This window comes from Phenylobacterium sp. (assembly GCF_044358365.1).
Taxonomy (GTDB): Bacteria; Pseudomonadota; Alphaproteobacteria; order Caulobacterales; family Caulobacteraceae; genus Phenylobacterium.
This window is the reverse complement of record NZ_JBIKNZ010000007.1, coordinates 1-53,654: the sequence shown is the minus strand read 5'-3', so window position 1 is coordinate 53,654 and position 53,654 is coordinate 1. Positions and strand designations below refer to the sequence as shown.

Annotated in this window: 59 protein-coding genes (1 of these 59 running past the window's edge); 28 read left to right on the top strand and 31 right to left on the bottom strand. The window is 65.7% G+C overall.

Features of this window, described 5'->3' with window-relative positions; translation table 11 throughout:
* The 3 genes from ACIQ3B_RS03750 to ACIQ3B_RS03740 form a co-directional block, all read right to left on the bottom strand.
* Positions 1-16, bottom strand: partial view of a DUF4908 domain-containing protein gene (locus tag ACIQ3B_RS03750; protein ID WP_397399984.1) — the beginning only. Its footprint begins 734 nt before the window's first position; the window shows 16 of its 750 coding nt (coding positions 1-16); the start codon lies at positions 14-16; its stop codon lies off the left edge, out of view.
* Between the two features lie 70 nt (positions 17-86).
* A complete protein-coding gene (gene phbB / locus ACIQ3B_RS03745; protein ID WP_397399983.1) occupies positions 87-812 on the bottom strand; it encodes an acetoacetyl-CoA reductase in 726 nt (241 codons plus the stop codon).
* A gap of 48 nt (positions 813-860) precedes the next feature.
* Positions 861-2,036, bottom strand: a complete 1,176-nt coding sequence (locus ACIQ3B_RS03740) for an acetyl-CoA C-acetyltransferase (protein ID WP_397399982.1) — start codon at positions 2,034-2,036, stop codon at positions 861-863.
* Between the two features lie 181 nt (positions 2,037-2,217).
* On the opposite strand from ACIQ3B_RS03740, the gene phaR reads away from it, so the two are divergent.
* Both phaR and ACIQ3B_RS03730 read left to right on the top strand, forming a co-directional pair.
* Positions 2,218-2,826: a polyhydroxyalkanoate synthesis repressor PhaR gene (gene phaR, locus ACIQ3B_RS03735; protein WP_397399981.1), complete on the top strand. Its 609-nt coding sequence runs from the start codon at positions 2,218-2,220 to the stop codon at positions 2,824-2,826.
* Positions 2,827-2,858: 32 nt separating this feature from the next.
* Complete coding sequence (locus ACIQ3B_RS03730) at positions 2,859-3,191, top strand: hypothetical protein (RefSeq protein ID WP_397399980.1); 333 nt, start codon at positions 2,859-2,861, stop codon at positions 3,189-3,191.
* Here the strand turns inward: ACIQ3B_RS03730 and ACIQ3B_RS03725 are convergent.
* Both ACIQ3B_RS03725 and ACIQ3B_RS03720 read right to left on the bottom strand, forming a co-directional pair.
* Positions 3,188-3,502 carry a DNA-binding protein gene (locus tag ACIQ3B_RS03725; protein WP_397399979.1) on the bottom strand — a complete coding sequence of 105 codons (315 nt, stop codon included), beginning with the start codon at positions 3,500-3,502 and terminating at the stop codon, positions 3,188-3,190. The two genes, ACIQ3B_RS03730 and ACIQ3B_RS03725, sit on opposite strands and share 4 nt — an antisense overlap.
* Positions 3,503-3,647: 145 nt before the next feature.
* Positions 3,648-4,385, bottom strand: a complete 738-nt coding sequence (locus tag ACIQ3B_RS03720; RefSeq protein WP_397399978.1) for a glycosyltransferase family 2 protein — start codon at positions 4,383-4,385, stop codon at positions 3,648-3,650.
* Between the two features lie 44 nt (positions 4,386-4,429).
* On the opposite strand from ACIQ3B_RS03720, the gene ACIQ3B_RS03715 reads away from it, so the two are divergent.
* The gene (locus ACIQ3B_RS03715) at positions 4,430-6,109 is read left to right on the top strand and encodes an ArnT family glycosyltransferase (protein WP_397400015.1); all 1,680 of its coding nucleotides are present in this window, start codon (positions 4,430-4,432) and stop codon (positions 6,107-6,109) included.
* Positions 6,109-7,011 carry a hydroxymethylglutaryl-CoA lyase gene (locus tag ACIQ3B_RS03710; protein ID WP_397399977.1) on the top strand — a complete coding sequence of 301 codons (903 nt, stop codon included), beginning with the start codon at positions 6,109-6,111 and terminating at the stop codon, positions 7,009-7,011. The genes ACIQ3B_RS03715 and ACIQ3B_RS03710 overlap by 1 nt, the downstream gene beginning before the upstream one ends.
* A gap of 72 nt (positions 7,012-7,083) precedes the next feature.
* Here ACIQ3B_RS03710 and ACIQ3B_RS03705 read toward each other — a convergent pair whose 3' ends face one another.
* The 3 genes from ACIQ3B_RS03705 to ACIQ3B_RS03695 are packed head-to-tail and all read right to left on the bottom strand — an operon-like array spanning position 7,084 to position 10,525.
* Positions 7,084-8,340: a DUF3526 domain-containing protein gene (locus ACIQ3B_RS03705; RefSeq protein WP_397399976.1), complete on the bottom strand. Its 1,257-nt coding sequence runs from the start codon at positions 8,338-8,340 to the stop codon at positions 7,084-7,086.
* 5 nt (positions 8,341-8,345) lie between these two features.
* On the bottom strand, positions 8,346-9,782 hold the full coding sequence (locus tag ACIQ3B_RS03700) for an ABC transporter permease (protein ID WP_397399975.1): 1,437 nt from the start codon (positions 9,780-9,782) through the stop codon (positions 8,346-8,348).
* Between the two features lie 8 nt (positions 9,783-9,790).
* Positions 9,791-10,525 (bottom strand): ABC transporter ATP-binding protein, encoded by a 735-nt coding sequence (locus ACIQ3B_RS03695; RefSeq protein WP_397399974.1) that lies wholly within the window; start codon positions 10,523-10,525, stop codon positions 9,791-9,793.
* Positions 10,526-10,690: 165 nt separating this feature from the next.
* Here ACIQ3B_RS03695 and ACIQ3B_RS03690 point away from each other — a divergent pair, with 165 nt between their 5' ends.
* Entirely contained in the window at positions 10,691-12,763 is a 2,073-nt protein-coding gene (locus ACIQ3B_RS03690) for a TonB-dependent siderophore receptor (RefSeq protein ID WP_397399973.1), read from the top strand.
* Positions 12,764-12,871: 108 nt separating this feature from the next.
* Here the strand turns inward: ACIQ3B_RS03690 and ACIQ3B_RS03685 are convergent, their stop codons facing one another.
* The 10 genes from ACIQ3B_RS03685 to cysS all read right to left on the bottom strand — a co-directional run bounded on the left by ACIQ3B_RS03685 (position 12,872) and on the right by cysS (position 22,823).
* Positions 12,872-13,804, bottom strand: a complete 933-nt coding sequence (locus tag ACIQ3B_RS03685) for a glycosyltransferase (RefSeq protein WP_397399972.1) — start codon at positions 13,802-13,804, stop codon at positions 12,872-12,874.
* Entirely contained in the window at positions 13,801-15,762 is a 1,962-nt protein-coding gene (gene thrS, locus ACIQ3B_RS03680) for a threonine--tRNA ligase (protein WP_397399971.1), read from the bottom strand. The genes ACIQ3B_RS03685 and thrS overlap by 4 nt, the downstream gene beginning before the upstream one ends.
* Before the next feature lie 29 nt (positions 15,763-15,791).
* Entirely contained in the window at positions 15,792-16,028 is a 237-nt protein-coding gene (gene yidD / locus ACIQ3B_RS03675; protein ID WP_397399970.1) for a membrane protein insertion efficiency factor YidD, read from the bottom strand.
* Positions 16,029-16,243: 215 nt separating this feature from the next.
* Entirely contained in the window at positions 16,244-16,534 is a 291-nt protein-coding gene (locus ACIQ3B_RS03670; protein WP_397399969.1) for a hypothetical protein, read from the bottom strand.
* Complete coding sequence (locus tag ACIQ3B_RS03665; RefSeq protein ID WP_397399968.1) at positions 16,534-16,968, bottom strand: iron-sulfur cluster assembly scaffold protein; 435 nt, start codon at positions 16,966-16,968, stop codon at positions 16,534-16,536. Before ACIQ3B_RS03665 ends, ACIQ3B_RS03670 begins: the two co-directional genes overlap by 1 nt.
* 31 nt (positions 16,969-16,999) lie before the next feature.
* Positions 17,000-17,323, bottom strand: coding sequence for an NIPSNAP family protein (locus tag ACIQ3B_RS03660; protein WP_397399967.1), 324 nt, complete (start codon positions 17,321-17,323; stop codon positions 17,000-17,002).
* Positions 17,320-18,567, bottom strand: a complete 1,248-nt coding sequence (locus tag ACIQ3B_RS03655; protein WP_397399966.1) for an aminotransferase class V-fold PLP-dependent enzyme — start codon at positions 18,565-18,567, stop codon at positions 17,320-17,322. The genes ACIQ3B_RS03660 and ACIQ3B_RS03655 overlap by 4 nt, the downstream gene beginning before the upstream one ends.
* Positions 18,568-18,583: 16 nt before the next feature.
* Positions 18,584-20,794, bottom strand: a complete 2,211-nt coding sequence (locus ACIQ3B_RS03650) for an arylsulfatase (RefSeq protein WP_397399965.1) — start codon at positions 20,792-20,794, stop codon at positions 18,584-18,586.
* A gap of 26 nt (positions 20,795-20,820) precedes the next feature.
* On the bottom strand, positions 20,821-21,387 hold the full coding sequence (locus ACIQ3B_RS03645; RefSeq protein WP_397399964.1) for an SRPBCC family protein: 567 nt from the start codon (positions 21,385-21,387) through the stop codon (positions 20,821-20,823).
* Complete coding sequence (gene cysS / locus ACIQ3B_RS03640; protein WP_397399963.1) at positions 21,387-22,823, bottom strand: cysteine--tRNA ligase; 1,437 nt, start codon at positions 22,821-22,823, stop codon at positions 21,387-21,389. Before cysS ends, ACIQ3B_RS03645 begins: the two co-directional genes overlap by 1 nt.
* 170 nt (positions 22,824-22,993) lie before the next feature.
* On the opposite strand from cysS, the gene folE reads away from it, so the two are divergent.
* The 3 genes from folE to ACIQ3B_RS03625 all read left to right on the top strand — a co-directional run bounded on the left by folE (position 22,994) and on the right by ACIQ3B_RS03625 (position 24,712).
* Positions 22,994-23,626, top strand: a complete 633-nt coding sequence (folE, locus tag ACIQ3B_RS03635) for a GTP cyclohydrolase I FolE (RefSeq protein ID WP_397399962.1) — start codon at positions 22,994-22,996, stop codon at positions 23,624-23,626.
* A gap of 73 nt (positions 23,627-23,699) precedes the next feature.
* Positions 23,700-24,086, top strand: coding sequence for a phosphoribosyl-AMP cyclohydrolase (gene hisI / locus ACIQ3B_RS03630; RefSeq protein ID WP_397399961.1), 387 nt, complete (start codon positions 23,700-23,702; stop codon positions 24,084-24,086).
* Complete coding sequence (locus ACIQ3B_RS03625) at positions 24,083-24,712, top strand: LysE family translocator (RefSeq protein WP_397399960.1); 630 nt, start codon at positions 24,083-24,085, stop codon at positions 24,710-24,712. Before hisI ends, ACIQ3B_RS03625 begins: the two co-directional genes overlap by 4 nt.
* A 3-nt stretch (positions 24,713-24,715) precedes the next feature.
* Here ACIQ3B_RS03625 and ACIQ3B_RS03620 read toward each other — a convergent pair whose 3' ends face one another.
* Entirely contained in the window at positions 24,716-25,744 is a 1,029-nt protein-coding gene (locus tag ACIQ3B_RS03620; RefSeq protein ID WP_397399959.1) for a serine hydrolase domain-containing protein, read from the bottom strand.
* Positions 25,745-25,856: 112 nt separating this feature from the next.
* Between ACIQ3B_RS03620 and ACIQ3B_RS03615 the strand changes: the two genes are divergently transcribed.
* From ACIQ3B_RS03615 to ACIQ3B_RS03600, 4 genes are all read left to right on the top strand, one after another.
* Positions 25,857-27,125 carry an NRAMP family divalent metal transporter gene (locus ACIQ3B_RS03615; RefSeq protein WP_397399958.1) on the top strand — a complete coding sequence of 423 codons (1,269 nt, stop codon included), beginning with the start codon at positions 25,857-25,859 and terminating at the stop codon, positions 27,123-27,125.
* A gap of 50 nt (positions 27,126-27,175) precedes the next feature.
* Positions 27,176-27,712, top strand: coding sequence for a GNAT family N-acetyltransferase (locus ACIQ3B_RS03610; protein WP_397399957.1), 537 nt, complete (start codon positions 27,176-27,178; stop codon positions 27,710-27,712).
* A 77-nt stretch (positions 27,713-27,789) separates the two neighbouring features.
* Positions 27,790-29,097, top strand: a complete 1,308-nt coding sequence (locus tag ACIQ3B_RS03605; RefSeq protein WP_397399956.1) for a lanthionine synthetase LanC family protein — start codon at positions 27,790-27,792, stop codon at positions 29,095-29,097.
* Positions 29,098-29,181: 84 nt separating this feature from the next.
* Positions 29,182-29,343 carry a DUF3309 domain-containing protein gene (locus ACIQ3B_RS03600; protein ID WP_397399955.1) on the top strand — a complete coding sequence of 54 codons (162 nt, stop codon included), beginning with the start codon at positions 29,182-29,184 and terminating at the stop codon, positions 29,341-29,343.
* A gap of 8 nt (positions 29,344-29,351) precedes the next feature.
* Here the strand turns inward: ACIQ3B_RS03600 and ACIQ3B_RS03595 are convergent, their stop codons facing one another.
* Positions 29,352-30,176, bottom strand: a complete 825-nt coding sequence (locus ACIQ3B_RS03595) for a thioesterase family protein (RefSeq protein WP_397399954.1) — start codon at positions 30,174-30,176, stop codon at positions 29,352-29,354.
* Positions 30,177-30,190: 14 nt separating this feature from the next.
* Entirely contained in the window at positions 30,191-31,714 is a 1,524-nt protein-coding gene (locus ACIQ3B_RS03590) for a DHA2 family efflux MFS transporter permease subunit (protein ID WP_397399953.1), read from the bottom strand.
* A 100-nt stretch (positions 31,715-31,814) separates the two neighbouring features.
* Here ACIQ3B_RS03590 and ACIQ3B_RS03585 point away from each other — a divergent pair, with 100 nt between their 5' ends.
* Genes ACIQ3B_RS03585 through ACIQ3B_RS03575 form a run of 3 tightly spaced genes read left to right on the top strand, consistent with a single transcriptional unit; the run spans position 31,815 to position 34,820 of the window.
* Positions 31,815-32,306, top strand: a complete 492-nt coding sequence (locus tag ACIQ3B_RS03585; RefSeq protein WP_397399952.1) for a MarR family winged helix-turn-helix transcriptional regulator — start codon at positions 31,815-31,817, stop codon at positions 32,304-32,306.
* Positions 32,303-33,358, top strand: coding sequence for a biotin/lipoyl-binding protein (locus ACIQ3B_RS03580; RefSeq protein WP_397399951.1), 1,056 nt, complete (start codon positions 32,303-32,305; stop codon positions 33,356-33,358). Before ACIQ3B_RS03585 ends, ACIQ3B_RS03580 begins: the two co-directional genes overlap by 4 nt.
* Positions 33,342-34,820: an efflux transporter outer membrane subunit gene (locus tag ACIQ3B_RS03575; RefSeq protein ID WP_397399950.1), complete on the top strand. Its 1,479-nt coding sequence runs from the start codon at positions 33,342-33,344 to the stop codon at positions 34,818-34,820. Before ACIQ3B_RS03580 ends, ACIQ3B_RS03575 begins: the two co-directional genes overlap by 17 nt.
* Here the strand turns inward: ACIQ3B_RS03575 and ACIQ3B_RS03570 are convergent.
* Both ACIQ3B_RS03570 and ACIQ3B_RS03565 read right to left on the bottom strand, forming a co-directional pair.
* A complete protein-coding gene (locus ACIQ3B_RS03570) occupies positions 34,810-36,507 on the bottom strand; it encodes an alkyl sulfatase dimerization domain-containing protein (RefSeq protein WP_397399949.1) in 1,698 nt (565 codons plus the stop codon). The two genes, ACIQ3B_RS03575 and ACIQ3B_RS03570, sit on opposite strands and share 11 nt — an antisense overlap.
* 109 nt (positions 36,508-36,616) lie before the next feature.
* The gene (locus ACIQ3B_RS03565; protein ID WP_397399948.1) at positions 36,617-38,044 is read right to left on the bottom strand and encodes an amidase; all 1,428 of its coding nucleotides are present in this window, start codon (positions 38,042-38,044) and stop codon (positions 36,617-36,619) included.
* A gap of 126 nt (positions 38,045-38,170) precedes the next feature.
* On the opposite strand from ACIQ3B_RS03565, the gene ACIQ3B_RS03560 reads away from it, so the two are divergent.
* Positions 38,171-38,368: a hypothetical protein gene (locus ACIQ3B_RS03560; protein WP_397399947.1), complete on the top strand. Its 198-nt coding sequence runs from the start codon at positions 38,171-38,173 to the stop codon at positions 38,366-38,368.
* 6 nt (positions 38,369-38,374) lie between these two features.
* Here the strand turns inward: ACIQ3B_RS03560 and ACIQ3B_RS03555 are convergent, their stop codons facing one another.
* The 3 genes from ACIQ3B_RS03555 to ACIQ3B_RS03545 are packed head-to-tail and all read right to left on the bottom strand — an operon-like array spanning position 38,375 to position 40,605.
* Entirely contained in the window at positions 38,375-38,911 is a 537-nt protein-coding gene (locus ACIQ3B_RS03555; protein WP_397399946.1) for a DOMON-like domain-containing protein, read from the bottom strand.
* A gap of 2 nt (positions 38,912-38,913) precedes the next feature.
* Positions 38,914-39,303, bottom strand: a complete 390-nt coding sequence (locus tag ACIQ3B_RS03550; RefSeq protein ID WP_397399945.1) for a nuclear transport factor 2 family protein — start codon at positions 39,301-39,303, stop codon at positions 38,914-38,916.
* 27 nt (positions 39,304-39,330) lie between these two features.
* Positions 39,331-40,605: a serine hydrolase domain-containing protein gene (locus tag ACIQ3B_RS03545; protein ID WP_397399944.1), complete on the bottom strand. Its 1,275-nt coding sequence runs from the start codon at positions 40,603-40,605 to the stop codon at positions 39,331-39,333.
* A 178-nt stretch (positions 40,606-40,783) separates the two neighbouring features.
* Here ACIQ3B_RS03545 and ACIQ3B_RS03540 point away from each other — a divergent pair, with 178 nt between their 5' ends.
* On the top strand, positions 40,784-42,496 hold the full coding sequence (locus ACIQ3B_RS03540) for a hypothetical protein (RefSeq protein ID WP_397399943.1): 1,713 nt from the start codon (positions 40,784-40,786) through the stop codon (positions 42,494-42,496).
* 41 nt (positions 42,497-42,537) lie between these two features.
* On the opposite strand, the gene ACIQ3B_RS03535 is transcribed toward ACIQ3B_RS03540, so the two are convergent.
* Both ACIQ3B_RS03535 and ACIQ3B_RS03530 read right to left on the bottom strand, forming a co-directional pair.
* On the bottom strand, positions 42,538-43,278 hold the full coding sequence (locus ACIQ3B_RS03535; protein WP_397399942.1) for an enoyl-CoA hydratase/isomerase family protein: 741 nt from the start codon (positions 43,276-43,278) through the stop codon (positions 42,538-42,540).
* Between the two features lie 149 nt (positions 43,279-43,427).
* Complete coding sequence (locus ACIQ3B_RS03530; RefSeq protein WP_397399941.1) at positions 43,428-44,042, bottom strand: NTP transferase domain-containing protein; 615 nt, start codon at positions 44,040-44,042, stop codon at positions 43,428-43,430.
* A gap of 29 nt (positions 44,043-44,071) precedes the next feature.
* Between ACIQ3B_RS03530 and moaA the strand changes: the two genes are divergently transcribed.
* From moaA to ACIQ3B_RS03495, 7 genes are all read left to right on the top strand, one after another.
* Entirely contained in the window at positions 44,072-45,097 is a 1,026-nt protein-coding gene (moaA, locus tag ACIQ3B_RS03525; RefSeq protein ID WP_397399940.1) for a GTP 3',8-cyclase MoaA, read from the top strand.
* 1 nt (position 45,098) lies between these two features.
* Positions 45,099-45,338, top strand: a complete 240-nt coding sequence (locus tag ACIQ3B_RS03520) for a MoaD/ThiS family protein (protein WP_397399939.1) — start codon at positions 45,099-45,101, stop codon at positions 45,336-45,338.
* Between the two features lie 232 nt (positions 45,339-45,570).
* Positions 45,571-46,011: a molybdenum cofactor biosynthesis protein MoaE gene (locus tag ACIQ3B_RS03515; RefSeq protein WP_397399938.1), complete on the top strand. Its 441-nt coding sequence runs from the start codon at positions 45,571-45,573 to the stop codon at positions 46,009-46,011.
* Positions 46,012-46,049: 38 nt separating this feature from the next.
* Positions 46,050-46,607, top strand: coding sequence for a transglutaminase domain-containing protein (locus ACIQ3B_RS03510; protein WP_397399937.1), 558 nt, complete (start codon positions 46,050-46,052; stop codon positions 46,605-46,607).
* 110 nt (positions 46,608-46,717) lie between these two features.
* Entirely contained in the window at positions 46,718-46,990 is a 273-nt protein-coding gene (locus ACIQ3B_RS03505; RefSeq protein ID WP_397399936.1) for a BrnT family toxin, read from the top strand.
* Complete coding sequence (locus tag ACIQ3B_RS03500; protein ID WP_397399935.1) at positions 46,971-47,243, top strand: BrnA antitoxin family protein; 273 nt, start codon at positions 46,971-46,973, stop codon at positions 47,241-47,243. The genes ACIQ3B_RS03505 and ACIQ3B_RS03500 overlap by 20 nt, the downstream gene beginning before the upstream one ends.
* Before the next feature lie 52 nt (positions 47,244-47,295).
* Complete coding sequence (locus ACIQ3B_RS03495) at positions 47,296-47,994, top strand: SDR family NAD(P)-dependent oxidoreductase (RefSeq protein ID WP_397399934.1); 699 nt, start codon at positions 47,296-47,298, stop codon at positions 47,992-47,994.
* A 264-nt stretch (positions 47,995-48,258) separates the two neighbouring features.
* On the opposite strand, the gene ACIQ3B_RS03490 is transcribed toward ACIQ3B_RS03495, so the two are convergent.
* The 3 genes from ACIQ3B_RS03490 to ACIQ3B_RS03480 form a co-directional block, all read right to left on the bottom strand.
* A complete protein-coding gene (locus ACIQ3B_RS03490; RefSeq protein WP_397399933.1) occupies positions 48,259-48,723 on the bottom strand; it encodes a DUF1348 family protein in 465 nt (154 codons plus the stop codon).
* Positions 48,724-48,772: 49 nt separating this feature from the next.
* Positions 48,773-50,842, bottom strand: a complete 2,070-nt coding sequence (locus ACIQ3B_RS03485; RefSeq protein ID WP_397399932.1) for a pyridoxamine 5'-phosphate oxidase family protein — start codon at positions 50,840-50,842, stop codon at positions 48,773-48,775.
* A 71-nt stretch (positions 50,843-50,913) separates the two neighbouring features.
* Positions 50,914-51,525 carry a glutathione S-transferase family protein gene (locus ACIQ3B_RS03480; protein ID WP_397399931.1) on the bottom strand — a complete coding sequence of 204 codons (612 nt, stop codon included), beginning with the start codon at positions 51,523-51,525 and terminating at the stop codon, positions 50,914-50,916.
* A 126-nt stretch (positions 51,526-51,651) separates the two neighbouring features.
* Between ACIQ3B_RS03480 and ACIQ3B_RS03475 the strand changes: the two genes are divergently transcribed.
* From ACIQ3B_RS03475 to ACIQ3B_RS03460, 4 genes are all read left to right on the top strand, one after another.
* On the top strand, positions 51,652-52,548 hold the full coding sequence (locus ACIQ3B_RS03475; protein WP_397399930.1) for a LysR family transcriptional regulator: 897 nt from the start codon (positions 51,652-51,654) through the stop codon (positions 52,546-52,548).
* 111 nt (positions 52,549-52,659) lie between these two features.
* Positions 52,660-53,016, top strand: coding sequence for a hypothetical protein (locus ACIQ3B_RS03470; RefSeq protein WP_397399929.1), 357 nt, complete (start codon positions 52,660-52,662; stop codon positions 53,014-53,016).
* Positions 53,013-53,189: a hypothetical protein gene (locus ACIQ3B_RS03465; protein WP_397399928.1), complete on the top strand. Its 177-nt coding sequence runs from the start codon at positions 53,013-53,015 to the stop codon at positions 53,187-53,189. The genes ACIQ3B_RS03470 and ACIQ3B_RS03465 overlap by 4 nt, the downstream gene beginning before the upstream one ends.
* Before the next feature lie 22 nt (positions 53,190-53,211).
* Positions 53,212-53,654, top strand: a 443-nt coding sequence (locus ACIQ3B_RS03460; RefSeq protein WP_397399927.1) for a glutathione S-transferase N-terminal domain-containing protein, incomplete at its 3' end; no start/stop codon positions are given.

Here is a 53,654-nt window from a genome sequence, read left to right as displayed (position 1 = left end):
TTCGCCCGTGCGCCATCCAATAACTCATCATGTCGGACGAACAGATGCGCTTTGATCGGGGCGCTTTTTGGACCGGGCGACGGTCTTCACCCGACCAGGTATTGGCCGCCATTGAGCGAAAGTGTGGTGCCGGTCACGTACGCCGCCCGTTCACCGGCCAGGAACGACACCGTATCGGCGATCTCCTCCCCGCTACCGAGGCGACCGGCGGGGATCTGGCCAATGATCGATTCCAGCACCTTGGGCGGCACCGCCTGTACCATCTCGGTGTCGATGTAGCCGGGCGCGACGCAATTGACCGTGACGCCCTTCCTCGCGTTTTCCAGCGCCAGCGCCTTGGTGAAGCCAATCACGCCCGCCTTGGCCGCTGAATAGTTGGTCTGGCCGATCTGGCCCTTCTGACCGTTGATCGAGGAAATATTGATGATCCGGCCCCACTCGCGCTCACGCATCCCTTCAATGACCTGGCGGGTCATGTTGAAAAGGGAGTCCATGTTGACGCGGATCACCTCGCTCCACTGCTCGGAGGTCATGCGGTGGAACACACCGTCGCGGGTGATGCCGGCGTTGTTCACCAGAATATCGATAGGGCCGAGTTCGGCGGTCACCGCGTCCACGGCGGCCTTGCAGTCTGCGAAGTTGCCGACATTGCCCTTCACGACCATTACGCCCAGCTCGCGGGCGCAGGCTTCGGCCGCTGCATCATTGCCGGAGTAGCCCGCCGCCACCAGGATACCATCCGCCTTCAAACGTTCGCAGATCGCCCGTCCAATGCCCCGGGTTCCCCCGGTGACAAACGCAACCCTGGCCATGCCTCAAACTCCCTTGTCGCCGACGCCGGTTGATCCGGGTCTATGTGTTCAGATCTTCTCGACGCACATGGCCACGCCCATACCGCCACCAACGCACAGTGTGGCCAGGCCTTTTGATACGCCGGTGCGCTTCATCTCATGCAGCAGTGTGGTCAGGATACGGGCCCCCGAGGCGCCGATGGGATGACCGATGGCGATGGCGCCGCCGTTCACGTTCACCTTGGCCGGGTCAAGGCCGAGATCGCGGACAACGCAGATCGACTGCGCCGCGAACGCCTCGTTGGATTCCACAAGATCCAGATCGGCGACTGTCCAGCCGGCGCGCTCCAGCGCCTTGCGGCTGGCAGGGATCGGCCCGGTGCCCATGATCTCCGGATCAACACCGGCATTGGCCCATGAGGCGATCCTGGCCAATGGCGTCAGGCCGCGTTTCTTCGCTTCTGCGGCCGTCATCAGCACCATGGCCGCGGCGCCGTCGTTAAGGCCCGAGGCATTGGCCGCCGTGACAGTGCCTTCCTTGTTGAAGGCAGGCTTCAGGCCCGAGACGCTCTCCAGCGTGGCGCCGTGGCGAATGTACTCATCCTGATCGACAATCGTGTCGCCCTTGCGACCCTTGATCGTGACCGGCGCAATCTCTCCGACAAACTTGCCGGCCTTCTGCGCGGCCTCGGCCTTGTTCTGGGAGGCGACGGCGAAGGCGTCCTGATCACCGCGGGTGATCTGCCAGCGGCTGGCGATGTTCTCCGCCGTCTGGCCCATGTGATAGCCGTGGAAAGCATCCCAGAGGCCATCCTTGATCATGGTGTCGACGAAACCCAGATCGCCCATCTTCTGGCCGTTGCGGATGTGGGCGGCGTGGGGCGATTGGCTCATGCTCTCCTGACCCCCGGCGACCACGATGTCGGCTGAACCATCGCTGATCTGCTGGGCGGCCAGTGCGATGGCGCGAAGACCGGAACCGCAGAGCTGGTTCAGGCTCCAGGCGGGGCTGGCGTTGGGGATGCCGGCGTTCACCGCCGCTTGCCGAGCCGGGCCCTGTCCCGCGCCGGCCTGCAGGACCTGGCCCATTATCACCTCGTCGACGTCAGCAGCGGTGATCCCGGCGCGTTCAACCGCGGCCTGAATTGCAATGCGCCCCAATTCATGGGCGGGAAGACCGGAGAGCGCGCCGTTGAAGGATCCCACCGGCGTGCGGGCTGCGGAAACGATGACGATGTCGCTCATGGCGGATCCCTGACGTTCTTTTGTGGCCTTGTTGGATCATTTATCGACCGCGCGTCCCCGGAGGGCAAGGCCGCCACGCAATTGATTTGAGGGCATTTGCTAAAGCGCTCGCATCCGCGATACTGCGCCGCAGAAACGGGTCGGCGGGGCGCGCCATCAGGCCCGGGAACAAGGATCAACGATGGCCGACACTCAAGAGACCGGCGGCGGCGTCAATCCGGGGGAACGCGTGGTCATCAAGAAGTACGCCAACCGGCGGCTCTACAACACCGCGTCCTCCAGCTACGTGACCCTCGAACACCTGTCGGAAATGGTAAAGCAGGGCGTCGATTTCGTCGTCTATGACGCCAAGACCAACGATGACATCACCCGCACCGTCCTGACCCAGATCATTTTCGAGGAAGAGAGCCAGGGGCAAAGCCTGTTGCCGATCGAGTTCCTGCGCCAGTTGATCGGGTTCTACGGCAACTCGATGCAAGCCTTTCTGCCCAGCTATCTGGAGCTGTCGCTATCCAGCTTCACCCAACAGCAGGAGCGGATGCGAACCCAGTTCTCAAGCCTCGGCCAGTCGACAGGCGCCTACGAGGAACAGATTCGCCAGAATCTGCAGTTGTTCGACAAGGCGATGAAAATGTTCTCGCCATTCGCCTATGCGCCTCTTGCGCGAAACGAACAGCCGGCGCCTGCGCCGCCGCCAAAGCCCGCGCCTGCAGCCGATGAGGCACTGAACCTATTGCGCAAGCAGATGTCCGACATGCAGGCGCAACTGGACAAGCTGGCAAAAAGCTGAGGTTGTGGCCCATCCATTGCAAGTTGTGAGGCATGATGTCCCGCATTGACCGCATCCGACGGGCGGTCTCGGCGCGAAGAGCGGCGAGCTACGAGGACGCGCCCGTCGATGAGACCTTCGAAGTCTCCCCTACCGGTCTGCCGGCCACAACCCAAAGGGTGAGCGCATCAGCCGGGTTCCGTCAGGAGCGCCGCGATGTGGACAGCGGCTACGTCGCCCAGCTTCTCGGTCAACATGGCGAGCGGCGCGGCCTGCGGGCGGGCGCCTCCCTCCTGGAGCGGGCGCGCAGCGCCTACAGCCGCATTGAATGGTCCGGGTCCTGGGACCGTCGCGCCAGGCAAGGCCGCCGCAGCCGCGACATCTAGCTGCCTTTCAGGCGCGCGACCTCGGCCTCCAGCGCAGCCAGTCGTTGTTCCAGCGCCTCGATCTGCACATCCCGTGACGAAGCTCTGGGTGTGGGCGTCGAAACGCCTGCGCGGTTGGCCACCTCTGAAGGCGAAACGCCCAGCAACTGGGCAAAGGCCGCCACCTGCCCGGCGGAAAGTTCCATCTGATCCTTGAAGACCAGGATGAGCTGATCCTCGCTCAAACCCGAAACCGCGGCCATCACGCCGCGGGACAGGCCGCGCTCGGCGAGTTTTCCGTCAAACCAGGGGGCGTCGAAGAAGAGGGCCATACCGGGACATCCTGTGGCGCAACTCTTGCTTAACCGTGTTTGCAACCCGCGACCACGGACCTGCCCATGCTGCTCCTTCTGTCCCGTTTCATCGATGTCGCCGTCGTGACCCTTATCCTCTCCGCCCTGACCTGACGGCGTGGACTCAGAGTTCGTCGACGCCGCCTGGGTTCCGCGAGCGCGACTGTAGCCATATGACGCCGAGCAGGTCCGAGAGCGAGGCCATCAGCCGGCCGAGGTTGGTGTATTTCGACCGCCCGGTCTGTCGGTGGCGGTGATGGACCGGCTGGAATGTCACGTCATAGCCCTCCCTCAACATCAACGCCGGCAGATAGCGGTGGATATGGTCGAAGTAGGGAAGCTGCAGGAACGCCTCCCGTCGGAAGGCCTTCAGGCCACAGCCGGTATCACGGGCCGTGTCACGCAGAAGCCGCCGCCGGATACCGTTGCCGAAGCGTGACGCAAGCTTCTTGGCCTGGCTGTCCTGCCGCTTGATCCGCTCGCCACCGACCATGGCCAAATCTGCCCCGCCCGCCGCAAGCGCGTCCACCAGGGCGGGGCCATCAGCAGGGTCGTTCTGTCCGTCGCCGTCCAGAGTGACAATCACCGGCCCGCGGGCGGCAAGGATGCCGCTGCGGATGGCGCGGCTTTGTCCCGAGTTACGCCGGTGCGCCAACACGCGTAGCTGTGGAATTTCGGCGCGCAGGGCATTGAGGGCTTCTCGGGTGCCATCCCGGCTGGCGTCATCAACGAACAGGATTTCAAAGGATCGGCCTGCGAACGCCGTCGCGATCTCTCGCGCCAGGTCAGGCGCTGCGCCGGCTTCATCGAACACCGGAACGACCACAGAAATTTCAGGCGCCAAAACCATGGCTGTCTGCATAGCGGAAAAGTCGGCGCGCGTAAGGATCGTGCTATTTGAGTCGCATGACGCTGGACGACATCATGGCGAAATGGAGCGGCGGCTGGCGGGGTCCGGCGGTTGCGGCCCTGATCGCCTTTCTGGCCGGCTTGCCCGGGCTGATGGCCATGCCGCCACTCGACCGGGACGAATCCCGCTTCGCCCAGGCCACGGTCCAGATGCTGGAGAGCCATGACTTCGTGGTCATCCAATTCCAGGATGCGCCACGTTTCAAGAAGCCCGTGGGTATTCACTGGTTACAGGCAGCCAGCGTCTCAACCTTCTCCAGTCCCGAAGCCCGACAGATCTGGGCCTACCGCATCCCCTCCCTGCTGGGCGCAATGCTGGCTGCGGCCGCCTGCGTCTGGGGGGCGGCGGCGTTCTTCAACGCCCGGACGGCGCTGGTAGCCGGCGCCCTGCTGGGGGCCAGCTTCCTGCTTTCGACCGAGGCCTTCATCGCCAAGACTGACGCCATGCTGGCCGGCGTGACGACTCTGGCGATGGCCGCCCTGGCCCGGCTCTATTCGGCCCGCAATGGCGGACCGGCAGCAGGTTCCGCAGCAGTCTGGCTATTCTGGACCGGCATCGCCCTGGCGACCCTGATAAAGGGGCCGGTCGGGCCGATGGTGGCTCTGCTTGCGATCTTGGCCCTGATCCTTGCCGACCGTCGCGCGGGTTGGCTCGGCCAGTTGCAATGGTGGTGGGGTCTGATGATCGTACTTGCGGTGGTCGGGCCCTGGGCGGGGGCAGTGACCGTCGCCACAGACGGCGGTTTCTGGTCCCAGGCGGTGGGGTCCGACCTTGCGCCCAAGCTGGCTGGTGGTCAGGAAACACATGGCGCACCGTTCGGCTATCACACCCTGCTGACGCCCATTCTGGCCTTTCCCATGACCCTGTTGCTGCCCGCTGCGGTGATCGGCGCCTGGCGCTGGCGGCAGGAGCCCGGGGTGCGGTTCGCGATGGCCTGGCTGATCCCGACCTGGATCCTGTTTGAGCTGCTGCCCACCAAACTGCCCCACTATACGCTGCCCACCTATGGCGCACTGGCCTGGCTGGCGGCGCGTGCCCTAGCCGAGCCGATGGGCGTGGTCTCACGCTGGATGGGCGCTGGCCTTTGCGCCCTGGCTGGCCTGGCGCTGGCTGGCGGGGTGGTCTATCTGCTGTCGCTCTACGGAGACCCGAGCGATCTATGGGCCGCAACCCTGACAGTGGGGCTGCTGGGCGGTGCGGGTCTTGTCGGCGCGGGGCTGTTGATCCGCAAGGCACCTGTCGCCGCTACCGCTGCGGCGCTGACACTGGGCGTGCTGGGTCATGGCGCGCTGGCGGCGGGCCTGGCGCCGCGCCTTGAACCGTTGTGGCTTTCAGCCCGCCTGGAACAAGCCATGGGCGACAACCGGCTGCTGCCGCGACAGGGCGTGGCCGAGGCGCCCGTCGCTGTGGCCGGGTTCGCCGAGCCCAGTCTGGTCTTCGCCCTGGGCACCGCCACCGAGCTGGACGGGCCGGATGAAGCCGCCCGCGCCGTGGTCGAGAACCGCCCCGCCATTGTCGAGGATCTCGAGGAGGCCGCCTTCCGCGCCGCGCTGAAGGCGCGCGGCGGCCGGGCCGAGGAAGTGGCCAAGATCGAGGGCCTGAACTACTCCAAGGGCGACCCGATGACGTTGAGGGTCTATGTGGCGCCCGACATGGACGCCCGGGAGACACCATAATGGGACGCAAGATCGAGATCGTGGAAGTGGGCCCGCGCGACGGCCTGCAGAACGAAAAGACCCTGCTGGATGTCGGCCAGAAGCTGGAGATGATCGCCCGGCTCGAGGCCGCCGGCGCACGGCGCATGGAGGTGGTGTCCTTCGTCAATCCCAAGCGCGTGCCGCAGATGGCCGGCGCCGAGGAGATCATGGCCGCCCTGCCCCACGCCGAGGGCCGCTCCCGGATCGGCCTGGTGCTGAACGCCCGGGGCTGGGAGCGCTGCGTCGAAGCCCGGTGCGACGAGGCCAATGTGGTGGTCTGCGCCAGCGATGGCTTCGGCATCCGCAATCAGGGCGCTTCGACGGCCGAGCAGGTGGACGCGCTGGCCGCCATCGTGGCGGCCCGCAAGCCGGGTGACCCGCCGATCTCTATGACGATCTCCGTTGCATTCGGATGCCCTTTCGAGGGCGAGGTCCCCGAAGCCCGTGTGATGGAAATCGTGAAGGCCGCCGCCGACCTGAAGGTGGCCGAGATCGCTCTGGCTGACACCATCGGCGTCGCCGATCCCTGGCTGGTGCGCCGCCGCGTGGAGGCGGCCCGCAAGCTGACCGGCGACATTCCGCTGCGCCTGCACTTCCACGACACGCGCAACACCGGCCTGGCCAACGCCTTTGCGGGCGTCGAGGCCGGGGTCGACATTCTGGACGCCAGCGTCGGCGGCCTGGGCGGCTGTCCGTTCGCCCCCAACGCAACCGGCAACATCGGCACCGAGGATCTGGTCTATATGCTGGAACGCGCCGGGTTTGAGACGACCTACGATCTGGGCAAGCTCATCGAGATCGGCAACTGGGCGTCAGCGCTGGTGGGCAAGACGCCGGCGGCTTCGGTCAGCCGGGCAGGCGGGTTTCCGGTTCCGGGGTGATTCAAGGGCTACAGAAGGCGGCCAGCCCGCACGGCGCAGACTGAAGCTACAGGGACAGCCGGGATCAAACCGTCATGGCTGTTTGGTTTCAGGCGCATAGCGGGGCGCCCTTTCGAAATCCTCCATCCCGAAAGGAAGCTCGTTGAAGATGTACGGATAGTAGAATGTCCGTAGGCGCTTGTGAAAAGCGCGGATGCGGTCCTGATAGGCGAGTTGCGCACGTGGATCGGTCTCCGCCAGGCGATGGAGGGCCAGTTGCACGCCAACCGTCGGCAGGATCAGGCCAACCTGCTCGGCCAGACGTGACCGTTCCAGGATCCCGTCGCGATATTGCTGCGCCAGGGTGGCGACTGACTCATCGCCAACCTGATGGAAAGCAAAGTACCACTTCCAGTGAAAGGGTGCGGTTACGGGCGCGGTGCCCGCCCATTCCGGATGAGACCGGAAGAACGGGTCCATGGTCGCCGTTTTCGGTATATCCCACGCTCGATGTACGGCGTTTCGCTGCAGGAGTGAAAGTTCCGCGCCCTGCCGTAGCGGGACTGCGGTATTGATCGCGACGTGTGCGAGTGAAGGCGCCACCAGCGCCAGTACAAGCCAGAGCGCGGCGAGCGTCATGCCATTGCCGATGGACGTTGTCCCACGCCAGCCGACGGCCAGCGACAGCAGCGACCAGAACGCCAGATAGGCTGCAATCAATCCAAGGACTGCGGCGGTCTTCCACCCCGGGGTTCCGGCGATCAAGGCTCCCAGCAGGAACGGGAGCGCCAGGGCGACAAGCAGCCCTGCAAGCCGCACCGCGATCCTCGGCGCCCATAGCCGCGCCGTCGCCTGCGGTGTCGACCGAAGAACACCCAGGCGCCCGGCCTCCCGTTCGGCAGAAAACAGATCGTGCAGCAACAGGATGACGAACAAGGGCGCGACGTAGATGAGCACAAAGGCGAAGTCGAAGCGGCCCGGCATCGCGACTTCCGGGTTTACGATATCGCCTTCGTAGAGTTGAGCCTCGAGTCCAAGGGCCCGAACCCTCAGGATCGACGGCGCGACATCGCCCATGCCAAGTGCCGCAAAGGCCAGATTCGAGGGCGGATTCCAGGTGGCGTGGAATGTGTAGTAGGCCGCGTTCCCGGGATCCCCGCTGCGCGATACCCAGGCGGAAATCGCCGACACATCCGACGCCTGCAACGGCTGCAGGCGCGTGATGGCGTCCTGCTGTCGTTGCGTTTCCAGCAGACCCGACGCGACGCCGCCCAGTCCCAGCAACAAGAGGAGCGCGAGCGCGGCAATCCCCGACCGCAGGCGAAGAAAGAAGTACAGCTCCCGGGTCATGGCGCTCATCGGGCCACCCGCTGAAGACGCGAGGCTGCCAGGCTTGCGAACCCCGCAGCGAGCGCGAGCCAGACCAGAATGACCACAAGCGACGGCGTCGCGCGCGCGGCAGTCTCCGCAGCGGGTTCCTGCGGGAACCGGAACGCCGGCGTCGCACGCCAGTTGTCGGCGCTGACGCGGCTTCTTGCCTCGGCGGCGGCATCATTGCTCTTGGCGGCATCGTCCTTGAAGGTGACGCTTTCGGCCTGCATCCGGTTCAAGCGCTGAACGAGTTCATATCGATAGCGCTCGGCTTCATCGATAAAGCGACGATAGGTGGCGAGATCCGTCCCGGCTGTCGTCATGGAGAGACGACGCAGGGCCACGGTTGGACTTATGGCGGCCACGAGATCCATTGTCCGGCTCTGGTCCGCCATCGCCGCAAAATTCTGCGCGGCGTATCGATTGAACAGGCTGGCGGTCATGCGTTCGCCCTCGATGCCCAGCAGGCCCCGATAGTTGACCGGCAGGTCTTCAACCCGCGCCACACCGTATTGTTTCAGGGTCGCCCGCTTGAAGGCGTCGAAGTAGGGATCGTCTGGATCATGGCTGTCGCCCATGTCGCGCAGGTCACGCTGGATCGCGACGTCATTCTCCAGGCGTGTGGCCAGTTGGGTAAGTCCGGCGCCGGCTTCTGCTGCAACGCGCGGCGCAACGACCACGCTCAATGCCCACAATGCCGTGAGCAAAACGAGCGCAGGACGGGCGCTAGGGGTCAAGGCGGAGACCAGGACAGTGAGCACGACCCAGAAAACCAGATAGGCTCCGTAACCCATCAGCATCATGCCACCGGTTATGGCTGCGACCTGACCATTGAGACCGAGGTTCCCGACAAGCAGCACCGCAGGCGTCGTCATGACAGCCGCCGCGGCGCCCAGGGCCAGCATCTTGCCGATCATCAGGTCGCCACCTGACGCCCCGGCGAGCATCATCTGCCGCAGGGTCCCGCGCTCTCGCTCTCGCGCCACCATACCTGCGCCCAGAAAGATCAGCAGCAGCGGGGCGACCGCTTGCAGGACAAAGGCGGGCGAGAGTTGGCCAAACCGGACCAGCAATGAGGATTGACGGGCATCACCGAAGTTGGCGCTGTTCTGCCTGTGCCCCTCCAGATAGACCATCACACCGGTGAAGGGCTCCACCCCGGGATCCATGGCCGCTAGCCCGCTGGGCGGGCGCATGGCGAAGTGTCCGAAGTGGACAACACGGTGCGGATGACGGTCCGGTTGCTGGGTGAAGTCCGCGTTCGCCTGGGCTTCCATCCGCTCTCGCAGCGCACTCTGGTCGCGGTAGTAGGCGGAAGACGCAATGGCGGCAGCGACCGTCAGCAGCAGCACCATCAACAGGCCCGTCAATGCGACCCGGCTGCGCACAAGACGTTGAACTTCGTTTGCGGCAATTGCCAAAGCCCGCTTCACGCCGGACGCGCCCGGGCAAAACGATCATGCAGCGCGCGGAGATCAAAGCGCTCCTGACCCTCCGCGATGACCTCGGCGACGATCCGGCCTTGATCGAGAAAGCCGATCCTGTCCGCCAGATCCACGACGCCCAGCAGGTCATGGCTCACGACCAGAATCGCCGCGCCCTCATCGCGAAGGCGACCACACAGGGCATTGAAATCAGCGGCGGCGCCCGGATCGAGTCCTGACGTAGGCTCATCCATCAGCAAGACCGGCGCCCTGCGCAGGATTGCAATAGCGATCGCCGTCTTCTGGCGCATGCCTTTCGAGAAGCCCGCGACCCGCTGCCCCCAGGCTTCCCTTGCCAGCCCGACGGCGCCAAAGGCCGCTTCAAGTTCAGCGGCAGTTCGGCTCCCACCGGACAGGCTCAGGAAATACGACACGTTTTCCTTTGCGCTCAGGTGATCATAAAGCGCCACATTCTCTGGAATGTAGGCAATCCGCTCCCGCGCCAGATCCGGGCGATCCCGAGGGTCAACGCCCGCAATGTCTATGGATCCGGATTGCGGTTTCAGGAGGCCGAGCAGGGCTTGCAGCGCCGTCGACTTTCCAGCGCCGTTCCCGCCGAGCAAGCCATAGATCTCAGCTTTGCGAACTGACAGCGAGAGCCCGTCCAGCACCACCCGGTCGCCATAGGAAACATGCAGGTCTTTTACTTGCAGAAGCACGTCTGCTGAAGGCTCGACCACGGTTCTGCACCCCCGCTGGATCATGGTTGGAGAGGATTGATCGCAGACCTGACCGCCAGATGTCAATGCGATGTTATATCATAACATAATTCTTGACCTCGGTTTTTGTGACCACTATCCGGTCACCAGTCCCGTGTTCGTGTGGAACCGGGCCGGGGAAAGCCAATGAGCCAGCGTTTCGCCATTCTGATGACTTCCGCAGCGTTGTTCAGCGCGACGCCGGCCCTGGCCGCCGATGTGACCGACGTAGAGGCCGTCATCGTCACGGGATCGCGGGCGGCCAACGCCAGCATCAATGGCATCGAGATCGAGACCCTGCGCCTGCCACAAAGCGTTCGCGTTCTTGACGAGGCCCTGATCACGACAACCGGAATCGCCAATCTTTCAGACCTGTTCGACTACGCAGGCGGCATGGCGCGGCAGAACAGCTTCGGCGGCGCCTGGGACGCCTATGCCATTCGCGGGTTCTCGGGCGATATCAATCAGGGCCCCGATCTGCTGGTGAACCGCTTCACAGCCAACCGTGGCTTCAACGCCAGACGCGATGTGGCCACCGTCGAACTATTCCAGGTACTGAAGGGGCCGGCTTCCGCTCTGTCAGGCAAAGGCGAACCTGGGGGCTCGATCAACATTGTCACCAAAGCGCCCCTCAAGGACACTCACGCGTCGACCGAACTCTCCTACGGCGCCCAGAATACGGGACGCGGCGCCATCGACGTTGGCGGACCTCTGGGAGCAGGCCTATCGGCGCGCCTGATCGGCGTCTATCAGGAGACCGACGGCTTCCGCGACTTTGTCGGCAGCGACCGCCTGTTGGTCGCACCATCAATCGCCTGGGAGCCGACAGAGACCCTGCGGCTGCTGTACCAGTTTGAGGGCGCGCTCGTTCACTTCACCCATGATCGCGGCCTGGTAGCGGTCGCCGGCAATGGCAAAGCGCTTCCCCGTTCACGTTTCCTGGGCGAACCCAACGACGGCAAGATGCGGCAGGAGTCACTCCAGCATCAGGCTTCCCTGACGCTGGACATCGCCGAGGGCATAGCGATCGAAGGCGGCGTCCAGTATCGTGAGGGATCGTTTGAAGGTCAGTCAACGCACAACTCCCTTCTGGTCGGCAGCCAGCTTCGCCGCCAGCTTCGGGTGCACGATTACAACTGGGATGATCTCTCGGGCCGACTTGAACTAAGCGCCAACCGGGAAATCCTGGGTGTTGAACACCAACTGCGCGTGGGTGCGGATGCCTTCGCCTTTGACCAGAAGCGGGTCTTCTTCCGCTTCAACCCGACGGCGGCCAATCCCTACCTCATTGATATTTTCAATCCGGTCTACGGTCAGCCCAAGCCTCTGGCCACGCTGAACCAGGACATCCTGGAGGAATTGCGGGGCCAGAGCATATATGCCCAGGACCTTGTCTCGCTGGGGTCGCAGATCACCGTCTTGCTGGGTGTCCGGCATGACTGGGTCCAGCAGACCAACACCAACTTCCGCAATAACAGCGTCAGCAAACAGTCCCCGTCTGAAACCAGCCCCCGCGCGGCGATCACATGGGCGCCCAATGATCAGGTATCTGTCTTTGCCAGTTGGGGGCGCTCCTTCCGGTACAATCAGGGTTCCAGCTTCTCGGGCGCTGCATTCGCGCCGGAGCGCGGGGAGGCGCTGGAAGCCGGCGTCAAGTATGCGCTGCTGGATAACGCCCTGACCGGGACGGCCTCTGTCTTCGAGATCACCAAGAGGAACATCCTGGTCAACGATCCAACCAACAGCGGTTTCTCGATTCCCGTTGGTGAAGGTCGAAGCCGGGGCTTCGAGATTGACGTGAACTACCGGCTGGATACTCGCACGACGATCACGGCGGTTTACGCCTATACTGACACGAAGATCATCCGGGACACCCGAGCCGGGTTCGTCGGCAGCGGTTTCAGCAACATACCTAAGTCTGCGGCAGCGCTCTATGCCAACTGGCGCTCCGATGAGGAACTGCCCGGCTCGATCAGCCTCGGTGGCGGCGTTGTCTACGTCGGTAAACGGCCCGGCGACGACATCAACAGCGGCTTTAAATTGCCAGAATATGTGACCATGCGGCTCAATATCGCCTATCATTTGAACGAGAAGGCCAGCCTGCATCTGGACGTCGAAAACCTGTTCAACAGCTATTATCTCGAGAGCTCTTTCAGCAACGTCTGGATCACGCCGGGTGCGGCGCGCAGCGTTGTCGGACGGGTGCGAATGAAGTTCTGAACGATCGCGGAGCACTACAGCCGGGTGATTGCGCAATAGGTGCGGGCCTGGCGGCAGGACACCCGCGCTGCTTGCCGCCGGCCGGCCCGTTTGCAGCGACGCGCCCGCCTACCCCCGACGCAACTGCCATATGAGCGGCCGCAGCAACGCCGCGCCCACTATCACCGGCCAAAGCAACCAGGCCGTCAGATGCTGACCCACGCCATCGGCCCGACGGCGGAAGAAGCGGGCCAGACCGACGCCCTTGTGGAATTCCACCTTCATCGGACTGGTCTGACTGGTGCCGCCCAGGTGGATGACCTCAGCGCCGGGATGGAACAGGACCACACCCCCCTGGCCGCGCACGCGCCAGCACAGGTCGACGTCCTCCACGTGCAGGAAATAACCCTCATCGAAGCCACCCACGGCCTCAAAATCCTCCCGGCGCATGCAGAAACAGGCACCCGAGATGGTCGGGACCTCGATCATATGGTCGGGCGAGGTGTCGGATTCCCAATGCACCTCAAAGCGGCTGAGCGCCGGGATCCGCGCCGCAAGGGTGCTTAAGGACAGCATGGCGCTCAGGGGCGTGATCTCGCCGCGCCGCCCACCGCGTTGCTCCGTACCGTCAGCGTTCAGCACCCGGGCGCCGACCAGGCTAGGGACGGGGCGATTCTCGATGGCCTGCACCAGTTCAGCGATGCAGCCCGGCTGCAGGAAGGCGTCAGGGTTCAGGAATACCAGCCTTTCGCCGCCAGCCTTGCGCGCGCCGAGATTGCTGGCCCGCGCGAAGCCAACGTTGCCCTGGCCGGAGACCACGACGACGCGGTGATCTGTGACGGCCAGGGCCCGTAGGTGCGCCGCCTCCTCCGCGCTGGAGCCGTTGTCCACCACCACCAGTTCGCTGACCGCCGGGTCCGCCAGAACGCAGGCGAGGCTGCGCTTCATCGGTTCACCCGGGAAGTAGATCACCATGACGACCGAGACGGCGCGCGGGTGCTCACCGACCTCGGCGACTGTCAGGGTCTCTGCGGTACGCCTGGGGGCGGCGACGCCGTTCATCCAGCCTGCACCTCTCCGACCCGCTCCACCGTCTGACGCGCAACATCCGGCGGTTGCGCCTCGCTGGCAAGGAGGTTCGCCGCCTCGTCCAGCATCAGGATTTGCTGGCCGTCGGAGCCAAAGCGCCGCAGCGCCAGCTTGCCCTCCTCGGCCTCACGGCGACCGATCACGGCGATGACGGGGACCTTGGCCAGGCTGTGCTCCCGGATCTTGTAGTTGATCTTTTCGTTTCGCAGGTCGGTCTCGACGCGCAGGCCCCTGGCCCGGAGGGTGGCCGCCGCCTTCAGCGCGAAGTCGTCGGCGTCGGACGTGATCGTCGTCACAACCACCTGTACCGGCGAGAGCCAGAGCGGGAAGGCGCCAGCGAAGTTTTCGATCATCACCCCGATGAACCGCTCCATCGACCCGCAAATGGCCCGATGCAGCATGACCGGCCGCTGCTTGGATCCATCCTCGGCGGTGTACTCGGCGTCAAGGCGTTCGGGCAGCACATAGTCCAGTTGTAGCGTGCCGCACTGCCAGGTCCGGCCGATGGCGTCCTTCAGGTGGAACTCCAGTTTTGGCCCATAGAAGGCGCCTTCGCCAGGCAACGGGTCCACGGGCATGTTCACGGCCTGGCGGGCGGCGCGGTCCAGCTTCTGTTCGGCCACGTCCCATACAGCGTCCGTACCGAAACGCTCCTCGGGCCGCAGCGCCAGCTTCACACTGTCCAGGTGCATGTTGAAGTCGGAGTAGATCGAGTTCAGCAGCCGCACGAACTTCGTGGACTCCTCCTCGATCTGATCCTCGCGGCAGAAGATGTGGGCGTCGTCCTGAGTAAACGCGCGCACCCGGAAAATGCCGTGAAGGGCGCCGGACGGCTCATAGCGGTGACAGGCGCCGAACTCGGCCATCCTGAGCGGCAGGTCGCGGTAGCTCTTCTGGCCGTGGTTGAAGATCTGCACATGGCCGGGGCAGTTCATCGGCTTCACGGCAAGGCTCTCACCCTCCTCCGTCTCGCACGTGAACATGTTCTTGCCGAACTTCTGCCAATGGCCGGAGCGTTCCCACATCTCGCGATCCATGATCTGGGGCGCCTTGACCTCGACGTAGCCGTCCGCGTCCAGGCGGCGGCGCATGTAGGCCTCCACCGTGCGATAGAGCGTCCAGCCCTTGGCGTGCCAGAAGATCATGCCCTTGGCTTCTTCCTGCATGTGGAAGAGGTCCATGGCCTTGCCGATCTTGCGGTGATCGCGCTTCTCGGCCTCCTCGAGCCGGTGCAGGTGGGCCGCCAGGTCAGCCTCGCTGGCCCAGGCCGTGCCATAGATCCGCTGGAGCATCGGGTTGCGGTGATCCCCGCGCCAATAGGCGCCCGCCAGCTTCGTCAGCTTGAACGCCTTGCCCGCCGCCTTCGTGGATGGCAGGTGCGGCCCCCGGCAGAGGTCCTTCCACTGGCCCTGTCGATAGACCGTGACATCCTCTCCCGCGGGGATGCCCTCGATGATCTCGGCCTTGTAGATCTCGCCGATGGACTTGAAGTGCGCGATGGCTTCGTCGCGGCTCCACACCTCGCGCACGATCGGTTCGTCTCGGTCGACGATCTCCTTCATGCGCTGTTCGATGGCGGCCAGGTCATCCAGGCTGAACGGCGTGTCACGCGCGAAGTCGTAGTAGAAGCCGTCCTCGATGGCAGGCCCGATGGTCACCTGCGTGCCGGGGAACAGCTCCTGAACCGCCTCGGCCAGGATGTGGCTGACGTCGTGGCGGATGGTCTCCAGCGCCTCGGGCGCATCACGCGACAGGATCTCGAACTTGCCGCCCCGCTCCAGCGCACGGTCCACGTCCAGCAGTTCACCGTCCAGCTTCACCAGCACGGCGCGTTTGGCCAGCGAGATCGCGATGGACGCCGCGACCTCCTTGCCCGTGACCCCGGCCTCGAACTCTCGTTTCGTGCCGTCGGGAAAAATCAGATCAATCATGGTTCAGTCGTCCTGGTTCGCGCCTGGGTTCAGCCCGTTTTGCGCGGGGGCGGCGGCGGGTCATATCCCGCACCGCCCCAGGGATGGCAACGACACAGACGTTTCACGGTGAGCAAACTCCCGCGCCACGGTCCGTGGCCGATCAAGGCTTCGCAGGCATACTCCGAACAGGTCGGGGCAAACCGGCATTGCCGCCCGATCAGCGGCGAAAGCGTCAGCTTGTAGGCGCGAAGGGCGCCTCTGACGCAGCTCTCATAGAGATTCATGCCGACTGCGGACTGTTGGATCGGACCCCGTGCCTACGCCCAAGGGTCCAGGGGGATCAAGCCGCGTCGGCGGGGATAGTTCGGGTGACACGCTCGACCGTCATGGCAGCCCGGACCGCCGGGATGGCGGGGGCCTGAAAGGCGCAAGCGTTACGAACTGACGTCAACATGGCCTCACGCCCGTAGCACAGCCGAGGCGAAAACGGAACCTCGGCCTATCCGGTCGGCAGCTCGCGTATCTCCACCGTGCCGCCCGCCTCGAACACCGGATTGCCGGCCAGCAGCAGGCGGGCGTGGGCCATGTCCTCCGCGGTGACCCGGATAAAGCCGGTGATATGGGCCGTAGGCGCGGGGGTCGCGCCGGACTTGCGCTCGCACTGACCATTGCCGATGGCGCTGCCACCTTGGAAGACGCCGGCCTCCCTCAACCGCGAGAGATAGCGCTCCCAGTCGAGGCCTGCGCCACCCGCCGCATCGTCGTGCATCAGGAAGATGTAGTCGGCCATCAGCTTTCCCTTGTGACCGCCTCGGCCACCGCCTCCGTAACAGCTTCGAACGCCAGCATCGTCGAGGTGTGGCGCGCCGGATAGTCCCTAACTGGCGCGAGCAGTCCGAGTTCCGCGAACCGACCCTCAGGGGGAGGCCCGTCCGCCTTTAACATGGCGCGGAAGGCGTCTCTTGTCGTCTCCAGCTCGGCCAGACTGGCGCCAATCACATGGGCGCCCAGCACCGAGGCCGCAGCCTGTCCCAGCGCGCAGGCCTTCACGTCCTGCGCGAAGTCCGTCACCCTGCCGCCCGAGACCTTGACGTCAACGACAATCCGGCTGCCGCAAAGCTTCGAGACCTTCTCCGAAGTCGCGTCCGGATCGACCAGCCGCCCGGTGCGCGGCAAGTCGGCCGCCAGCCGCAACAGTTTCGCCGAATAGAGATCATCGATCATGGCCCCTAGGTCGGCCTTCAGGGTCGGGAAGTCAAACCGCAGGCGGGACCTGGAAAAATGGCGCCGGCGACAGGATCTGGTTTTCCTGATGCTGCACCAGGCCGCCCACCTCCTTCACGTAGTCCAACCACTCGGGGTCGCTCCAGAGTGTCGCACGTCGTTGTGCCCGCTCATCCAGGCTCTCGTAGGCCCACAGGTGGATCACCTTGTTGAGGCCGCCGACCTCGACGCTGTAGTAGCCGGCCAGATGGCCCAGGATCCGCTTCTGCACCGCCAGACCTTTTTCGCCATAGGCCTTGAAGTAGCGGCCGGTGGCGCCGATCGACAGCGTGTAGGTGCGCATCTCGACGATCATGCGGCAATCTCCTTCAGGGCTGCGACCAGGGCATCCATATGGTCGACCGTATTCACGAAAGACGGCGAAACGCGAATGCAGGCCCCCTTGGCCGCGCCCGGACGTTCGACGGTGAAGATGCCATGGCGTTCAAAGAGGGTTTTCTTGAGCTCAAGGGCCTGACCCAGCGAGGTCTGGCCTGTAATGCGGAAGGACGTAATTCCTGCATGCAGGGAGGGATCCGGCGGCGTCAGCACCTGTATGCGCGGATGGTCGCGAAGGGTCTCCGCCCAGCGATCTCGCAGAAACTGAAGTCGTCGCGCCTTGGCGGCGGGTCCAATCGCCGCGTGCGCATCAAACGCGTCGGCGACCGTCAGGACGCTGGCGTAACTGACGGTGCCCGTGTGGACCCGCGCGTCAATGGCGTCGCTGGGTTCGGCCAGGATCGAGATCTCGATGTCGCGAATCCGGTCCCTGCGGATATAGACGAGCCCGACGCCCAGCGGGCTGCCGATCCACTTGTGCAGGTTCAGGCCGGCAAACTCGACACCCATGTCACGCAGTGAAAACTCGGTTTGTCCCAGGGCATGACCACAATCCAGCAACACGTCGACGCCGCGGGCCTTGGCCAGCGCCGTGATCTCCTTCACCGGCGGGATCAACCCCGTGCGATGGCTGAGGTGGGTCAGCAGCATCATCCGGACGTCAGGATTGGCTTTCAGGGCTTGCTCGTAGGCGTCGATCAGTCTCTGCCGGGTGGCCGGCTCCGGCAGGGCGAACCGCACCACGCGAACACCCCGGAGCCGGGCCAGCGACTCCATCCCTACCTGCATGCTGTCATAGTCGAGGTCGGCATAGAGGACCGCATTGCCCGGTTTCAGTCGACTGTAGCCACCGATCAGGACCAGCATGGACTCCGTGCCGCCCCGCGTGAAGGCGATCTCGTCCACGTCCACGCCAAGGAACGCCGCAGCCTTCGCGCGCACCGCCTGGACGTCCTGCAAGGCGCCGCGACGGGTGTAGAGCGTCGTTTCCCGGTTCACCCTGGCCAGCTTCTGCTCGTAGGCCGCCCGCGTTGCCCGGGTCATCGCCCCGAACTGGCCGTTCTCAAGCTGGATGACGCCGGGTGGCGGTGAGTCGAACAAGGCCGCGACCCTGGCCCAGTGCCGCTCATCGCGGGCCAGGGACACAGGATCGGCCGCAAGGGCGGGCGCCGCCATGGCGGTGGCTCCGGCAGCAAGTACGGCGCGGCGTGAAGGCGTCATCGGCGTGAACTCCGGGCTATTGCCGCGCCATTTCCGCCGCGCCCACCGCCTCGCCGTCAAGGTCCTGATCGTCGCCCATGGTCACCGTGACCTTGCGAAGGGTTCCGGTGAACGCAAACGGGGCAGCATACCCCGCCACGGGACTACCTCGATCCAGGCCGATGTCCAGACCCGACCAGGAGATGAAATTGCCGAACCCGGTCGTCGCCGTGACCTCCCCGGCAGACGCCCCGTCGATGATCAGGGTGAAGGTTCGCGGGCCGGTTTCGCCCCGACGGGCCACCACGCCCAGCCGTGTGGCGTCCAGCGGTACCGGCGATCGCGAAGTGGCCGTCGTCTTCTCACCGCCGATATTGAGGGTGTGATGGAGATGGCCGTCCTGCAGATAGAGGCTGTAGCCGCTGGTGGCGTCGCCGTGGGCGATCAGCACACCCTCGGCGCCCGGTTTCAGGACCACGTCCGCCTCGATGCGATAGCTCCGAGCGCGAACATCCGGCGCCACATCGGTGGGCAGGTGACCCATGCCGGCATGGAGTACAAAGTGCTTCCGGGCGCCGTGGAAACGCGCCGAGTTCTCGGCGAACCGCGGACCGAACCGGTCGTCCAGCGGCAATACCTTGTGCGCTTCGGCAGCTGTCCACCAGGCGTCGATCAGGGCCTTGAGGCGTTCAGGCTCCTGTTCAGCCAGATCGCGGGTTTCGGCGAAATCGTCGTCGAGATGGTAGAGCTCCCATCGATCATCCTCGAAGGGGGTCCCGGGCGGATGGAAGGCCACGGCTTTCCAGCCGTCTCGCCACATGCCCCGGTGTCCAAACATCTCGAAATACTGCGGCTTGATGCGTGGCGGCGCAGCTGGATCGCTCAAACTCGCCGCAAAGCTCTCTCCCTCAAGCGGCCATTGAGGAACCCCGGCAATCGTGTCCGGCAGGCCTTCGATCCCGATCAGGTCCATCAGCGTCGGAACGATGTCGCAGGCATGGGCGAAGCGGGTGCGCACCTCCCCGCGCGCGGCCACCTTCGCCGGCCAGGAAATCACCAGCGGATCGCGGATGCCGCCGCCGTGGGTGTTCTGCTTGTAGCGCCGCAGCGGGGTGTTGGACGCCATGGCCCAACCTTGCGGGAAGTTGGAATGGGTGTCGGGTCCGCCGATGTCGTCGATGCGCGCGATCTTCTCGGCCATGGGTTCGGGCCGCATGTTGAAGGGACCCATGGCGTTGACGAAGCCCTGAGGGCCACCCTCCTGACTGGCGCCGTTGTCGGACATCACCAGAATCAGGGTGTCGTCGCGAAGTCCGGCGCGCTCCAGAAAGCTGACCAGCCGCGCAAGATGCTGATCGGCGTGATCCAGCATGGCGGCGAACGCGCTTTGCAGGCGGGTAAAAAGGCGGCGCTCATCGGCGGAATAGCTGTCCCAGGGGCGGACGCCGTCGTTGCGGTCCGGCAGGCGGGTATCCGCCGGGACCAGCCCCATGGCGATCTGGCGAGCCAGCCGCTGTTCGCGCTCCACATCCCAGCCATGCTCGAACACGGCGTCATAGCTGCGGATCAGATCGGCCGGAGCCTGATGCGGAGCGTGACAGGCGCCCAGCGCCAGCCAGGTGAGCCAGGGTTTATCCGGCGCGTCGGCCGTGTGATCGGCGATGAAGCGGATCGCCTCGTCCACCAGATCCGAGGTCAGGTGATAGCCGTCGGCGAACATTCCCGGCGGAGACACGGGCGTGTTGTCACGCACCAGTTCCGGCGCGTACTGGTCGGTCTCGGCGTCCATGAAGCCATAGAACCGGTCGAAACCCCGGCCCAGCGGCCAGCCGTCGAAGGGGCCGGAGGGTCCGGTCTCGGTCAGCGGCGTCACATGCCACTTGCCCAGCATATAGTTCCGGTAACCGTGAGGCCGCAGCAGTTCGGGCAGGATCCCCGCCTCCCGCGCGATCTTGCCGCGATAACCCGGATAGCCACTGTCGAAATTGGCCAGGCAGCCCACGCCGACGGAATGGTGATTGCGCCCGCTCAGCAGCGCCGCCCGGGTCGTCGAGCACATGGCCGTCGTATGAAACCCCGAGTAGCGCAGTCCCTCGGCGGCCAGCCGATCAATGTTGGGCGTACGGATGGGCGAGCCGTAGCAGCCGAAGTCCGAGAACCCGACGTCGTCGAACAGAACGACGAGAATGTTTGGAGCACCCCTGGGTGGCCTGGGTGTGTCAGGCCAATAGGGTGTCGACTCAGCCACCGTCCGACCAATCCTGCCTGCCATGGCTAGCGTCCCGCCGCCCACTCGGCCTCGGCGCGGACCTTCAGCGCCTCATTCATGGCCCGGAACCCGCGCTGGACCGTACGTCCCATCCGCTTGCCCAGCGACGGGCCCATCAACCCGCCGAAGATCTCGCCGTTGTCGACCACGCAGCTCTGGTTGGCGAGCGTCTCGATCTCGATGTAGCGCAGCGTCCGGATCAGGCCGCCCATCATTTTCAGCTGCCAGTGCAGCTGCTCGTTCGGCACCCATTCCAGCACCTTCGGCGTCAGCGCCTGGGGCGGCTGGCCGGGCAGAGCCAGGGTCACGGACAGCACCTCGCCAATCCTGATCTGGCCGGCGGCCTGCGGATAGGTCGGATTCCATTCGAACCATCGGTCCAGGTCGCGGACGATTTCCCAGATCACCTCGGCGGGAGCCTGGATTCCGATCCGGTCCTCCACGCGCAGACCGCTGGGCGCCTTGGGCGGCGGCAGTCGCGACCCAGCGTCGGGCGCGGCGATCCTGGGGCCCATCGTTCCGCGTTTGGCGAAGGGGCCGGCCAGCAGGTCGGGCTCGGGCTTGATAGGCATCAGGCTTGCTCCTTGATCCGCCAGGTGGCGCCGGTGGGGCCATCCATGACCTCGACCTTTAACGCCGAAAGTTCGTCGCGAATACGGTCGGCGGCGGGCCAGTCCTTGGCCGCACGCGCCTCGCCCCGGGCTGCGATCAACGCCTCGACCCGGGCCTTCATGTCGTCGTCGGCGCCGCCCTGGAACCAGGCCCGGGGATCGGCGACCAGCAAGCCCATCAGCTGTCCCGCCTCCAGCAGGAGACTGCGGCCGCGTTCGACGCCAGCCACATCCTTGCCCGTCGTGGAAGTCCGCACGTGGTCCGCCAGCTGGAAGAGCGCGGCGAACGCCAGCGGCGTGTTGAGATCGTCCCGCAGGGCCGAGACCACTGCGTCGTGAGCCTCGACGGCCCCGCGATGCTCGCCGCCGGACGCCCGCGCCGCCGTCGGAACGCCCTCGAGGAACCGGGCGGAATCGTCCAGCACCCGATAGAGCCGGTCCAGCGCGCTCTTGGCCTGCTCGATCAGGTCGCCCGTCCATTCCAGCGGCTGGCGATAGTGGCCGGCCAGCAGGGCCCATCGCAGCGCCTCGCCCGGCCAGGTTTTCAACAGATCATGGGCCAGTGCGACGTTGCCCACGCTCTTGGACATCTTCTCGTCGCCCATGTTGAGGAAGCCGTTGTGCATCCAGACGTCGGCGTATTCTGTCCCGTGGCCGGCGCAGACCCCCTGGGCCAGCTCATTCTCGTGGTGCGGAAACACCAGGTCGATGCCGCCGCCGTGAATGTCGATGGGCAGACCCAGCGCCTGCTCGATCATCGCGGTGCACTCGATATGCCAGCCGGGGCGGCCCGGTCCGAAGGCGCTGTCCCACGACGGCTCGCCGGGCTTCGAAGGCTTCCAGAGCACAAAGTCGGCAGGATGGCGCTTGTAGGGGGCCACATCCACGCGCGCCCCGGCGATCATCTCGTCCATCGGCCGACCCGACAGCTTGCCATAGTCCGGGAAGGCTTGGGTGTCGAAGACCACATGGCCCTCGGCCGCGTAGGCCGCCTTCTGCGCCACCAGGTCGGCGATGAAGGCCGTGATGGCGTCCATGGTCTCGGTGACGCGCGGCTGGAAGGTGGGCTTCATCGCGCCCAGCGCGGCGGCGTCAGCGTTGTAGGCGGCCAGGTAGCGATCCGAAATCACGCCGATGGGCACGCCCTCTTCGGCGGCCTTCGCGTTGATCTTGTCGTCCACGTCCGTGACGTTGGCCGCGTAAAGCACCGCGTCCTCGCCGTAGAGGTCACGCAGCACCCGGAACAGCAGATCAAACACTACAACAGGCCTGAAATTGCCGATGTGCGCATAGTTGTAGACCGTCGGTCCGCAGACATAGAGCGTCACCCGGTGCTCATTGCGGGGGGTGAACGCCCGCTTCTTGCGGGTCATGGTGTCGTACAGACTGAGGGTCATGGTCGAGGTTTACGCCGCGAAACAGTTGCCGGGATTGGGCCTTGACCCATATACAGGGGGACCGGACCCGAGGCCAACCACGCCTCACGTTCGAAGTGAAAGGGTGACACGCGTGATTTCCGGGGCCTTCGTCCCGGCGCAACTCAGGCCCTGGAAAGAACCGATCTCCGATGGACGCTCCCTCCCGTGACCGAACCCTGATCGGGTCCGACGACAGCTCGCTCGAGCCGTTCAAGCGCCCCTCGCGCGAGGAGGCCATGGAGGCCGTCCGCACCCTGATCGCCTGGGCCGGCGATGATCCGCGCCGCGAAGGCGTGATCGACACGCCCAAGCGCGTGGTTGACGCCTACGGCGAATGGTTCGTGGGCTACACGCTGGATCCCGCAAAGGAGCTCTCGCGCACCTTCGAGGACGTGCAGGGCTATGACGACATCGTCATGCTGCGCGAGATCGAGGTGGAGAGCCACTGCGAGCATCACATGGCCCCGTTCCTGGGCAAGGCTTATGTGGCCTACATGCCCACCAACCGGGTGGTAGGCATCTCCAAGCTGGCCAAGGTGGTCGAGATCTTCGCGCGCCGTCTCCAGACCCAGGAAACCATGACCCAGCAGATCTGCGACGCCATCACCGACAGCCTTCGCCCTGCCGGCGTGGCCGTTCTGATCGACGCCGCACACCAGTGCATGACTACCCGCGGCGTGCACCATCGCCACGTGACGACCATCACCACCCAGTTTACCGGCGTGTTCAAGACTGATGCGACGCTGAGGCAACGGTTCCTGGATTTCGTGAACAAGCGCTAGAGGCGGTCACCCGCCCCGCTGACACGCCGGGAGGGGTAGCGCATCGTGGTCCAACGGCGCCATATCTAGGCGCATGAAAGCCGCTTCTTCTCCTGCGAAGGCCGCCCTTGAACAGGGCGACGCCCTGACCCCCCGCTTTGACGCCAATGGCCTGATCGCGGCGGTGACCACTCACGCCATCACGGGCGAGGTGCTGATGCTGGCCTGGATGAACGCCGAGGCGCTGGAGCGTACTCTGGCCACCGGCGAGGCGCACTACTTCAGCCGATCCCGGAACGAGCTTTGGCACAAGGGGGCCACCTCCGGACAGGTGCAGATCGTCGACGAGATCCGCATCGACTGCGACCAGGATGCCGTCTGGATGAAGGTGCGGCCCCAGGGCGACGGCGGGGCCTGCCACACGGGCGCGGTCTCCTGCTTTTATCGCGCCATCGAGGGCGGCAAGCTGGTGCGCAAGTGACGGTCGTTGAGGCATTGCTCGCCTTCACACTGGCGGCGGGCCTGCTGACCATGACGCCGGGTCTCGACACCGCCATCGTGCTGCGGACAGCCGCTGTCGAGGGCTCAAAGCGCGCTGCTTTTGCGGCCCTGGGCGTGATTGCCGGGTGTCTCGTCTGGGGCGCCGCCGTGGCGCTGGGCCTTGGCGTGGTTCTGGAGGCTTCCAACCTGGCGTTCAATGTCATCCGTTGGGCTGGCGCAGCCTATCTGGTCTGGCTGGGAGTCGGGCTGATCCTCAGGCCGCGCGAGCGTTTTGAGATCGCCAGCGACGCTACTTCGGTCTCAGGCGGTGACCTGGCCTGGATGCGCCGGGGGTTCCTGACCAATCTGCTGAACCCGAAGGTCGGCGTCTTCTACATTTCGTTCCTGCCGCAGTTTGTGCCGGACGGCGTGGCGGCGGGGCCCTTCATCTTCCTGCTGGCGGCCTTGCACGGCGTTATGGGCGTGGTCTGGTTCGCAGCTCTGATTGGGGCCACGCGCCCGATCGCGGGTGTCCTGCAACGCGCGGTGGTCGTGCGCTGGCTGGACCGCCTGACTGGCGGCGTCTTTCTGGCCTTCGGGGTGCGGCTGGCGCTTGAGCGGCGTTGAGCGCTACCGGAAGGCTGACACCAGCTCGCCCATCCACGCCCTGAGCGCGTCCTTCTTGTCCAGCGGCGTCGCGCCATTCCGCACCACCACCAGATCAAGGTCTGGCACGATCACAATCAACTGGCCGTCGTAGCCGTTGGCGGAGAACGAGCCCGGACCGCCGATATCCAGCCACCAGTGGGAGCCGTATCGCCCGTCGGTCACGCCGGCCTGCTGGAAGGTCGGAGTCCGTGCATAGTCGACCCAGCCGGGCGGCAAAAGGCGACGCCCTTCCCAGATCCCGTCGCGCAGATAGAGCAGACCGAACCGGGCGAAGTCGCGGGCCGTGCAGAAGCAATAGGACGAGCCAATGAACGTCCCCGCCGCGTCGAATTTCGGCGTGGCGCTGGTCATGCCCAGAGGCCCGAACAGCCGCTCGCGCATGAAGGCGGCAAAGTCCACGCCCTGGGCCTGTGCGGCGCAGCGGGCGACGATGTTGCTGGTGCCGCTGGCATAGTTCCAGAACGACCCCGGCGGATACGCCAGCGGCAGATCAGCGGCGTAGTGGGCCACATCGGATTTCCCCACGCCATAGAGCATCGCGATCACGTCGGACGGGTGGCCGGGCACATAGTCCTCGATGAACGCCAGGCCGCTCGACATACGCAACAGCTGGTCCAGGGTAATCGCGGCGCGAGGATCCCCCGCGCCCTGCCATTCGGGCACGTCAGCAGGCCGGTGGATATCGAGCTTGCCATCGGCAACCAGCATGCCGACCAGGGCGTGGGTCATGCTCTTGGCCATGGACCAGGATGGCTGGGTGGCCTCGGGACCCGATGCCACGCCATAGCGCTCGTAGACCAATCGCCCGCCATGGACGACCAGCAAGGCATGCGTCTCACCCAGGAGCTCAGAGGCAGGCTCGGCAAACGCCTCGGAGATCAGCGCCTCGAAGGCGCCGCGGTTCAGCCCGGCCGGCAGGGATCCGGCTGGCCAGTCCTTTGTCGGCCAGGGGACGTCATGGGCTTGGTCGGGGAGTACGAGCAGGGTCATGAGGGGCATCGTGCCGCGAAAAGATCGCGCTGTCAGTCGCCTTCGCCTTCGACCCGATCCGGCCTTGGCATTTCTCAAGTCGCGAAAAGCCTTCGAGGCCTAGACGGGTGATATGGACAAACCCGAGCCGTCACGCCTGCGCCGGTTCTTCTCGCAGTTGGGGCCGGGATTGATTACCGGCGCAGCGGACGATGACCCGAGCGGCATCGGCACCCACAGCCAGGTGGGGGCCGAGTTCGGCTATGGTCTGGCCTGGACCTTTGTCCTGAGTTTTCCGCTGATGGTGGTGATCCAGGAGGTCGCCGCGCTGATCGGCCGCGTCACCGGCGCCGGGATCGCGCGCAACCTTCGCCGTCACTATCCCAGGCCCCTGCTCTGGAGCGTGGTCCTGCTGCTGCTGATCGCCAACATCGTCAATCTGGGCGCGGACCTGGGGGCCATGGGGGCGGCGCTGGCTTTGCTGCTGGGGGGTAGCGGCGCGCTTTACACCCTGATGTTTGGTGTGGTCTGCGTCGTGATCGAAGTCGCCCTGAACTACGCCCGCTATGCCTCGCTGCTGAAATGGACGACGCTTTCGCTGTTTTCCTATTTCGCCGTTGTGATGGTCGCCGATGTGCCCTGGGGCCGGGCCCTGACGGCGCTGGTGATCCCGGAAATCCAGTGGACCCCGGCTTATGCCATGGCCGTGGTCGCCATCCTGGGCACCACGATCAGCCCCTACCTGTTCTTCTGGCAGGCCGCGCAGGAGATCGAGGAACAACACCGCCACCATGCCAAGCCCCTGTGCATCACCCCGCGCGAGGCCGGTCCGGAACTGAAGCGCATCCGGCTGGACACTCTGGTGGGCATGGGGTTCTCCACTCTGGTCTCGCTGGCCATCGTCTACGCCACAGCGGCAACCCTCAACGCACATGGCATCACCGACATCACGACCTCGGCGCAGGCCGCCGAAGCGCTTAGGCCCATCGCCGGCCCCTTCGCCTTCGCCCTGTTCGCCCTGGGCATTATCGGCACCGGCATGCTGGCGGTTCCGGTGCTGGCAGGGTCGGCGGCCTATGCGGTCACAGAGATGGTCGGCGTGGCAGGCAGTCTAGACGCCAAGCCGCTGCGCGCCCGGCTATTCTACGCCACGATCGCGGTAACGACCCTGCTGGGCGCCTCGCTCAACTTCATCGGGATTGACCCGGCCAAGGCCCTCTACTGGGCCGCCGTCGTCAATGGCGTGCTCGCCGCGCCGCTGATGGCGGCGATGATGCTGATCGTCCGGAACCCCCTGGCGATGGGCCGTCTCACCCTCTCGCCTGGCGCGGCGGTGCTGGGCTGGGCTGCCACCGGGGTCATGGCCGTGGCTACGGTGGTGTTCTTTTTGAGCCTGATCTAAACCCGGCCCCAAAGCGCCGTCACGCGCGTCCTCATTTTGGCAAGGCTGCCATGACCGCGACCCTGCGCCGCATTCAATCGGATGACCTTGAGCAGATCGCCCGCTTCCCGTTCACAGTTTCGATCCGCGAGCCGCTGACTGATGCAGGCGCTCTGCGCGCAACCTTCGAGGCCACAGGCTTCTGGACCGATGAGGCGGGCGCCATGGCCATCGTGAAGGACGGACGCATGGTCGGCACCTGCCAGTTCTACCGCGCGGCGCCCTGCATTCATGGCTTCGAACTGGGCTACATCCTGCACGATCCGGCCCACCGCGGACACGGCCTCGCGCCGCCAGCCGTGAGGGCGTTTTCCGACCTTTTGTTCACCGAGCGTCCCGCAGTCTATCGCCAGCAATTGATCATCGAGGCCTGGAATACCGCGTCGTGGAAGCTGGCCGAACGGTGCGGCTTCACCCGCGAGGGCCTGCTGCGCAGCGCCGGCTTCGGCGACGGCGATCCCGCCGACTGCCTGCTGTACGCGCGCACCCGCAAGGACTGGCGAGAGGAAGCCACCTCGATGATGGGCGTGGCGGTCGGTTCGGTCTAGGACTGCTCAAGGCCGCTCAAGGCTGCACGACCGGTCAACGGCGGCAGACAGGCCAAGGGAACCGAGGGAACGTCGCCATGAACGCCCATCTTTCAGCCGCGCTGGACGCGGTCAGGTTCATCCGGGCCCAGAAGATCGAGGGCCGCGCCAAGTGGCGTCGGCATGACGCGCCAGCGGCGGGCTCGGACTACAGCCTCTATCACGGCTCGAGCGGCATCATCCTGTTGTTGCTGGAACTGCACGCGGCGGGCCAGGACACCGGCGCCCTGGCCGAAGCCGTCGCGGCAGGCGAAGAGGTGCAGACCTATCTGCAGCGCAAGGACTGGCTGTCCGTCAGCCCCTCCACCGGTTGGCCCGGCTACGCGTTTGCGCTAAACGAGCTTGCGCGCGCCAGCGGCCGCGACGACTTTCGCGCCACCGCCGCGATGTGCCTGGACCGGCTGCACAGCCAGGCCGCGAAACTGGGCGCCGGAATCGGCTGGATCGAGCCCATGCCATTCTCCGACATTACCGGCCTCAAGGGCGACCGGGAAATCTATGACCAGTCCGTTGGCGCTGCAGGGGCCGGACTGATCCTGCTTTACGCTCACGAACAGGGCCTGCATGCCGCCGCGCTCGATCATGCCGTGGCCGTAGGCGAACGCCTGCTTGAGGTCTCTGAATCAGACCCGGACGGCCTGCGCTGGCGGATGATGAGCGACATGCCGTTTGAATTCACCGCGCCCAACTTCGCCCATGGCGGCGCCGGCGTGGGCTATTTCCTGCTCCAGTTGCACCGCGCCACCGGTGAGCCCCGCTATCTAGACGCCGCCCGCGAGGCTGCCCGCTACACGATGAGCCGCGCGACCGCCGCAGGGCCCTCGGGACGCCTGGTCTGCCATACCGAAGAGGCCCGCAAGCCGATCTTCTACCTGGGCGCCTGTCACGGACCGGCCGGCACCGGCCGCCTGCTGCTGGAACTGTACGACGTCACTGGCGAGACCCAGTGGCTGGACGCCGCCCGATCGCTGGTGGATGGCCTTGTCTCGACAGGCGCGCCAGAAACCCGCTCCAAGGGTTTCTGGAACAACCACGGCCAGTGCTGCGGCGACGCCGGCGTGGGCGACTTCGCCCTGTTGATGGCGGCTCGCACCGGGGAGCCGGCCTATCGTGATCTTGCGGCCCGTTGCGCCGACGTCATCGTCGCCAACGCCGAGCAGGGCGAAACGGGCCGCAGCTGGCGACACGGCGAGCACCGCGACCGGCCTGAATTCCTGCAGGCCCAGACCGGCTACATGCAGGGCGCGGCTGGCATCGCCAGCTTCCTGCTGCATCTGGCCACGACGGACGCCGGAGCGCCGGTCAAGATCTCCATGCCGGACTGGCCGAAGGCGAAGGCGGGCTAAGTCATCGTTTCGGGAACACTCCGCGCCCTCTCGGGTTAAGGTCTGGCTCCGGCGCTTGTGCGGGGCGATCCCGGCAGGTGGCCCGTGTCTCTCATCCTGATTATCATCATTCTGGTTGTGCTGTTCGGCGGCGGCGGCGGATACTATGCGCACCGCAGCTATGGCATGCCTGGCCTGGGCGGGGTGCTCGGCCTGATCCTCGTCGTTCTGGTGTTGTTGTATCTGTACGGCGGTTTACGGGTCTGATCCCGCGCCTATTCGGATGGGCTCCGCGTCAGCGGTCGGTACCAGGCCAATTGCTCACTGGTGGCCAGCAGCCTGCCGTCGCGGCTCCAGTAGCTAGAGCGCTCGTCCGAGGCGCCCCCACCGCCGACCCTGCCTTCGCACTCCACCAGGATGAAGTCCTCGCCGACTGCGGCCAGTTCCTCGGAGGTGGCGTGCAGATAGGCGGTCAGGGTCAGTGTGGTGGTCATGATCGTGCGGCCCAGCGCATACATGGCGCGCGGCGCGGAATTGTCAGTGACCATCCCCAGTCGCGCCTTGTCCATCGGACCGTTGCGCGAACGCACCCAGGCCAGCGTGTAGGAATCGCCGCTGGCTTGCGGCGGAAACTCCTCCAGTGTCCGACGTTCGAAGGCGGATGCACCATAGTGTTGAGAGGCGCCGGGCATGATCGGGCTGGGCAAGCTGTCGGGGTCCGGCGCCTCGGGCATCCTGGCGAAGGCGAAGGCCGGGGTCTCTGGTCGCCTGGCCAGGGTGACGATGCCATGCACCCCCACCTGGTCCGAGCCGGACGCCAGCAGTTCTACCTCCCACACGCCGATGGACCCGCCCTGTCTCAGGCGCCGGGTACGGATGTCGAGCGGGCCCGCGGGCAGGCCGGCGGCATAGGTCAGGGTCAGCGACAGCGCCTCGCCCACCGCATCGGGCTCGGCCTCCAGCACCCGGATGAACAGGCCGATGGCGTAACCGCCCCAAAGCCCCCCGCCGGGATTGTTCCATTCCGGCGCGGCGATCGTCGTCCACCGTCCGGGGGAGACGGCGGTGAGGGGCATGGCGTGGGTGGTCGTTGCGGTCATGGGTCCTTCGTTGGTCAGTCGGCCGGCGGCTCGGCGCGGCTGGGGGCTGCCGGGGTCGCCCGCATCACAAAGATCATCGGCAGCAGGATCAGCGCGGCCACCGCCATCCAGCTGAAGAGATTGTCGTAGCCTACCATGGCGCCCTGCCGGGTTACCTCGGCGTTCAGGATCTGCAGGCCTTCCGTCGTCGCCGGGCTGTAGGCGGGCGGCAGGGCGGCGGCCAGAACGGGATCGCCGATCGCCACCCGCTCGGTGATACGGGCGTGGGCGAGTGCGCTGTTGTTGATCAGCAGGGCCTGGACCACCGAGATGCCGACGCTCGAGCCCAGGGTCCGGGCCATGGTGGCGATGATGGTGCCCTCGGTGCGGTGAACCGGGCTCAGGGTGGCGTAGCCCAGCGCGCTCAACGGGGCGAACATAAGGCCGGTGCCCAGGCCCTGGACAAAGCCGGTGACCATGATCGGCGTAGCCGTCATGCTAAGGTCGAAGTGGCTCATATCCCAAAGCGAATAGGCCGAAACGAGGACGCCTACGACCAGCACCTGCCTGGCGCCGAACCGCGAGACCAGAAACGGCACGGCCAGGAAGGCGATCAGCGAACCCAGGCCGCGCGGCATGCTGGCCCAACCGCTCTGCAGCGCGGAGTAACCCATCAGGTTCTGCATCAGGAGCGGCAGCAATGCGGTGGTAGAGAACAGCAGGATGCCTATGAAGAAGCCAAACACCGCCGAGCCCACGAAGTTGGCGTCTCGCGCCAGATCTCGATGGAAAAAGGGGTTCTTCGACGTCAAGCTTTGGGCGACAAAGACATAGAGGCCTGCGGCCGTGATCGCGGCGGTGAGAATGATCTCCCGGGACTCCAGCCAGTCCTGGCCTGGCCCCCGATCCAGCATCAGCTGGAAGCTGCCGACAAACAGGGTGAGCGCCCCGAAACCCAGAAAGTCGAAGGGCCGCTGTCGCCCGCCCTCATCCGTGTCCATGTAGGTCTGGATGCCGAGGAACGCCAGGATGCCGATCGGCACATTGATGTAGAAAACCCAGCGCCAGCTCAGGGTCTCGGTCAGCCAGCCCCCCAGGCTGGGGCCGATCACTGGCCCGAGAATTATCGCCGCACTCCACAGGCTCATAACCCGGGGGATCATGTGCTGGGGGTAGAGATCCAGCATGGTCGCCTGTGACAGCGGAATCAGCGAGGCGCCCGCGATGCCCTGCAGCAGGCGATAGATCACGATCTCAGGCAGACTGGTCGCCGTGCCACACAGCACGGAGGCCAGGGTGAAGCCGGCGACCGAGTACAGAAACATCTTTTTCCGCCCGATCCGCTGCGAAAGCCAGCCGGACAGCGGGGTCATGATCGCCGTGGCGATGATGTAGGAGGTCAGCACCCAGGTGATCTGGTCCTGCGCCGCCGAGACACTGCCCTGGATGTGCGGCAAGGCGACGTTGGCGATGGTGGAGTCGAGCGTGTTCATCAAGGTCGCCAGCATCAGGGCGCCGGTGATGGGAATCCGGTTCTTGATGTCCTTCGCGGTGGCCACGAACCGGTCTCGACCCTGAAACGGCCTCTCTAGGAAGGCACTTGACGATAAGGTCCATTACATTCAAAGGCGATGACGTCTAGTTGAAAAACGGATCGATATGGACGCGCCGACAGCTGTGCTGCGGGAAGGGTCGAACGCCCGCTACGAGATCGGTTTCGGTCTTGCAGAGGTCACGCGCCTGCTCAGGGCCCACTTCGATGTGCGGATGCGCAAGCTGGGGCTGACGACGGCGACCTGGCGGGCACTGGCCTATCTGTCGCGTCAGGACGGTCTGACCCAGGCGGCGCTGGCGGAGCGTCTCGAAATCAGCAGGGTCGCGTTGGGCGAGACGGTCGACCGGCTGGAGAAAAGCGGTCACGTGGAGCGACGGGCCGACCCGTCGGATCGCCGAAAATGGCGCGTGCATCTGACGCCGCTGTCGCGCGAACTGATCCCGGTGATGTTCGCAACGTCCGATGAATTGCAGGCCGATTGTTTCCGCGATCTGTCCGAGCACGAGCTGGGATTGCTACAGACCAGCCTGGAGCGGGTACGTGTGCGCCTTGCTGAGATGAAGATCGAAACACCGGACGAAGAGGCCGGATCATGACCGCTACAAATCCCACAGAGCCGCCTCGCCGACGCCGTTGGCGATGGCCGCTGATCATCGCCGGACCGGTGCTGATTCTCGGCGGCGTCATCGCCTACTTCATGCTGAGCGGTCGCTACCAGACAACCGACGACGCCTATGTCCAGATCGCCAAGGCGCCGGTCGCGCCCTCGATCAGCGGACGGGTGACCGAGATCTATGTGACGGAGAACCAGGTCGTGAAGCGCGGCCAGGTCCTGTTCCGGCTGGATGTCCGCGATCATCAGGCCGCCGCTCAGGCCGCCGCCGCGCAACTGGCCGGCGCACGGATGCAGGTGGACACCTTGCGCGCCGCCTACCGGGTCCAGGCCGCCAACGTCGAAGCCGCGCGCGAGACTTTGGCCTTCTCCCAGCGAGAGGCAGAACGCTTGCGCAAGCTGTTCAGGGTGGGGGTCATCTCCCAGCTCCAGGTGGATCAGGCCGTTCACACAGCGACGCTGGCGCGCGGACAACTGGCTGCGGCCCAGCAGGCTGCCGCCCAGGCGTTGGCAGGCCTCGGCGGGGACCCAAACCTGGCTACCGACGCCGCGCCGGCGGTGATGCAGGCCCGGGCCCAGCTTGACAGGGCGGAACTGTCAGTATCCGACGCCACGGTTACCGCTCCGGCTGACGGTGTGGTGGCCCGGGTTCAGCAGATGCCTGTCGGAACCTATCTCAACGCCTCTCAGACCGCATTCTGGCTGCTGTCTGGAAAACCCTGGATCGAGGCCAACTTCAAGGAAGACCAGTTGGCCGGAATGAAGGTCGGCCAACCCGTAGAGATCAACGTGGACGCTCGCCCCGACGCCGGGTTACGAGGTCATGTCGCCAGTTTCTCACCCGGCACCGGTGCGGCCTTCTCCGCACTTCCCGCCCAGAACGCCACCGGGAACTGGGTCAAGGTCACACAGCGCCTGCCGGTTCGGATCGAACTGGACACCCCCACCCGCGACCTCGCCGCAGGCCTCTCGGCCACGGTGAAGGTGGACATTCGCGCCCAGCCGCAGAAGGCCGCTGATGCCCGGGCGCCCTGAGCTTCAATCTCGCGCGACGTGGGTGATCGCCCTGGCGCTTGCAACAGGCGCCTGCACGACCGCTGGCCCGAATTTCGAGACGCCCGCCCCGCCGCAAGGCGCCGCTGCCGTTGGATACGCCATGAAGGGGGACGCCACGCCGCCTGGCGTGCGCCTCGATCCGGTCGCCTCACCCAACGGCCCCTGGTGGCGGGCCCTTGGCCTGGCGGGGCTGGACGAGGTCATGCAGTTGGCGCTGGCCAACAACCAAGGCCTGGCCGAAGCCAATGCCGCCCTGGAACGCGCCCAGGCCGAGGCGGATTCCGCCCGAGGCCAACAGCGGCTGCAAGCTGACCTCAATGCCAGCGCCAGGAAGACCCGGATTAACTCCAAGCTGTTCGGCTTCTCCGGCTTCACGCCACCGACGATCGGGCTGCTTTCGGTCGGTGGGAACGTGAACTACGACCTCGATCTGTTCGGCGCCCGCCGGCGGGCGACAGAGCAGGCCCGGGCCATGGTGGAGGTGGCGCGCCATGAGGCCGACGCCGCCCGGTTGACGCTGACGGCCAACGTCGCGCGTCAGGCCATGACCATCGCCGCGCTTCGGGCCCAGATCACCGCGATCGAGGCCGTCATCGCCGACGACCGCCGGATCTTCGAGATGGTCAGGGCGGCCCAGGCGGAGGGCGGCGTCCCCCTCTCCGATCTGGTGCTGATCTACCGGCAATTGACTGACAGCGAGGCGTCGTTGCCTCGCCTGCAGAAAGACCTGGCCTCCGCGCGCCATCAGCTGGCGCTGCTCGTCGGACGCGCCCCCGCAGAATGGACGCCACCGGACTTCGCCCTGGATCCTGCGCAGGCCGTCGCCGACGTTCCCGTCGCCCTTCCATCAGCCCTTGTCCGTACTCGACCCGATATCCTCGCCGCTGAAGCGGAACTGCACGCCGCCACTGCCGCGATAGGAATCGCCCAGGCCAACCGCTACCCGGACATCCGCCTGACCGCGACTCTGACCCAGACGGCGACCACACCCGAGGGGCTGTTCGGCTACAGCGGCAGTGGCTGGAACCTGTTCTCCGGCCTGTCGGCGCCGGTGTTCAACGGCGGAACGCTAAAGGCCCGCCAGCGCGCAGCCGAGGCGGAGGCGCGGGTCGCTCTGGCGCGATATCAGTCGACCGTCCTCAGAGCGTTCGTGCAGGTCAGCGACGCACTCTCCGCCGCGAGTTCCGACCACGCGGAACTGGAGGCGGATCGCCGTTCGCTGGCAGCCGAAGAAGGCAAGTTACGCACCGCACACGCAGCCTATGATCTGGGCGGTGCGAGCCTGCGCCAGGTGGTTGAGGTGCAGCAGCTGGTGAACCGGGCACGGCAGACCGTCGCCCGCTCTCAGGGTCAGTATGACCTCGACATGATCCGGCTCTACGCCGCCGTCGCTTCGGATTGGCGAACGTCGGCGCAGACGGTCGCCGCCGCTAAGCCCTGAAGCCGGAGATTTCGAAGCAGGCCAGCGCGGCGCGTACCGCCGCGGCGTCCCCGTCAATAGTCGCTGCGCCCGCCGCCAGGGCCTCCGCGAGGGTTGATGCCCCGGAGATGACACTCGTCAGGTCGCTGTAGGACATGGACAAGGTTGAGGTCGCGCCGACACCGTCTGTGGCCACAGACACGCTGTTACGGATATGCAGACCCGCCGCCGGCGCGTCGCTGAAATGGAAGCCGATATGGTGATCAAGACCCGCCGCGGGAGCCGGGTCCAGGGTTACCCGGATCAGGTTGAGCGCTTCGCGGGGCGTCAGCCGGGCCAGTTGACCAGCGCGGAACCGGTGCTCCCGCAGGCGCGAAAGGTCAGTCGACCCGTCGATATCGCGGGCCCTGGTCAGACACCAGTTGCGGATATTGGCCGCAGTGGTTCGACTGGCGATGTCCCGCAGCACATCGGCCAGAAGCTGCCGGTCCCCGGCCGTCGCCCCGGCTCGCGCGGCCAGCCAGCTGGACAACTCCAGCGCCCATCGCAGGTCGTTTGCAGTCCGGGCTTCATCGACCAGATTACGCACGGTCTCCGCACCGCCAAAGCCCGCGACCATCCGCCCGGCGCGCTCCGTCGGCTCGACCTTGAACAGTCCCCCCGGATCGCCGTCAAACCAGCCGCGAACGCCAGCGGCGATCTGGCGGACATGGTGCTCGGCCACGCCGTAGAATTCCGTCGTCAGGTAGTCGTCGTCGCACGCCGGCGGAAGCACGATGGAATGGGCCAGATGATCGGTGGTCTGGCCCTTGTTCATGCCGCGTACTGTCTGGTCCCAGAGGAACTGGATGGAGTCGCGATAGCGCGTAGTCCGCGCCTTGATCTCGGCCTTCCCGGACAGCGGCGGTCCATGTGCGCCTAGCAGATGCTCGGCCTCCAGGCTGAGCACATGGTCGATGCCCGGCAACAACACCTGCGGGTCTCGATACTCCTCCCCGCGGATGGCGAAGATGTTGAACAGTGTGGGCCAGACGATGTTCTGCACGCAGACCCCGAGCGCCGGAAACCAGAAGGTCACGGAATCGTCGGCGTCCGACGGGGCGTGGGCGACCTCGACCATAAGACCGGCGATCGTCAGTGTTTCACCGCCCCGGAACGTCGCGGTAGGCGTCACATGACCTGGCGTGAACGGTGCGTGGGACGGATCGCGGAACACCAGACCCAGCCCCATGTTGACCACGCCGTCCGGCCCCTCGGCCGGCAACCGCAAGCCGAACTGATGAATCAGACCGCTGGAATAGGCCGGAGCGATCTCGGTGGAGACACGGGCCAGGTTCAGGGGAATGCGTTCGTGGCCATAGACGGGCAGGTCACGGCCGGCCTCGGCGAAGATCGCGCGCGTGCCGTTCACATAGTGGAAGTGCGTGTACATCACCGCCACCATCGGCGCCTGGGTACGGGTCCGAAGCTCGGCCAGCGCCGAGGCCATCTCCTCGTTGCTCTCGCCGGTATCGATGGCGATCACACCCTCAGGGCCTTCGATAAAGGTCTGGTTTGACAGGCCGTTGCCCACCAGCGTCCAGACCCCGGGCGCCACATCGTATAGCCGCCGCACCATCCGTGCGGACTGTTCCAGGGCGCGACGGTGCACCCTCTGGCCCCGGCTGTCTTCGACCGTTACCGACGGATCGGCATCAAAGCTGCGCATCGTGATTCCCCCTCGCCTCTTTCGGGCGTCCGCGACGATAGCGCCCCGGACCGCAAGAGGTCCACCGACCGAACAGGTGGCCTTGGCCGCGCCGACCGATTCGGCCTGCCTAGTTCCAGATCGGCGGACGGCGGTCCTTCCAGGGCAGTTCCTTTTCCAGTTGTCCGGCCAGTCGGTAGAGCGTGGCTTCATCGGCGAACCGGCCGGTGAACATCATGCCGATCGGCAGGCCGTTCCCAGACTGCCAGAGCGGCAGCGACATCGAGGGTTGCCCAATGAAATTGGCGGGCGGGGTGGTGGCGTAGGTGGCGGCCTGGCGCTTGTCGAACTCCTTGGTGTCGTCCATCAGCGGATTCAACCAGTCCAGCCGGGGCGCCGGGGTGCTCATCACCGGGGTCAGATAAACGTCGAAGTGATCCCAGGCCGCCAGCATCTGGCGGTTCATCAGGCGCAGCTGCTGAAAGCCCCAGAACGCCTGCTGGCCGGTTACCCGTTTGCCGGCCTCATATCCGCGGCGGGCCAGCGGGCCCAGTTCGTCATCCCCCGGCTCGCGGCCCAGCGCCTCCACCCAGCGGCGCACATTGGCCGAGAAGTTGGATGCGCTGGCCAGTCCCTGGGCCTTGAACAGCAGTCGGTAGTCGATGCCGAGCCCCCGCTCGAACACCTCATGACCCAGCGCCTTCAGCGCCTCCACCGTCTTCAGCAACGCGCCCATCATCTCATCGGGGATCGGCCGCCCGCTGGGGGTTTCCGCGGACCAGGCGATCCGCAGCTTGCCCGGACTGCGCGACACCTCGTCGAGATAGGGGCCATCCTTCGCCGGCGCCTGGAAGGGGTCGCCCGACTGCACATAGCCCGTGGCGTCAAGCATCGCAGCGCTGTCGCGCACCGTGCGGCTCACCACATGGTGCACCGAGAACCCGAGGGCGCCGTCCGAAACCTCGCAGATCGGCGTGCGGTCCCGCGTGATCTTCATGCCCACCAGACCACAGCACGCCGCCGGGATACGGATCGAACCGAGGCCGTCGCTGGCGTGCGCCAGCGGCACAATCCCCGCTGCCGTCGCCGAGGCCGCGCCACCGGACGAACCGCCGCTGATATGCTCCGGGTTCCAGGGATTACCGCAGGCGCCGAGCTGGTCTGAATTGGTCACGCCCGGGATACCGAACTCCGGCGTATTGCTCTTGCCAAGCAACACCACACCGGACTGTCGATAGCGCCGCACCAGCTCGCTGTCGTCAGCATCCGCAGCCACCCGGGCGAACCGGCTGCCCGAGGTGCGTGGCCAGCCTTTGACCTGGGCCCCCAGATCCTTGATCAGGAACGGCACGCCCTTGAACGGCCCATTGGGGAGATCGCCAGCGGCCGTGGCGCGGGCCTCGTCATAGGCCTTGTGCACCACCGCATTCAGCACGCCGTTGTGGCGCTCGATTCTCTCGATGGCCGCCTCCACCAGTTCGACCGGAGAAACCTCACCCCTGGCCACCAGGCTGGCCAGGCCCAGGCCGTCATGGTCCGCATAGTCGGGTAGGCTCATTCGTCTGCTCCCTTGTCGCTTTGCCCTCTACTCTTCCAGAAGATCGGCCCCGTAGCACCACCCTCTTTTTGCTCAAATAGAGTTTGCTGCTTTGAAAGCTCCCACTGGATCGGGCAAGTTGCGGCCATGCCTGACGAACGCAAGAAAGATCGCTTCGCCCTTCGCCCCGACGCAGCAGGGTGGACCGTGGTTGAGATCTGGACCGGAAAGCCCGCCCTGGCCGGCGGCGTCGCCCAGACCACCCTGTCGGAAGACGACGCCCAGCACATGCTCAAACTGCTGAACAGCCAGGCCCGCCGTGGCGACAGCTCGATGCGGAAATAGGTCGAGTCAGACTTCGGCGGTCCAGCCTTCGGCATTGTGGAAGTCCTGCACGCCGGGCGGGTGGGTCAGGGCCCAATAGGATAGCTGGTCCGGGCCATCCTCGATCACTGCGGTGAGGCCGATCCGCCAGGGCGCATCGAGCGGTAATCCCGCCATGCCCGACAGGTCGGTCAGTGTTCTGAGTTCAAAGCCATTGTCCGCCTTCAGCCAATCCAGCCGCGGCGAGATGATCCCATCTGCGTCGGCCATGCCGGCGCGGAAGCTATCGAACCGGTAAGCCGCCCAATGGGCTGAGGGCGACAGGTTCAACTCGTAGTAGGCCTCACCGCCTGGAATGCAGATAAAGGCCTCGAAACAGGTGCGTTTCCAGAGATCGTCCCGGCGTTCACCGACCGCAGCCGGCGGGATCACCAGCGCGCGCTTCGGATCGGTCACCCTGTATCGCAAGGCCAGCACCGCCGGCTGGGGGCGCCCCATCTCGACCTCGACAGCCGTGATGATCGAGGGCGTATTCGGGTGACAGGTCAGAGGTGCGAGTTTCACGCTCAGGCCTTGGCCAGTTGTTCGCCCATCAGGCGGTGCAGAAGGTTGATCGCCTTCAACGGTCGGATCATCACCTTGAAGTTCACGATCCGCTGGCCGTCGTCGCTGAAGGCCAGCATATCGATACCGTTGATCCGGATACCCTCGACCTCGGTCTCGAACTCCAGGATGGCGCCGCCGGCATTCCGCCATTCGCCGGTGTAGCGAAACTCCGGCCCGCCCAGTACCTGGTCAGCGCCACTCAGATACTTGAACGCGATCTCACGGCCCCGCTGCGGGGTATGCACCACCGGGCTTTCGAACACCGCGTCCGGGTCCAGCAGGTCCCAGAGCGCGGTCTTGTCGTGTGACGCCATGTAGGCGTACCAGCCGTCCAGCGCGGGCAGGGTCATGAGCGGTCTCCCGAATGGTCGAACAGCCTACTTCACCAGGGCGTCATAGATCCACGCGCGGTTCTTGCGCTGGTATTCCTGCGCAAATTCGCGGGCTTGGACCATGAACACCATGAACACCTCGTTCTTGGGGTCGACCCAGAACTCGGTCCCCGCAATGCCCCACCAGGAAAACGTGCCCGCCCCCGGCCGCTGTACCTTCTCGTCCTGCACCAGGCTGAAACCCAGCCCAAACCCCATGCCGGGGCCGGGGAAGAACAGGCCTGCACGGCGGATCTCCGGCGTGGTCTCATCCTGGCGCATCCGCAAGAGGGTCGCAGGTTTCAGGATGCGCACGCCCTTGTACTCACCGTTACCGGCCAGCATCAGCACGAAGCGCAGATAGTCCTCCGTGGTCGACGACATCCCGCCACCGCCCGACAGGTAGGGCGTGGGTCTGGCGTAGTCAAAATAGACGCCTGGCTGGTTGTTCTTCGGCTCGGCAAATCGCGCCCGCCCGGCTTCCGGTTGCCAGAACAGGGTGTCGGTCATCCCCAGCGGCCCGGTCACCCGTTCCCTGACCAGCACGTCCAGCGGTTTGCCGCCGGCCACTTCGACCACTGCGCCCAGCACGTCGGTGGAATGTGAATAGTTGAAGGCCGCGCCGGGCTCGCTCTTGAGTGGCAGCCCCGCCAGCAGCCTGGCGTACTCGCGCGCCGTCAGGTCGTTGCGGTTCTCGCCACCCGCCGCCCACGCCTTCGAGATCGGCGCATTCGGCTGGATGAACCCATAGATCAGACCCGAGGTGTGGCTCATCAGATGCCGCACAAGCATCGGCGTCGCGGCCGGCACGCGCGTACCGTCAGCCTGCCAGACCATCAGCGACGCATACTCCGGCAGATACTTTGAAACCGGATCGTCCACGCTCAGCTTGCCCTGTTCCACCAGGGTCATGGCCGTCACCGAAACGATCGGCTTGGTCATGGAAAACACCCGGAAGATCGTCTCGTTGCTCACCGGGGTGGTCTGGCCGGGGCCCTGAACGCCGAAACCCTGCTCGAAAGCCACCTTGCCGCGCCGCCCCACCAACAGATAGGCGCCGGCGATCTTGCCCGACGCCACGTCGGCCGCCAGCGCCTGGCGCGCCACATCCAGCCTGGCCGGATCAAATCCCAGCGCCACCGGGTCGGCCCGAACGATGGAGGAGGCCTTCGGGTCAACGGTCCGGGCCGCCGCCGGCCCCTGCGCCAGACCGAGCACCGCCAGGGCGAGCAGCATCTGCGCCGCCCGGGTCTTGAATGGATTGCGGATGAATCTGGACATTTGGGCACGTTTCCTGGCGACTTGGCTTTGTTGCAGGCTAACCTCGCGCCGATTCATCACGCCAGTATTTCCGTCGCGGATATCTTTCCGCGCTATGCGCTCCTGGCTTGCGGGATAACGAAGTTCACGGCAAGGTTGGAAAAGCGGCGTCGCCGGCGCCGGCCACCTGAGGTCGAGTATGCCCGCCGCTTTCACATCATCCCGGGCGACCGGCAACGCCCTTCTCGACACCATAGACACGGGTTTCCGCTGGACCGGAACCATCGGCTACAACCGGGTCGACCCAGACAATCCGGCTGAGGTATCCGCCTTTTCGGCCGCCCTGCCGACGATCTACGTCACCCAGGGTATCGGCCTGACCAACTCCATGTGGAGCCTGGTGGGTCGCTCATTTGAGATATTGCACAGCTTCGCTAACATCACGTTTGAACTGACCAATGCGGCGGACGCAAACTACTTCGTCAGTGACTTTTCGCGTCCCGACTCGCCCAACACGGCGGGCATCGCGGCACGTCCAGGCAACACGCCAATTCTGGCCTTCAATGTCGGTACCTGGGAGACCTATTCAGATCAGCAGCAGATCTGGATTGTTCTGCACGAACTCGGCCACACGCTTGGCCTTCGCCACCCGACCGGCACCCCGCCCGAGCTCGATTTCAGCCAGTACACGATCATGGCCAGCGACTGGTTCACGCTGGGGGATTTCGACGTCGGCGGCGGTTTGCCGCTCACCCCCATGGCCCTGGATGTCGCCGTTCTTCAGGCCAACTATGGCGCCGCCGCCAACAATGTCAGCGATACCCGTTACTCGCTGAGCCGCTTTGTCCTTGATGACGACGGTTCGGACGGGACCATGCAGAATGGCGGGGGCTACATCTGCATCTGGGATACCTCCGGGACCGACACCCTATCCTACGGCGGAACCACCGCAGCGCTGCTGAACCTGAACGCCGCCACGCTGCTGACGACGGCCCTGATCGGTGACCTCGCCGACGTGATCGGCGACGTGGTGTTGAACTCTTCTATCTTCGCGGGGCTGTCGGCCTTCACAAGGTCCGAGATCATCGACCCCGTGCGCTCTGCGGGTGGTTTCTTTTCATCGCTCCTGCAGGGCGACCGTCGGGAGCCGGGCGGCTACGTGATCGCCAACGGCGCCCGCATCGAATCCGCCAGCGGGGGAAGCGGCGGTGACCTGATGATCGGCAACGCCTTCGCCAACACCCTGCGCGGCAATGGCGGCGCCGACAATCTGTTCGGCGGATCCGGCGATGACAGCCTCGAGGGCGGCGCCGGCGATGATCGGATCTTCGGCGGTCTCGGCAATGACACGATCACGGACGACAGCGGGGTTTCGAACTATCTGCGCGGCGACGAGGGCGACGATCTGTTGATGGGTGGCTCCGGCTTCAACGACATCAACGGCAACATGGGCAATGATACCGTTGTCGCCGGAACAGGCGATTCCTGGGCTGTCGGCGGCAAGGACAATGACAGCCTGTCCGGCGGCGCGGGACAGAATCTGGTCTACGGCAACCTCGGAAACGACACCTGCGACGGTGGCGCGGGCAACGATACGATCCGCGGAGGTCAGGACAATGACGTGGTCTCCGGCGGCGACGGCGCCGACTTCGTTTCTGGCGACAAGGGCGACGACACCATGGCCGGCGGTAGCGGCGCCGATATCTTTCACACCTTCGGTGACGCCGGGATCGACCGGGTCCTGGACTTCAACCTGAGCGCGGGCGACCGGGTGCAGCTTGGGCCCGGGACCCAGTTCACCACGAGCCAGGTGGGCGAAGACACGGTCATCAACATGACCGGCGGCGGCCAGATGGTTCTGGTTGGCGTTTCGCTGACCACGCTCACCGGAAACTGGATCTTCGGCGCCTGACCTTCGCAACCCGCGAGGAACGCGAGGGCTTGTGTCCGACGTCAGCCGGCCCCGCGGCGCGCAATCATCAGCATCTGGGCGCGCTCCTCGATCTCCATGGCGGTGTCGAGGCTGACAGCGTCAAGTGTGGCGTCGAAGCTCCGCTTCGACAGACGCAGCGCATCAGGCCGCGCCTTCAGCATGTCAGCGGCCAGCGCGAGACCATGGGCGTCAAGATCGTCATCGGGCACGGTGGCCGACACCAGCCCCAGGCGAAGTGCGTCAACGGCGTTGATGGGCCGGCCCGTCAGCAGCATCTCGCGCGCACGGGAAACCCCGATGGTGCGCTGCAGGCGCCAACTCACCCCCAGTTCCGCGCCGGACAGACCAATATTGATGAAGGCCGAGTGGAAGGCCGCACTTTCTCCAGCGACGATCACGTCACAGGCCAGAGCCAGGGTCAGCCCACCGCCGGCGGCCGGGCCCTTGACCAGGGCGATCAGTGGCTGCGGGCAGGCGCGCATGGCCTTCATCAGATCACGCAACACCCAGTCGCCCCTGGGGCCGTCACGCAGGGCGTCGGGCTGACCCATGGCCTTCAGATCGGCGCCCGAGGAAAAGGCCCGCCCCGCGCCGCGGATCACGATGACGCGGGTGTCCTCGTCGCGCCGCCGGGATTCGAAATGCGCGAGCAACGCCTCGGCCATCGGCTGGTTCAGCGCGTTGAGACGGTTCGGACGATTGAGGGTCAACCGTTCCAGGCCATCCCCCAGCATCTCGGACACAAGAATGTCGTCGTCCATGGGCTCTCCGGTTCTAACACTTTCAGACAGCATGGCGCGGCAGACCGGCTGAGGCAATCTCGAGCGCCACCTCACCCATCGGACAGGTCAAATCAGCGAACACGGGTTCTTGAGGTGTGTGGTTCTCGCGCCCGTAGCCCGTCTCAAGATCAAGGTCCAGGCGACCTTCCCGGCAGATCCTCCGGCCTATCCACATCGAAAAGGACGCCGTCGTCGGGACTTTCGATCAACGCCAGTCGCGCGCCCAGCGTCTGAAGCAGGCTGCGGGCGCCGGAGTCGCCTTCCAGCACAGCAACAGCCGGAAAGAGACCGCGGCCAAGTACGACCGGGTTTCCACGCCGTCCCAGAAACACCGGCGCGGCGGCGGCGGCTCCGAGGCGCACCGCCTCGGACATCAGCGGCAGTATGCTTGATGGCACGCGCGGCATGTCACCCAGAAACACGAAGGCGCCCCTGGCGTCTTTCGGCAGGCTGGCGATCCCGGCCCGGAGCGAGGCGGCCATCCCCTCGGCGAATCCCGCAGCGTGGACCTGCCGGATCGAGGCATCAAACGCCTGTACACAGGCGGCGACCTCGACTGCGTCTGCACCGGTGATCACGGTCAGGGAATCTACCGGCGCGGCCCGTGCGATCTCCAGGGCGGCGTGCAGCAAGGGCGCACCGTTCCAGTCCGCCAAAAGCTTACGGCCGCCGAACCGCGTAGCCGAGCCGGCCGCCAGAACCACCGCATGGAACCCGTCGTTTAAGTCTGGCTCTGTCGCCAAGCGCCCGCTTCCCCTATCTTGTCGTTCGAATGACGCCGTACGACGACATCGCCGCGCCGCAAGCGCCACCCCTGATCGACGGTCTGGGCCGCACCGTGTCCTATTTGCGGCTGTCGGTCACCGATCGCTGCGACCTGCGCTGCGTCTACTGCATGGCCGAGCATATGGTGTTCCTGCCCAAGTCCGAGGTGCTGAGCCTTGAGGAACTGGACCGGATCGCCAGCGCCTTCATCGGGCTGGGCACAAGGAAGCTGCGTTTGACCGGCGGCGAGCCGCTGGTGCGCAAGGGCATGATGGATCTGGTGGCCGGACTGGGTCGTCATCTGAAATCCGGCGCGCTGGATGAACTCACCCTCACCACCAACGGCACCCGTCTGGCCGAGTTCGCCGGCCGGCTGGTCGAGGCGGGCGTGCGCCGGATCAATGTGTCGCTGGATACGCTCAAGCCTGACCTGTTCCGTACGCTGACCCGGGGCGGCCAGCTGGCCAAGGTGCTGGACGGGATAGCCGCAGCAAGGGCGGCGGGCCTGGCGATCAAGATAAATGCCGTGGCGCTCAAGGACGACAACGCCGCCGAGATCCCTGAGCTGATCCGTTGGGCGCACGGCGAGGGTCACGACCTCACCCTGATCGAGACCATGCCCATGGGCGAGATCGAGGCGGACCGGACGGATCAATATCTGTCGTTGGCGGACGTCCGGCGCGAGCTGGAGAGTTTCTGGACCCTTGAGGATCTGCCGCTCTCGACCGGCGGTCCGGCGCGCTATGTGCGAATCAGGGAGACGGGGGGCCGTCTGGGCCTGATCACCCCGCTCAGCCATAATTTCTGCGAGACCTGCAACCGGGTGCGACTGACCTGCACGGGCACGCTGCACACCTGCCTGGGCCAGGATGACGCCACCGACCTGCGCGCCGTGCTGCGGGCCGGCGGGAGCGACGCCGATCTTGTTCAGGCCATCCGTCAGGGCATTGCCGGGAAGCCCCGAGGCCACGACTTCGAGATCGCCCGCAGACAGCCCGCCGTGGCGCGGCACATGTCCACCACCGGCGGCTGAGATGGCGCGTGTGCTGCTGTTTGGACGGTTCCGCGATCTCGCCGGGTGGCGGGAGCGGGAGATCGAGGCCACGACGCTGTCCGATCTTCGCAGCGCGCTCACCGCCGAAGACGCCGACTTTGGCGCGGCGCTGGTCGGGCCGGGCGTGCAGGTGGCTGTGGACCAGGCCATCGTGCGCGACGACGTCGCCCTGGGGCCACGTAGCGAAGTCGCCTTCCTGCCGCCGATGAGCGGCGGATGACGATCAATCGCCCCGGTCCGACCTTTCTCCTCCCCCGTCGGGGGAGGGGGACCGCAGAACGCGGTGGAGGGAGCCGCCGTCGCACAGCGGTGCAACGAAACCGTAAGATGAGCTGTGGCTCCTGGAGTGTAGATCGCGTCAGATCCTCAAGCGTAGGGGATCCGGCACGCCCCCTCCACCTCGCTTCGCGCGGTCCCCCTCCTACGACGGGGGAGGAGAGAAAGAGCGCTCCATGATCCAACTTACCGAAGCCCCTTTCGATCCCGGAGCCCTGCTGACCGCGTTCTCGAAAGGCCGTACCGAAACCGGCGCCATCGCCACCTTCACCGGTATCGCGCGCGCCGAGGCGGGATCGACGGCCATCCTGGAACTGGAAGCCTACCCGGGCTTTACCGAGGCCGAGATCAGCAGGATCGCGACTGAAGCCCACGCGCGATGGAGCCTCCACGACCTGACCATCCTGCACCGGGTAGGCCAGATCGCACCCGGCGAGCCCATCGTCTTCGTCGCCACCGCCGCCGGCCACCGCCGCGCGGCCTTCGAAGCCTGCGACTTCCTGATGGACTACCTGAAATCGAGGGCCCCGTTCTGGAAAAAGGAATACGGCCCGGACGGCGCCAGGTGGGTGGAGCCCTCGGCGCAGGACCATTTGGATCGGGATCGGTGGGGGTAGCGCGTGGCTACCGGTGAACGTGCTCTGGGAACACTGCGGTGAAGCGTTGGCGAGAGCACACACCGTTTACCCGACCCGGCCGGTTCGCAGCCGAACTCATCGCTCATGGCCCTTCGATTGGGGCTGCCGTCGAGACGGTTCAGGGGCTGCTGATCCATGGTGGGGCGCTGGAACTGTATGGTTTGACGGAATCAATAGAGACGAGCCGTGAGACCCTCACTGTAGAAGCGCGCCTGGAAGACCTGGACATCCGGTTGATCAGCCCGGTGCTCGATTCTCGGCCCGCAGCCGCTCGTTTGATCGGGACCTGCCGCGACTTTGCGCTTTTGCTATGCGCGATAATGCGTAGTCAGGCGGTTCCGGCGCGGGTCCGATGCGGATTTGCCTCCTACTTCGGTGAGGCCCCCTGGGAAGATCACTGGATCTGCGAAGTCTGGATGCGTGATCGCTGGCGCAGGGTCGACGCCCAGCTGGATAGTGTCCATCGAGACTGGTTCGGGATCACGTTCGATTGCGGAGACCTGCCGCAGGACATTTACCTGACTGCAGACGAGGCCTGGCGCGGGGCCCGCTTGCCGCGACCATGGTGGATCTGAACTGGCCTTTCAGACCTCGGGAGAAAGCAAGAAACAGGCTGGTTCGTGGGACCTGAAACGAGAGACGTCCTGTTGCACACTGGTGATTTTCGGGTGTACATAAATCTTGAATGGAAATTGAGTTCGATCCGGACAAAAGCGCAAGGAACGTTCGTGAACGCGGGCTGGCTTTCGAACTCGTGGCTGGCTTTGACTTCGACACGGCCATCGTCGCTCCCGATGTCCGCGGAGTCTATGGCGAAACGCGTTTCGTGGCGGTGGGTTTGATGGACGACCGGTTGCATGTCGTCGCGTACACCATGCGCGGTGAAACGTTGCGCGTGATCAGCTTTCGAAAGGCCAATGCAAGGGAGGTCCACCGCTATGAGCAAGCCCGATCCTGAACGGATTGACGACGACCTGCCCGAGCTGGACGATGGGTTCTTTTCCCGTGCCCGGCCGGCCGCCGAGGTAATGGGCGAAGCGTTTATGGCCCGGGCGCGGCGACCTGGTCGGCCGCGATTGGAAACGCCGAAAATCGAGGTGAAAATCCGGCTCGACGCAAAAGTGGTGGAGCATTTGCGCGACACAGGGAAGGGCTGGCAGACCCGCGTCAATGCCGAGCTGGCGAAGGCGGTTGACGAAGGGCGGCTTTAGCCGTGTTAGTCCGAATCGAGGTGACCCTGAGCCCCAGCGTGACGCCCTGCCGGTGAACCGTTTTCCCGAACGGTTCGAAGCCGTGGTCGTCGGTGCGACCGGCGGGATAGGTGCTGCGCTTTGCGAACGGCTGGCCCTGGACCCCCGCGTGACCCAGGTGCACAGGTTCTCACGCCACGGCCCGGTGCCGCTGGACCTCACCGACGAGGCGTCCATCGCCACAGCCGCCCTCACAGTCGACGCACCCCGGCTGGTGATCGTCGCGACCGGCCTGCTGCAGGACGCGGACCTCACCCCCGAAAAACGGCTGGCCGATCTCGATCCGGTCCGACTGGCGCGGTCCTTCCAGATCAACGCCATTGGCCCGGCGCTGGTGCTGAAGCACTTCGCGCCGCTACTGCCACGGCAGGGCAAGGCTGTGCTGGCGGTGCTGACCGCCCGCGTGGGCTCGATCTCGGACAACAGGCTGGGCGGCTGGTATGGCTATCGCGCCGCCAAGGCCGCCGCCAACCAGCTGGTGCGGACCGCCGCCATCGAATTGGCCGCCCGCCGCAAGGACGCGATCTGCGTGACCCTGCACCCCGGAACGGTAGATACGCGACTGTCGGCCCCGTTCCAGAAGGGGTTGTTGCCGGAGAGGCTGTTCACCCCTGCCTTCGCCGCCGAACGCCTGCTGTCTGTGATCGAGGCCCTGACGCCGGAGCAAACCGGTCATTTCCTGGCCTGGGACGGTCAGGACATTCCCTTCTAGGGGTCAAGATCTGACACTTGAGCCCCCGCGACCCGGTGGCGTGGCAGTTGATCGAACGTCCGGTTCCGGGCCGGAATTCAGCGGCGGGAAACAACCCGAAGCGGACCTCATCCCTGCGCCCCGCCAGATCTGGGTAAGCCAACTCAGCCTCTGTGTTCGACTGCAAGGACTGGAGGCAGTCGAGCCGAGGTCCCACTCCGGTAAAGCCAACCAACATCTGGCGGCCGACGTGCGGCGGACGAGGGCGCGCCACAGCTACCCCCCTTACAAGCCCAGGTCGCTCAACCCGGGATAATCATCCGGCCGACGCCCCAGCTTCCAGCAGAACTTGCGGTCCCCCTCGACGATAGGATGCTCGTTGATGCTGGCAAGACGATGATGCATCAGCCCGTCGGCGGCGAACTCCCAGTTCTCGTTGCCGTAGGCGCGGAACCAGTTGCCACTGTCATAGTGATATTCGTAGGCGTATCGAACCGCGATGCGGTTCTCCGCGAAGGCCCAGAGCTCCTTGATCAGGCGGTAGTCGAGCTCCTTTGCCCATTTGCGGGTGAGAAACGCTTCGACCTCGGGACGCCCCTTTGGAAACTCGGCCCTGTTTCGCCAGACGGTGTCTTCCGTATAGGCGAGCGCCACCCGGGCCGGGTCGCGGCTGTTCCAGCCATCTTCGGCCAGCCTCACCTTCTCGCGGGCGGTGTCGAGGGAGAATGGTGGCAACGGTTGACGTGACATTTGGAGCTCCTGAACGTTGAGGTCTGGGGACGGGCGGCGCGCCGCGCGGCTAAAGATCAAGCAGCAGGCGATCGCTGCCTGTTGCTGACGGGTCAGCCGGGACGGCGCAGCAAATCAGCGCGCTGCCGTCGGGGATCGGGGCCCGGGGCGTCTCCGGGTAGGCGACGGCGCCGCTCAGCACGCGGACCGCGCAGGTGCCGCAATTGCCGCCCCGACAGCTGAACTCGGGCATGAGGCCCCGTGCCTCGGCCAGCTCGAGCAGCGATCCGGCTTCAGGCGACCACCGGGCTTCCTTTCCCGAGGCAAGGAAGGCGACGGGGATAGGCTGCGTCGCGGGCGGTGGTCCGGGGTTGATCGCGGGTGCCTCGACGCTCCGCTTCAGCGACGCGGGGCCGAACGCTTCGGCATGGATTCGCGAATCCGGCGTGCCGATGTCGCGCAGCTGGTCGTACAGCCCCTGCATGAAGGCCGGCGGGCCACAGAGGTAGAAGTCGTAGCCGTCCAGCGGCAGGACGCTGCGCAGCGCCGCGATGTCGAGCCGGCCCTGGGCGTCATAGTCCTCGAGCAGGGCGTCGGCCGTGTCCGCGAGGATGCGCACCACCTTTACCGCGCCGTCGGCGCGCCCCTGCAGTTCGGCGATTTCCGCATCGAATGCGCGCTCGGCCCGCGACCGGAACGCGACAAACACATATGTGGGCCGGACCCGCCGCTTGCGCAGGCCTTCGAACACGATGGTCCGCAGCATGGCCAGGATTGGCGTGATCCCCACGCCCGCCGCCAGCAGCACCGCCGGACGGGGTTCCAGCGGGTCGATCGTGAAGTGACCGGCTGGCGCCCGGGCCTCGATGATATCGCCCAGCTTCAGGGTCTCGTGCAGGTGGGTCGAGACCAGACCCTGGCGCTTGACGCTGAGCCGGTAGTGGCCGTCGGACGGCGCCGTCGAGATCGTGTAGGTGCGGATGACGGGGACGTCCTGATCGCCGACCCGCAGCCGGATTGGCAGGTGTTGCCCCGCCGCGTGCGCCACGATGCCCTTGCCGTCCGCCGGTTCGAGATGGATCGAGCGGATGACCCGGCTCTCGTCGACGATCCTGACGACCCGGAACGGCCGCCATTGCGACTTTAGCGCCTCGGCCTCCAGCCGCGCGGCGACCTCCGCCCAGTCGCCGGTCATCAGGTTGTTGGGCGAGTCGCCGTCGGCCTGCGACACGAAGCGAAGCGGCAGCGCCGCCTTGCGCAGCATCACCTTGCGTGGGCGGAACACCCAGAGCCGTTCAGCGCCCTGGAACGCGCCGATCTCCGGCGAGTCCAGGACGACTTCGGCGTCGCCGGTCAGCTGCAGCAGGTCGCCCGTCCGGAAGTCCGGAAAGAGCAGGCCGGCGCGGGGGTTCAGCAGGAAGTTCCCCAGCGTGTTGAAGTGCAGGTTCCCGGCAAAGTCCGGGATGGTCAACGACCCGTCGGCGTTGATCCGGACGAAACCGGGCTTGCCGCCGCGATGCGAAGCATCGACGTGGCGCCCCTCGGCATCCTCGACGTACGACGCCACGAAGAACGTGTCGGCGCCATCGATCAACTCTCGGACGCGCGGATCGTTCAGGTCGGTGGCCGCGGTCAGGTCCGCCGGCGCCGGCTTGCCGGGCGCGCGGACGAACTCGTAGTCGCGCAGGTGGATGTACTGCGGGCAGTTGCCAAAGGCATGCTCGACCTCGACGGCGAAGTTGCCGTCGCCGTCGCGCCGGACATGGCCGTTCATGCGATTGCGCCTGCGCGTGTGCAGCTCGATGCCCAGCAGGCCGACCGCCGCGCCTTCGCCGAGCCCGGGGGTGGCAGGGTCGGCTGGATCGGCCTCGGTCGCGAACCGCAGCCGGCGCGGGTCAGGGCTGGTCATGAAGCCGGGATATCCCGCGACCAGGGTCGCCCAGGCGTCGCCGGCCCCATCGACAGCCCCCAGGACGATGAAGGGAAGCTGCCGATAGAACGCGCGATGCTGGTCCGGCATGTGGTCGCGGATAACCCGCCGCCCGAACTGCTCCAGGCGCTCGGCGACCCCCACCGTTCGCTGCAGGGCCACCTCGCCCTCATGGAAGGGCGAGGGTGTGGTGTTGGGTTCGCCAGACATGCCGGACTCCTCGAGAGTGGGGGCAACGTACGGTGGGGAGGGCGTACGAGGGGGACGCGCCCCCTCTTGGCTCAGGCGGCTAGACCGACCGGGGTTACGCCGAACTCCACGAAGCCGGGTAGCGCCTCGATGCGGCCCAGCCAGGCCTTGACGTTCACGTAGGCCGAAACGTCCACGTTCCCCTCGGGCGCGCGGGCGATGTAGCTGTAGAGCGCCACGTCGGCGATCGTCGGATGGTCGGCGGTGATCCATTGGCGACCGACGAGTTCAGCCTCGATCACCTTCAGGACGGCATGGGCGCGGCCGATCACCTCTTCCGGATTGAACCCGGCGTTGAAGATGGTGACGAGGCGGGCGGCGGCGGGGCCGAAGGCGATCTGGCCGGCGGCCACCGAGAGCCAGCGCTGGATCGCGGCGGCGGCGGCGGGGTCCTCGGGCAGCCAGTCGGTCCGTCCGAATTTCTTGGCCGCGTAGATCATGATGGCGTTGGAGTCGGGCACGATCACGCCGTCGTCGTCCAGCAGGGGAACCTGGCCGAAGCGGTTGAGGGCCAGGTACTCGGACGACTTGTGCTGACCCTTGGCCAGGTCGACGTCGATAATCTCCACGTCGGCTCCGATGAGCGACAGGAAGAGGCGGGCCCGGTGGGCGTGGCCGGAGATAGGGTGGAAGTAGAGTTTCACGGGAGGGGCTCCAGGGGTTGGCCGGCGTTCCCGGCCCCCCAGAGATGCGACAGAACGCTTGGCGCAAGAACCTCCGCTGTGATCAAGTGAGTATTCCGATAATCGGAATAAAATTTGGGAGGTGGGATGGATCGCTTCCACGCAATGCGCGTGCTGGTGCGGATCGCCGATACCGGAGGGTTCGCAGAGGCTGCCCGACAGCTGAACCTCAGCCCGCCGGCCGTCACCCGCGCGGTAGCGGGGCTGGAGGACCTGATCGGCGCGCGCCTCCTGACCCGCACCACCCGGCTGGTGAAGCTCACCGAGGTGGGCCAGCGCTACGTGGACGACTGCCGCCAGATCCTGGCCGCGATGGAAGAGGCCGAGGCCGCCGCAGCCGGCTCCTACGCCAGACCGACCGGCGTGATCACGATCACCGCGTCGGTGCTCTTCGGCCAGATATACATCGTTCCCATCGTCACCGAATTCCTCGACGCCTATCCCGAGGTCACCGGGCGGCTCCTGTTCCTGGATCGCGTGATTAACCTCGTCGATGAAGGCATCGATGTCGCGATCCGGATCGGAAACCTTCCGGACTCCAGCCAAACCGCCGTCAAGGTCGGCTCGGTTCGCCGGGTCGTCTGCGGGGCGCCCAGCTATTTCGAGCGACACGGCGTCCCCGACCAACCGTCGGACCTGACCAGCCACCGGATTATCGCGGCGACCAGCGCCTGGACGTCTCTGGACTGGCGCTTCGGGCGCGACTCCAGAACCGTTGCGCACGTCACGCCGGCCCTGTTCTGCAATTCCAACGAGGGCGCGATCAGCGCGGCCCGGTCCGGGTGGGGCCTCACGCGGGTGCTGTCTTATCAGATCGGACCTGACCTGCTGAGCGGGGCCCTGCAGACCACCCTGGACGACTTCGAGGAAGCGCCGCTGCCGATCCACATCGTCCATCCCGAGGGACGGAACGCCTCGGCGAAAGTGCGCGCCTTCGTGGACTTCGCCGCTATCCGGCTACGGGCGAACCGGTTTGTGAATTGATGGTAGTGTTCCGATTTTCGGAATAGTGGATTGTCCATGACGCTGATTATCTACGCCGGCGCTACGTCCTAACTCCTGAACACCCCGATTTGGAGGGGTCTGGAGATCGACATGAGCGAGACGCGCGCGGTCAGCGACGCGACCCAGCGAACCTGGTTTCGAACACGCCTCGAGGCGCAGCTGCGGCTCGCGCTGCTCGGCGACACCGCCTGCATGGCCACGTTGGCCGAGCTAGTGGACCATGCGCAGCGCGCGGGTCTCAGCGGCGCCGAGATCGACGCCGCGATCGTCGGGCGAAGCTTCGAGGTGCGTGCGACTGCGCTTCTGGCCTACGCCCTGGCGCTGAAGCACAGCGACCAGGTCGCGGCCGACCTCAAGCGGCAGCGTGGAGCGCGCCTGGGCGTCACAGCCTCGGCCTTTGAGCGAATAGCCCGGGCGACGGACCAGATCCTGCGGGACGCCCGATGATGTTCCGCGCCTTCACCCACCCATCCGCCCCGCCGCCACTGGCGCCAGCGCGCCATCCGAACGGCGCCGGTGGCATCGCGCCGCAGCGACCGCGCCCCGACCGTCTCTCGTCTCTGCTCAGCGCCGAGCGCGCCGGCGAAGTCGGCCTTGAAACCCTTATGCGCGTCCTCTGACGCTTCCCTGAAAGGTCTCCCAATGATCGAGTTGTTCACCGCCGACACCCCCAACGGGATCAAGATCCCGATCGCCCTCGAGGAGCTCGGCGCGCCATACGTGGTACGGTTACTGAAGCTCGGGAGCGAGGAGCTGCGCTCGGCCGAGTTTGCTGCGGTCAATCCGAACGCAAAGATCCCGGCCATCCGCTGCTACAGCAGCGACGGGGGGCCGCCGATCACGGTCTTCGAATCCGGCGCGATCCTGCTCCACCTCGCCGAGACCTTCGGCGGGCTCCTGGGCGCGACGCCACGCGCGAAGGCCCAGACGCTTAGCTGGCTGTTCCTGCAGGTGGCCGGCCTAGGCCCGGCCATGGGCGCCGCCGGCCACTTTCGCGGCTTGAGCACCCCCCAACCCTATGCGTCCGAACGGTTCAGGAGCGAGGCGGCACGCCTGCTCGGGCTCCTGGAGCGGAGGGTTCGTGA

What these genes read in the sequence shown, in the direction of transcription:
- phbB (WP_397399983.1), bottom strand. Translation starts at nt 812, where the DNA reads ATGGCCAGGGTTGCGTTTGTCACCGGGGGAACCCGGGGCATTGGACGG.
- ACIQ3B_RS03740 (WP_397399982.1), bottom strand. Translation starts at nt 2,036, where the DNA reads ATGAGCGACATCGTCATCGTTTCCGCAGCCCGCACGCCGGTGGGATCC.
- phaR (WP_397399981.1), top strand. Translation starts at nt 2,218, where the DNA reads ATGGCCGACACTCAAGAGACCGGCGGCGGCGTCAATCCGGGGGAACGC.
- ACIQ3B_RS03730 (WP_397399980.1), top strand. Translation starts at nt 2,859, where the DNA reads ATGATGTCCCGCATTGACCGCATCCGACGGGCGGTCTCGGCGCGAAGA.
- ACIQ3B_RS03725 (WP_397399979.1), bottom strand. Translation starts at nt 3,502, where the DNA reads ATGGCCCTCTTCTTCGACGCCCCCTGGTTTGACGGAAAACTCGCCGAG.
- ACIQ3B_RS03720 (WP_397399978.1), bottom strand. Translation starts at nt 4,385, where the DNA reads ATGCAGACAGCCATGGTTTTGGCGCCTGAAATTTCTGTGGTCGTTCCG.
- ACIQ3B_RS03715 (WP_397400015.1), top strand. Translation starts at nt 4,430, where the DNA reads ATGACGCTGGACGACATCATGGCGAAATGGAGCGGCGGCTGGCGGGGT.
- ACIQ3B_RS03710 (WP_397399977.1), top strand. Translation starts at nt 6,109, where the DNA reads ATGGGACGCAAGATCGAGATCGTGGAAGTGGGCCCGCGCGACGGCCTG.
- ACIQ3B_RS03705 (WP_397399976.1), bottom strand. Translation starts at nt 8,340, where the DNA reads ATGACCCGGGAGCTGTACTTCTTTCTTCGCCTGCGGTCGGGGATTGCC.
- ACIQ3B_RS03690 (WP_397399973.1), top strand. Translation starts at nt 10,691, where the DNA reads ATGAGCCAGCGTTTCGCCATTCTGATGACTTCCGCAGCGTTGTTCAGC.
- ACIQ3B_RS03685 (WP_397399972.1), bottom strand. Translation starts at nt 13,804, where the DNA reads ATGAACGGCGTCGCCGCCCCCAGGCGTACCGCAGAGACCCTGACAGTC.
- thrS (WP_397399971.1), bottom strand. Translation starts at nt 15,762, where the DNA reads ATGATTGATCTGATTTTTCCCGACGGCACGAAACGAGAGTTCGAGGCC.
- yidD (WP_397399970.1), bottom strand. Translation starts at nt 16,028, where the DNA reads ATGAATCTCTATGAGAGCTGCGTCAGAGGCGCCCTTCGCGCCTACAAG.
- ACIQ3B_RS03670 (WP_397399969.1), bottom strand. Translation starts at nt 16,534, where the DNA reads ATGGCCGACTACATCTTCCTGATGCACGACGATGCGGCGGGTGGCGCA.
- ACIQ3B_RS03665 (WP_397399968.1), bottom strand. Translation starts at nt 16,968, where the DNA reads ATGATCGATGATCTCTATTCGGCGAAACTGTTGCGGCTGGCGGCCGAC.
- ACIQ3B_RS03660 (WP_397399967.1), bottom strand. Translation starts at nt 17,323, where the DNA reads ATGATCGTCGAGATGCGCACCTACACGCTGTCGATCGGCGCCACCGGC.
- ACIQ3B_RS03655 (WP_397399966.1), bottom strand. Translation starts at nt 18,567, where the DNA reads ATGACGCCTTCACGCCGCGCCGTACTTGCTGCCGGAGCCACCGCCATG.
- ACIQ3B_RS03645 (WP_397399964.1), bottom strand. Translation starts at nt 21,387, where the DNA reads ATGCCTATCAAGCCCGAGCCCGACCTGCTGGCCGGCCCCTTCGCCAAA.
- cysS (WP_397399963.1), bottom strand. Translation starts at nt 22,823, where the DNA reads ATGACCCTCAGTCTGTACGACACCATGACCCGCAAGAAGCGGGCGTTC.
- folE (WP_397399962.1), top strand. Translation starts at nt 22,994, where the DNA reads ATGGACGCTCCCTCCCGTGACCGAACCCTGATCGGGTCCGACGACAGC.
- hisI (WP_397399961.1), top strand. Translation starts at nt 23,700, where the DNA reads ATGAAAGCCGCTTCTTCTCCTGCGAAGGCCGCCCTTGAACAGGGCGAC.
- ACIQ3B_RS03620 (WP_397399959.1), bottom strand. Translation starts at nt 25,744, where the DNA reads ATGACCCTGCTCGTACTCCCCGACCAAGCCCATGACGTCCCCTGGCCG.
- ACIQ3B_RS03615 (WP_397399958.1), top strand. Translation starts at nt 25,857, where the DNA reads ATGGACAAACCCGAGCCGTCACGCCTGCGCCGGTTCTTCTCGCAGTTG.
- ACIQ3B_RS03610 (WP_397399957.1), top strand. Translation starts at nt 27,176, where the DNA reads ATGACCGCGACCCTGCGCCGCATTCAATCGGATGACCTTGAGCAGATC.
- ACIQ3B_RS03605 (WP_397399956.1), top strand. Translation starts at nt 27,790, where the DNA reads ATGAACGCCCATCTTTCAGCCGCGCTGGACGCGGTCAGGTTCATCCGG.
- ACIQ3B_RS03595 (WP_397399954.1), bottom strand. Translation starts at nt 30,176, where the DNA reads ATGACCGCAACGACCACCCACGCCATGCCCCTCACCGCCGTCTCCCCC.
- ACIQ3B_RS03585 (WP_397399952.1), top strand. Translation starts at nt 31,815, where the DNA reads ATGGACGCGCCGACAGCTGTGCTGCGGGAAGGGTCGAACGCCCGCTAC.
- ACIQ3B_RS03580 (WP_397399951.1), top strand. Translation starts at nt 32,303, where the DNA reads ATGACCGCTACAAATCCCACAGAGCCGCCTCGCCGACGCCGTTGGCGA.
- ACIQ3B_RS03575 (WP_397399950.1), top strand. Translation starts at nt 33,342, where the DNA reads ATGCCCGGGCGCCCTGAGCTTCAATCTCGCGCGACGTGGGTGATCGCC.
- ACIQ3B_RS03570 (WP_397399949.1), bottom strand. Translation starts at nt 36,507, where the DNA reads ATGCGCAGCTTTGATGCCGATCCGTCGGTAACGGTCGAAGACAGCCGG.
- ACIQ3B_RS03565 (WP_397399948.1), bottom strand. Translation starts at nt 38,044, where the DNA reads ATGAGCCTACCCGACTATGCGGACCATGACGGCCTGGGCCTGGCCAGC.
- ACIQ3B_RS03560 (WP_397399947.1), top strand. Translation starts at nt 38,171, where the DNA reads ATGCCTGACGAACGCAAGAAAGATCGCTTCGCCCTTCGCCCCGACGCA.
- ACIQ3B_RS03550 (WP_397399945.1), bottom strand. Translation starts at nt 39,303, where the DNA reads ATGACCCTGCCCGCGCTGGACGGCTGGTACGCCTACATGGCGTCACAC.
- ACIQ3B_RS03545 (WP_397399944.1), bottom strand. Translation starts at nt 40,605, where the DNA reads ATGTCCAGATTCATCCGCAATCCATTCAAGACCCGGGCGGCGCAGATG.
- ACIQ3B_RS03540 (WP_397399943.1), top strand. Translation starts at nt 40,784, where the DNA reads ATGCCCGCCGCTTTCACATCATCCCGGGCGACCGGCAACGCCCTTCTC.
- ACIQ3B_RS03535 (WP_397399942.1), bottom strand. Translation starts at nt 43,278, where the DNA reads ATGGACGACGACATTCTTGTGTCCGAGATGCTGGGGGATGGCCTGGAA.
- moaA (WP_397399940.1), top strand. Translation starts at nt 44,072, where the DNA reads ATGACGCCGTACGACGACATCGCCGCGCCGCAAGCGCCACCCCTGATC.
- ACIQ3B_RS03520 (WP_397399939.1), top strand. Translation starts at nt 45,099, where the DNA reads ATGGCGCGTGTGCTGCTGTTTGGACGGTTCCGCGATCTCGCCGGGTGG.
- ACIQ3B_RS03515 (WP_397399938.1), top strand. Translation starts at nt 45,571, where the DNA reads ATGATCCAACTTACCGAAGCCCCTTTCGATCCCGGAGCCCTGCTGACC.
- ACIQ3B_RS03505 (WP_397399936.1), top strand. Translation starts at nt 46,718, where the DNA reads ATGGAAATTGAGTTCGATCCGGACAAAAGCGCAAGGAACGTTCGTGAA.
- ACIQ3B_RS03500 (WP_397399935.1), top strand. Translation starts at nt 46,971, where the DNA reads ATGAGCAAGCCCGATCCTGAACGGATTGACGACGACCTGCCCGAGCTG.
- ACIQ3B_RS03490 (WP_397399933.1), bottom strand. Translation starts at nt 48,723, where the DNA reads ATGTCACGTCAACCGTTGCCACCATTCTCCCTCGACACCGCCCGCGAG.
- ACIQ3B_RS03485 (WP_397399932.1), bottom strand. Translation starts at nt 50,842, where the DNA reads ATGTCTGGCGAACCCAACACCACACCCTCGCCCTTCCATGAGGGCGAG.
- ACIQ3B_RS03475 (WP_397399930.1), top strand. Translation starts at nt 51,652, where the DNA reads ATGGATCGCTTCCACGCAATGCGCGTGCTGGTGCGGATCGCCGATACC.
- ACIQ3B_RS03470 (WP_397399929.1), top strand. Translation starts at nt 52,660, where the DNA reads ATGAGCGAGACGCGCGCGGTCAGCGACGCGACCCAGCGAACCTGGTTT.
- ACIQ3B_RS03465 (WP_397399928.1), top strand. Translation starts at nt 53,013, where the DNA reads ATGATGTTCCGCGCCTTCACCCACCCATCCGCCCCGCCGCCACTGGCG.